Here is a 57,671-nt window from a genome sequence, read left to right as displayed (position 1 = left end):
CGATGACGGCGGTCAACTGGCTGCTGGGCATCATGAGTTGCTTCCTGTTCCTGTGGTTCGGGGCGTCCGGCACGCAGGTCGCCGCGTCCGTGTGGCTGATGCTCTACAGCGATGCGGCCGCACTCCAGATCGGGCTGTATCTGTGGAACCGGCGGCACAACGTCTCCCCGCACGAGCCGGAGGGGTCGGGCGGGCTGGCGGGCATGGCGATGTCCGCGCTGTCCGCGCCCATTTATCTGAAGTCCTTCGGCGAGGCACTCATCCGTCGGCCGAGCCGGTTCGTCGTCACCCCCAAGGGTGGTGACGCCAGCCCCGACCGGGTGATGACCTTCCGCATCCATCTCTTCTGGGCGATCCTCCTGGCGGCCTCGCTGGCCGGCTCCGTCGTCCTCGACCACACGCACGCGGCGATGCGCACCTGGGCCGTCCTGGGCATGGTCATCTCCCTCGCGCCGCTGGGGGTCTGGGTCGGCTCGCTGCTCAAGGAGCGCCGGGAGCGCCGGGAGCGGCGGTCGCTGCTCGGCGGCCCGCGCACCGTCGACACGGCCGAACCAGCGCTCGCCACCACCGGGGCCGGTACGTCCGTCTCCAGCACCACGACAGGGGGCAACTGACCATGGCTTTCCAGCCGTCCCAGAGAACCAGGAAGACCGTCCTCGGTATCGGCGGCATCGCTGTCCTGGCCGGTCTCAACGCCCCGGCCGCCCTCGACTTCGCGAGCGAGCAGTACCACGACTACAAGATCACGCGGCCCGAGTACATGGCCAAGTACGGCTCCTGGGACCAGATCGACATCCCGAAGGAGTACCGCACCAACGCCATCCACGCCTCGCTGCTGCACACCGGCAAGGTGCTGATCGTGGCCGGGTCGGGCAATGAGCAGAAGAAGTTCAACGCGGGTTCCTTCGACACCGTGTTGTGGGACCCGAAGGCCAACACCTTCAAGAAGATCCCGACCCCGGTCGACTTCTTCTGCGGCGGCCACAGCCAACTCCCCAGCGGCAACCTGCTGGTGGCCGGCGGCACCGCCCGCTACGAACTCCTCGACGGCGAGGTCAAGCGGGCCGGCGGCGGCATGCGCGTCAAGAACGAGAGCCCGAACAAGGCGATGTTCCTCAAGAAGGGCACCGTCTTCCGCTCACCGGCCGGCGTCGACTACGTCACCAAGTTCGACGTCACCGTGCCCAGGGCCAAGCGCGATTTCAAGGTCACGTACAACGCCCGCGGGGTGATGCAGCCTTGGCAGACCAAGGTCACCGCGAGCGAGGTCCGCGTCTTCGTCGAGGCCGCCGAACCGGGCCCGATGTCGGTCACCGAGAACCAGGCGCAGTACGACATCGTCGGCCTCAAGGGCAAGGACGCGAACAACACGTACGGCCTCTCCGAGAAGATCACCCTGCAGAAGCAGGACTACCAAGGCATCCGCGCCGCCTACGAGTTCGACCCGAAGGCCGAGCGGTACATCCCCGTCGACCCGATGCAGAAGGCCCGCTGGTACCCGACCCTCGTCGGCCTCGACGACGGCCGCGTCCTCGCCGTCTCCGGGCTCGACGACGTCGGCGTCATCGACCAAGGCGACAACGAGATCTACGACCCGAAGACCAAGAAGTGGACCCCGGGCCCCAAGCGCTACTTCCCCACCTACCCGGCCCTCTTCCTCACCAAGGGCGGCAAGCTCTTCTACCCGGCCTCCAACGCCGGGTACGGACCCGCCAACAAGGGGCGTGAGCCGGGACTCTGGGACCTGAAGACCAACAAGTTCACCAAGGTCGCCGGGCTGCGCGACCCCGACGAGACCGAGACCTCGTCCTCGCTCCTGCTGCCGCCCGCGCAGGACCAGAAGGTGATGATCCTCGGCGGCGGAGGCGTCGGCGAGTCCAGGAAGTCGACCCCGCGCACCGCGGTCGTCGACCTCAAGCAGAACAGCCCGGCCTTCAAGGACGGCCCCGAACTCCCGCAGGGCACCCGGTACTTGAACAGCGTGATCATGCCGGACGACTCGGTCTTCACCACCAACGGCTCCTCGGACTACCGCGGCCGCAGCGCCAGCAACATCTTCAAGGCGCAGTTCTACGACCCGAAGGGCAACGCCTTCCACGCGGCCGCCTCCCCCATGATCGGCCGCAACTACCACTCCGAGGCACTGCTGTTGCCCGACGGCAGAGTCGTCACCTTCGGCTCCGACCCGCTCTTCGACGACCAGGCCAACACCAAACTGGGCCACTTCGAGCAGCGCATGGAGATCTTCACCCCGCCCGCGCTGCACCGGAACGGCACCAACAGGCCCGTACTGCGGGACGGTCCGGAGACCCTGGACGGGCGCCACCGGGCGACCTTCCGCGCCGACCACCCCGAGCGGGTCGTCAAGGCCCGTCTGATGCGCCCGAGTTCGGTCACGCACACCACGGACGTCGAGCAGCGCTCCATCGAGCTCGGCCTCGTCAAGAACGGCAAGTCGGTGACGGTGGACGTCCCGAAGGACCGGGCGCTGGTGCCGCCCGGCTGGTACATGCTCTTCGTGACGGACGCGCAGGGCACGCCGTCGGAGGCCAAGTGGCTCCAGGTGAAGTGAGGTCGACCGTGACCCACTGAACCGCCTTGCTACGCCTTGGAGTTGCGCGCCAGCTCCAAGGCGTACTCCGGCCACCACTGCCCGGCGTTCGGACCGCCCTCGCAGGTGCCGTCCGAGGCGCCGGGCCGCTTGATCCACAGATAGGCGTCCAGTGCGGCCTCGCCGGTGTCGGTGGTCGGCCGGGTGCCCAGGCCGCGGCCGGGCGGGTTGCACCAGGCTCCGTCCAGCGGCCCGTTGCCGTTGCGGCTGGTGTCCACGACGAAGTGCTTGCCGCCCAGGTCGCGCGAGAGCTCGACGCCGTACTTCTTCGTCACCTCGTCCGTCTGGAAGTTGGACACGTTGAGCGAGAAGCCGTCGGCCTCCTGCACACCGGCCCGCTTCAAGGGCTCCACGAGTTTCCCGGGGTCCCTGATCCAGGCCGGGTTGCCCGCGTCGAGGTAGACCTTCGTGCCCGGTTGCTGCTTCAGCCGGACGACCGCCTCGCTCAGCAACCGCTCCCGCTCGTCCTGGTACTCACCGGGCGTGCAGCCGTCCACCGTGTGCGCGACGGCATCCGGCTCCAGCACGACCAGGGCCTTCGCGCTCCCCAGCGCCTCGGCGAACTTCCCGATCCACGCCCGGTACGCGTCCGCGTCCGCCGCCCCGCCGGCCGAGTGCTGACCGCAGTCGCGGTGCGGGATGTCGTACGCGACGAAGAGCGCCGTACGCCCCTCCTGGCGCGCGGCCGAGGTCGCCGCCCGCACCACAGGACCGGGGTCGATCTCCCCGGCGGGCCACAGCGCGGCCGGCTCGTCGGCGATCCGCTTGAGCAGGGCGGCGTCCTGGGTGCGCCCCTCCCGCTCCCACAGCTGGATCTGCTCGGCCGCCGGGCTCGCCGGGTCGACCCAGAAGGTCATGTCGCCGGCCGGCGCCTTGGACCGGGCAGCGGCGACGGAGGCCTCGTCGACGTCGGACGCGGACGAACAGCCCACCGCGAGGCCGAACACCGCGAGCGCCGCGAACGTGTGGATCAGCCGGGACATGCTGCTCCTTGCGCGAGGGGGACATTCAATGACAATCAGTCAGTAATCCTTACACAAGGGGCGCGACCCGTTCCGCTGCGACACCGGGCACACGGGTGCGGCCGCGGAGGACCGCAGGGACCACTGGGACCGATAGGCGAGACGGGGCTGACCACGATGTGACCGGCCGGTAAGGTCTGGTGGCGTGCCAAAGCCCCTCAGTCTCCCTTTCGACCCCATCGCCCGCGCCGACGAACACTGGAAGCAGCGCTGGGGAAGCGTGCCCTCGATGGCCGCCATCACCTCGATCATGCGGGCGCAGCAGATCCTGCTCGCCGAGGTCGACGCGGTCGTCAAGCCCTACGGACTGACCTTCGCGCGCTACGAGGCGCTGGTGCTGCTCACCTTCTCCAAGGCCGGCGAGCTGCCCATGTCCAAGATCGGCGAGCGGCTCATGGTGCACCCCACCTCCGTGACGAACACCGTGGACCGCCTGGTCAGGTCCGGTCTCGTCGCCAAGCGGCCCAACCCGAACGACGGCCGCGGCACCCTCGCCTCCATCACCGACAAGGGCCGCGAGGTCTGCGACGCGGCCACCCGCGACCTGATGGAGATGGACTTCGGCCTGGGCGCCTACGACGCCGAGGAGTGCGGGGAGATCTTCGCGATGCTGCGGCCCCTGAGGGTCGCCGCGGAGGACTTCGAGGAGGAGTGAGCCGGGCCGCCGACCCGGGGAAAGATCGCCCGGAACGGGTGGTTACGCTCGTCCTCATGAAAAAGAGCGTGTTCACCCGCTACCGCGTTTTGGCGTACACCACGGGTGTGCTGCTGGTCCTGCTCTGCCTGAGCATGATCGCCAAGTACCTCCTGAAGATCGACGGCGCCGGGAGCTTCACCGAGGTCGTCGCCATCGCGCACGGCTGGCTGTACGTCGTCTATCTGCTCTTCGCCTTCGACCTGGGCTCCAAGGCCAAGTGGCCGGTCGGCAAGCAGCTGTGGGTGCTCCTCGCGGGCACGATCCCGACGGCCGCGTTCTTCGTCGAGCGCAGGGTCAGCCGTGAGCTCGAGGGCCGGTTCGCCGAGCCGGCTCCGGTCGCCGCCGAGGTCTGAGCACCACCGCTTCCACCGCCGTACGGGTCGCGTACGGCGGTCAGCCATCGACATTTACTAGGACGTCCTAGTAAATTCGAAGGTATGGACGCTGACGCCATCGCAGAGGGCCGCCGACGCTGGCAGGCCCGGTTCGACGCCGCACGCACGCGTGAGGCGGATTTCACGACGCTCTCCGGAGATCCCGTCGAGCCGGTGTACGGGCCTCGCCCCGGGGACACGTACGACGGCTTCGAGCGGATCGGATGGCCCGGCGAGTACCCCTACACACGCGGGCTGTATGCCACGGGCTACCGGGGGCGGACCTGGACGATCCGGCAGTTCGCCGGGTTCGGCAACGCCGAGCAGACCAACGAGCGCTACAAGAAGATCCTGGCCAACGGCGGCGGCGGACTCTCCGTCGCCTTCGACATGCCGACCCTCATGGGCCGCGACTCCGACGACCCGCGCTCGCTGGGCGAGGTGGGCCACTGCGGGGTCGCCATCGACTCCGCCGCCGACATGGAGGTCCTCTTCAAGGACATCCCGCTCGGCGACGTGACCACCTCCATGACCATCAGCGGGCCCGCCGTCCCCGTCTTCTGCATGTACCTGGTCGCCGCGGAGCGCCAGGGCGTCGACCCGGCCGTCCTGAACGGCACGCTCCAGACGGACATCTTCAAGGAGTACATCGCCCAGAAGGAGTGGCTCTTCCAGCCCGAGCCGCACCTGCGCCTCATCGGCGACCTCATGGAGTACTGCGCGACGGGCATCCCCGCCTACAAGCCGCTCTCCGTCTCCGGCTACCACATCCGCGAGGCCGGCTCCACCGCCGCGCAGGAGCTGGCGTACACCCTCGCGGACGGCTTCGGATACGTCGAACTCGGCCTCTCCCGCGGCCTGGACGTCAACGTCTTCGCCCCCGGCCTGTCCTTCTTCTTCGACGCGCACGTCGACTTCTTCGAGGAGATCGCCAAGTTCCGCGCCGCGCGCCGCATCTGGGCCCGCTGGATGCGGGACGTCTACGGCGCGACGTCCGAGAAGGCCCAGTGGCTGCGCTTCCACACCCAGACCGCCGGCGTCTCCCTGACCGCCCAGCAGCCGTACAACAACGTCGTCCGTACGGCGGTCGAGGCGCTCGCGGCCGTGCTCGGCGGGACCAACTCGCTGCACACCAACGCCCTGGACGAGACCCTCGCCCTGCCCAGCGAGCAGGCCGCGGAGATCGCGCTGCGCACGCAGCAGGTGCTGATGGAGGAGACCGGGGTCGCCAACGTGGCCGACCCGCTGGGGGGTTCGTGGTACGTCGAGCAGCTCACCGACCGGATCGAGGCGGACGCCGAGAAGATCTTCGAGCAGATCAGGGAGCGCGGGCTGCGGGCCCACCCGGACGGACAGCACCCGATCGGGCCGATCACCTCCGGCATCCTGCGCGGCATCGAGGACGGCTGGTTCACCGGTGAGATCGCCGAGGCCGCGTTCCAGTACCAGCGGTCGGTGGAGAAGGGCGACAAGCGGGTCGTCGGCGTCAATGTGCACCACGGTTCGGTCACCGGCGACCTGGAGATCCTGCGGGTCAGCCACGAGGTGGAGCGGGAGCAGGTCCGGGAGCTGGGCGCGCGCAAGGGCGTCCGGGACGAGGCGGCCGTAGGGGCCGCGCTGGACGCGATGCTCGCGGCGGCGCGGGACGGGTCGAACATGATCGGGCCGATGCTGGACGCGGCGCGGGCCGAGGCGACGCTCGGGGAGATCTGCGGGGTGCTGCGGGACGAGTGGGGGGTGTACACCGAGCCCGCCGGGTTCTAGAACCGCCCGCTTCTACGGGGTGGTTCAGGAACCCGCCCGTTTCTACGGGGTGTTGACCGAGATCAGGCCGAGCAGCAGGACCTGGGTGAAGCTGCGGACCCAGCGTTCGTCGGCCGGCTCGGCGCTCACCAGGGTGCGGTGGACCACCGCGCCCGCGACCACGTCGAAGATGAGGTCGGCGGTGCGGGCGGCCTCCTCGGGGTCGGTCTCCGGGGGGAGTTCGCCGCGCGCCTGGGCCCGCGCCCTGCCCTCCAGGACCAGGCGCTTCTGCCGGTCGACGATCGACTCGCGGATGCGCTCGCGCAGGGCGTCGTCGCGGATCGACTCGGCGACCACCGCCATCAGCCCGCTCTTGGCCTCGGGGCGGGCCAGGATCGCCGCGAACTGGAGGACGACGCCCTCGATGTCGGCGGCCAGCGTCCCGCGGTCGGGGAGGCGGAGCTCGTCGAAGAGCTCCGCCACCGCGTCGACGACGAGTTCGTTCTTGCCCGCCCAGCGGCGGTAGAGGGTCGTCTTCGCGACCCCCGCGCGGGTGGCGACGTCTCCCAACGTGAGCTTGGACCAGCCGAGTTCGACCAGGGCCTCCCGCGTGGCCGCGAGGATCGCGGTGTCCGCCGTGGCGCTGCGGGGGCGTCCTGCGGCGCGCGGGGCGGGAGTGCTGCTCTGCATCCCACGACCATAACCGTCGGGTCCTGTGGCGCAGTGAGGGAGATCACCGGGTACCGGTGTCCGGGAGGCACCCCGCACCATTACGCTACGACTCGTAGCGAAACCACGTGCCGGGTGGGGACCCGGCGCCGGACGGCTCGTCCCGGACGAGCTTTCACAACGCTTTTCATTCACACGCGCGGACGGGGGAGGATAGACGCATGCAGCCACGGAACATGTCCATGAGCGGAGTCGTCGACCTCGCCGCGGTGAAGGCGGCCCAAGAGGCCAAGGTCAAGGCGGAGCAGGCGCGCGCCGAGAGCGCCAGGCAGGGCGGCGGCGGGGCCGTCTCCCCGGCCGACCTGGTGAGCGACGTAGATGAGGCGGGGTTCGAGAGCGAGGTCCTGCAACGGTCCACCGAGGTACCGGTCGTCATCGACTTCTGGGCCGAGTGGTGCGAGCCGTGCAAGCAGCTGAGCCCGCTCCTGGAGCGGCTCGCCCTCGAATACAACGGACGCTTCGTCCTTGCCAAGATCGATGTCGACGCCAACCAGATGCTGATGCAGCAGTTCGGGGTGCAGGGCATCCCGGCCGTCTTCGCGGTGGTCGCCGGCCAGGCGCTCCCGCTCTTCCAGGGGGCCGCCGCCGAGTCGCAGATCCGGCAGACCCTCGACCAGTTGATCCAGGTCGCCGAGCAGCGCTTCGGCCTCACCGGCCTGGCCGTCGACCCCGACGCCGAGCAGGGCGACCGCCCCGAGGCCGTCGCCGAGGTGCCGGCGGGCCCCTATGACGCCCTGCTCGAAGCCGCCGTACAGGCCCTGGACGCGGGGGACTTCGGCGGGGCCGTGCGGGCCTACAAGAGCGTGCTGAGCGACGACCCGGGCAACTCCGAGGCGAAACTGGGTCTCGCCCAGGCCGAGTTGCTGCACCGGGTGTCGGCGCTCGACCCGCAGCAGGTGCGCACCGAGGCGGCCGAGAAGCCCGGTGACGTGCCGGCGCAGATCGCCGCCGCCGACCTGGATCTGGTGGGCGGCCATGTCGAGGACGCCTTCAGCCGGCTCATCGACACCGTGCGGCGCACGGTGGGTGACGACCGGGACGCCGTACGGCTGCGGCTGCTGGAGCTGTTCGAGGTCGTCGGGGCCGATGACCCCAGGGTGACGACGGCTCGGCGGGCGCTGGCGAGGGCGTTGTTCTGAGCGGGGCGCGGGGCCGGTTCTGACCAGTCGGTAAACCTCGTGACCTGTGATGCCGGAGTGAAAGATTTGCCGACGGAGTGTCACTGCGGCCGCGCTTTGCCAAAACTTGGTAAACGCGGCCGCTGTTACTTGGAGTAAGTCAGGGCAGCTGATCTGTCGGATTCCGTCCAAGTGTCAACTGATTTGTCCTGGCCCAGGATGGCACCCAGCGTCGTCGACCGATACCGGCGGGTCGTTGTTCGGTTATCCGGCCGTTACTACCGAGTAACGAAGCCCCTTGTGCGGGCGGCGAGAATGCACCACGATCGGCGACGCTCGGTCCATTTCCGTACCCGACAGCCGGTCGGGTCGCCGGAATCTCCTGGGTCCCCACCGAGTAGAGCCGGAAACTATGGAGTCGGCTCTTGGGCAGGGGGGTCTTCGCCGCTCGGCGGAGCCTGTCCAGCAAGGTTGTGCGTGATGTGCGTCAGGCGCGACCAGTGGTTGTCGCTCGGGGGTGATCGCCGGTGATCGGTGCGCGGTTCGCGCCTCCGAAGACGGGCGCTCCCCTTCCCGAGGACGTAGCACTTCTCCCATCCCTGCCCGGCTGAGCCGCCAACTGGGGGCAGTCAGGGCCAGGAGATGTACGTCCGAGAAGGAGGAAATATGGAGTCCCAGGTGCGTGGCGGGACGAGATGGAAGCGCTTCGCTGTGGTCATGGTGCCCAGCGTCGCCGCTACGGCGTGTATAGGTGTGGCCCTCGCGCAGGGTGCTCTCGCCGCGTCGTTCAGCGTTTCCGGTCAGTCGTTCAAGGTGACGGCCGACCAGCTCGACGGTACGGGCTTCACGCAGTACGGAGCCCTTGACTCGGGTTACAACCTCGACGGCAGCAAGACGGCTCACCCCGTCGCTGTCTCGGCGTTCAAGTCCGCGTCGATCACCAACATGTGCCAGTCGGTGGTCACCCCGAACATCCCGCTGCTCGGGTCCGTCAGCCTCGTGCTGAAGGCCGGCGGCGGCGGTACGCCGGTGCAGGCCGAGAACCTGTACATCGACGTCCAGGACCTCAGCGCCGATGCGGTGTTCAAGAACATCGACATCGGTGTGGCCGCCGGAAACGCCACGAAGGGTCCCGGCATGAAGGGCGGCAGCGAGGCTGCCAACCCGTACGGATTCGCGCAGCAGGCCGAGTCGGCCACGCTGACCGACGTGAAGCAGACGGCGTGGGCCACCACTGCCGGAACCTTCAAGCTCAGCGGGCTGAAGATGTCGGTCTCGGCCGGCACCCACGAGTGCTACTAGGCACTTGACGGCGGGCGGGGGAGCCGGTGGCGCCCCCGCCCGTCCACCTTCCACCCGCACCTTCACGCGAGGTGCACCTCTCCACCACAGCAACGCCGTACCAGGGAGCTGTTTTCCATGACCGCCGAGACTCCTGCCGCACCCGGTCAGTTCACCCGCCGGAGGCTGCAGTTCCGCGCCTGGCGTGGCACGAGGCCGTTCTGGGCCGGTCTGTTCGTCATGCTCGGCGGACTCCCGATCGCCTACTTCCCGTACGCGCATCTCCAGATCGGGCATCTGACGCTGGCGATGGCCACCACCGCGGGCGCCGGCTCCCTGATCATCGGTGTGCTGCTCGTCGTCCTGGGCTTCAGCCTCTGGTTCCAGAAGCATGTGCGCACCTTCGCGGGTGTCGCGGCGATCCTGCTGGCGCTGGTGTCCATCCCCGTGTCCAACCTCGGCGGCTTCCTGATCGGCTTCCTCCTCGCCATGGTCGGCGGGGCGCTGGCCGTGTCCTGGGCGCCGGGCGCACCGCCGGAGCCGCAGGCGGTCCAGGAGGACACCCAGGGAGAGGGCGGCGCCCCCGCCGGGGCCGCGCCGTACGAGGCGGCGCCGCACGAGTCCGCGTCGTACTACGCCGCGCCTCAGGAGCCCGCGCCGTACGAGTCCGCCGACGGTACGGACGAGCCGAACGATCTGTCAGGAACGAGCCCGGTGAACAACGGGGCGAACGGGAGGCACAGTGCCGGCTGACGAGGTGACCCACGGGACTGATGTGGACGAGTCCCGTGTGAGAACCGGGCCGCGGCATGCGGCACCCAAGAAGCCGCTGTTCACCAGGCTCCACATGCCCGCCGGCAAGGCGATAGCCACGGTGGCGATGCCGACCGCCGTCATCATGGGGATGGGCTTCACGTCCTCCCTGGCGCTGGCCGACAACGGAGCGACGACCTCGCCGTCGTCGAAGAGCCTGACGGCCGACGAGTACAAGGACTGCGTCGCGGCCCTCGCCAAGTCGACGGCGAGCGCCACCCCCACGGCGACGCCGTCCACCAGCGCGAGCGAGTCCGCCGACTCCTCCAAGGACACCGCGACGCCCTCGCCCTCGGCGACGGGCGGGGCGAAGTCGGACGACTCCGGCTCGGGCAAGACCTCTTCGTCGGATTCAGGTTCCGACGACAAGGCCGCCACGTCCAAGCCGTCCGCCTCCGCGAGCAAGTCCGCGGAGTCGAGCGGTTCGTCCGGCAGCACCGCCACCGCGACGCCCTCGGCGTCCGCGAGCAGCGGCGGCCTGCTGGACGGCATCGGCGACGTCATCACCGGCATCCTCACCGGCGGTTCGTCGAAGTCCGGCAGCACGGCGAGCGCCACCCCGACGCCGACCGCGTCCGCCTCGGCGAGCGCCACGAAGGACACGTCCTCGGACGGTTCCTCCAGCGCGTCCGACACCGTCAAGGACACGACCAAGAAGGTCACCGACACGGCCAAGGACACCGTGAAGGACACGACCGACACGGCGTCCAAGGCGGCCGAGGACACCACGAAGGCGGCCGAGGACGCGGCCACCGCCACGGCCACCCCGAGCCCGTCCGCGAGCGCGAGCACCGACACCTCGGACTGCCCGGTCGCCACGGACGACACCGGCGGCGTCGACAACAAGGTGCTGCTGCCGGACGATCCCTGGTACCTGAACGCGAGTTCGCTGCTCCTCAAGGGCGCCGACTACCAGGGCGTCGTCGAGGTGAAGACGGCCAACGGCACGGTCAAGAAGGTCCTGAAGTACGTCATCTCCGGCGGCACCGACATCGGCGACCTGCACCAGACGGTCGACGACAAGCAGTCCGGCAAGACGTACCACGTGCAGGCGGCCTCCGGCTCGACCTCCACGATCCGCGACGGCGACACGGTCATGTACACGCAGTCCATCTCGGGCAACCTGTTCGGACTGATCCCGATCACGTTCGACCCGGACAACCCGCCGCCGCTGAACATCCCGCTGATCTACTTCACCAACGTGAAGGTGGTCCAGGCAGGCCAGTTCGGCGGCACGCTGACCGTCCCCGGCCTGCGCAGCTACCAGAACTGAGTCCACCCACAAGCCCGTTCGGGAGCCGCGCACAAAACTGAGGGCGCCCCCTTCTCCAGGGGGCGCCCTCAGCGCCGTACAAGAACCTTCAGGTGTACGTCAGTTGCGCTCGGCGCCGCCGAGGTGGTGGACGCGGAGCATGTTGGTGGTGCCGGGGACGCCGGGGGGCGAGCCGGCCGTGATGATGAGGGTGTCGCCCGGGTTGAAGCGGTTGATCTTGGCGATCTCCGCGTCGACCATGTCGACCATCTCGTCCGTGCTGTTGACGAACGGCACGACGTGCGACTCGACGCCCCAGCTGAGCGTCAGCTGGTTGCGGGTGCCCTCGTCCATCGTGAAGGCGACGATCGGCTGCGAGGCGCGGTAGCGGGACAGCCGGCGGGCGGTGTCACCGGACTGCGTGAAGGCCACCAGGGCCCGGCCGCCGAGGAAGTCGGCGATCTCGCACGCGGCACGCGCGATCGAACCGCCCTGCGTACGCGGCTTCTTGCCCGGCACCAGCGGCTGGAGGCCCTTGCTGAGCAGCTCCTGCTCGGCCGCGACGACGATCTTCGACATCGTCTTGACCGTCTCGATCGGGTACGCGCCCACGCTCGACTCGGCGGACAGCATGACCGCGTCCGCGCCGTCCAGGATCGCGTTGGCCACGTCGGAGGCCTCGGCGCGCGTGGGGCGGGAGTTGGTGATCATCGACTCCATCATCTGGGTCGCCACGATCACCGGCTTGGCGTTACGGCGGCACAGCTCCACCAGGCGCTTCTGCACCATCGGGACCTTCTCCAGCGGGTACTCCACGGCCAGGTCGCCGCGGGCCACCATCACCGCGTCGAAGGCCGCGACCACGGCCTCCATGTTGGCGACCGCCTGCGGCTTCTCCACCTTCGCGATGACGGGGACCCGGCGGCCCTCCTCGTCCATCACCTTGTGGACGTCGTTCACGTCGTGGGCGTCGCGCACGAAGGACAGGGCGACCATGTCGCAGCCCATCCGCAGGGCGAAGCGCAGGTCCTCGACGTCCTTGTCGGACAGCGCGGGCACGTTCACGGCCGCGCCGGGCAGGTTGATGCCCTTGTGGTCGGAGATGACACCGCCCTCGATGACGATCGTCCGGACCCGCGGGCCCTCGACGTCGAGGACCTTCAGCTCGACGTTGCCGTCGTTGATGAGGATCTGGTCCCCGCGCGAGACGTCACCGGGCAGGCCCTTGTACGTCGTACCGCAGATGGTCTTGTCGCCCGGGACGTCCTCGGTGGTGATGGTGAACTCGTCACCGCGCACCAGCTCGACGGGACCCTCGGCGAAGGTCTCCAGGCGGATCTTCGGGCCCTGAAGGTCGGCGAGGACGCCGATGGCACGGCCGGTCTCCTTGGCCGCGGCACGGACGCGGTCGTACCGCCCCTGATGCTCGGCGTGGGTGCCGTGGCTGAAATTGAAGCGGGCCACATTCATGCCGGCCTCGATCAGCGACACCAACTGCTCGTGGGAGTCGACCGCGGGGCCGAGAGTACAGACGATTTTCGAACGGCGCATGGGACGATCCTATCGGTTTGTTTCGCTACGGAATATTCCGTCTGGCGGAAGATACAAATGGGCGGGCAGGCGCTCAGGCGTTGGAATTTCCGACCAGCGCATAGCTCTGCGTGGCGATCTCCCATTCCTCGTCCGTCGGTACCACCGCGACCGCGACCCGCGCGGACGCGGGCGAGATCAGCCGTGGCTCGTGGCTCCGTACGGCGTTCAGCGCCCCGTCGATCCCGAGCCCCAGCAGCTCCAGGCCCGTGACGGCAGCTTCCCGCACGGCACTCGCGTTCTCCCCGACTCCCGCTGTGAAGGCGACCGCGTCCACCCGGCCGAGCACCGCGCAGTAGGCGCCGATGTACTTCTTCAAACGGTGAATGTAGATGTCGAAGGCGAGTTCCGCCTGTTCGTCGCCCTCGTCGATCCGGCGCCGGATCTCCCGCATGTCGTTGTCCCCGCACAGCCCGATCAGACCGCTCTTCTTGTTGAGAAGAGTGTCGATCTCATCGGTGGACATTTCGCCAACACGCATCAAATGGAAGATGACGGCCGGATCCAGGTCTCCCGACCGGGTCCCCATCACCAGTCCCTCCAGCGGTGTCAGCCCCATGGAGGTCTCCACACACCGGCCACCGCGCACGGCGGAGGCGGACGCCCCGTTCCCGAGGTGCAGCACGATCACGTTGACGTCCTCGGGCGCCTTCCCCAGCAGCTTCGCCGTCGCCCGCGACACATACGCGTGCGAGGTCCCGTGGAAGCCGTACCGCCGGATGCGGTACGCGTCGGCGGTCTTCACGTCGATCGCGTAGCGCGCGGCCGACTCCGGCATCGTCGTGTGGAACGCCGTGTCGAACACGGCCACCTGCGGCAGATCGGGCCGCAGCGCCATCGCGGTACGGATTCCGACGAGGTTCGCCGGGTTGTGCAACGGCGCGACGGGGATGAGCCGTTCGATCTCCGCGAGCACGCCGTCGTCGATCACGGTCGGCGCGGTGAAGGTCTTCCCGCCGTGCACCACCCGGTGCCCGATGGCCGCCAACTCCGGTGAGTCCAGGCCGAGTCCGTCCCTCGTCAGCTCCTCCGCCACGGCCTTGAGCGCCGCCTCGTGATCGGGGATCGGGCCGGTCCACTCACGGACGGCGCCCGTGTCGACGTGGGTGTGCTCGAAACGGGAGGTCTCCTCGCCGATCCGCTCGGCGAGCCCGACCGCGAGGCGGGTGCCGGCCGCCATGTCGAGCAGCTGGTACTTCACCGACGAGGAGCCGGAGTTGAGGACGAGGACACGGGTCGCGGTCACTGCTGGGAAGCCTTCTCGTTCGGGGTCTGTGCCTGGATCGCCGTGATGGCGACGGTGTTGACGATGTCCGAGACGAGGGCGCCCCGGGACAGGTCGTTGACCGGCTTGCGCAGCCCCTGAAGCACCGGCCCGACCGCGATCGCGCCGGCCGAACGCTGCACGGCCTTGTAGGTGTTGTTGCCGGTGTTCAGGTCGGGGAAGATCAACACGCTTGCCTGGCCCGCGACTTCGGAATCGGGCAGCTTCGTGGCGGCGACGCTGGGCTCGACGGCGGCGTCGTACTGGATGGGCCCCTCGATCCGCAGGTCGGGCCGCCGCAGCCGGACCAGTTCGGTCGCCTCGCGCACCTTGTCGACGTCGATGCCCGAGCCGGACGTACCGGTCGAGTACGACAGCATCGCGATCCGCGCCGCGACCCCGAACTGCTCGGCGGTGGCGGCCGACTGGATGGCGATGTCGGCCAACTGCTCGGCGTTCGGGTCGGGGTTGACGGCGCAGTCGCCGTAGACGAGGACCTTGTCGGCGAGGCACATGAAGAAGACGGACGAGACGATGTCGGCGTCCGGCTTGGTCTTGATGATCTCGAAGGCGGGGCGGATGGTCGCGGCGGTGGAGTGCACGGCGCCGGAGACCATGCCGTCGGCGAGGCCCTCCTCGACCATCAGGGTGCCGAAGTAGTTCACGTCGGCGACGACGTCGTAGGCCAGCTCGACGGTCACGCCCTTGTGGGCGCGGAGCGCGGCGTACTTCTCGGCGAAGCGGTCGCGGAGCTGGGAGGTGTGCGGGTCGATCAGCTGGGCCGCGGTGAGGTCGATGCCGAGATCGGCGGCCCGCTTGCGGATCTGGTCCTCGGGGCCGAGGAGCGTCAGCTCGCAGACACCGCGCCGCAGCAGGACCTCGGCGGCGTGCAGGACGCGCGGCTCGGTGCCCTCGGGGAGGACGATGCGGCGCTTGTCGGAGCGGGCCCGTTCCAGGAGCGTGTGCTCGAACATCATCGGGGTGAGCCGGTCGCTGCTCGGCGCCGAGACCCGCCTCAGCAGGTCGCCCGTGTCGACGTACCGCTCGAAGAGGCCGAGCGCGGTCTCCGCCTTGCGCGGGGTGGCCGCGTTCAACTTCCCCTCCAGGGAGAAGAGTTCGGCGGCGGTGGGGAAGGAATTGCCGGCCACCGAGATCACCGGGGTGCCCGGTGCGAGGCGGGCGGCGAGGGTGAGGACGCCGTCGGAGGGGCGCTCGTCCAGGGTGAGCAGCACGCCGGCTATCGGCGGGGTGCCGGCGCTGTGCGCGGCCAGCGCGCCGATGACTAGGTCGGCGCGGTCGCCGGGGGTGACGACGAGGCAGCCCGGGGTCAGCGCGTTCAGGAAGTTGGGGAGCATCGCCCCGCCGAAGACGAAGTCCAGCGCGTCGCGGGCGAGCCCCGAGTCGTCCCCGAGGAGGACCTTGCCGCCGAGGGCGTGGGTGATCTGGGCGACGGTCGGCGCGGAGAGGGCGGGCTCGTCCGGTACGACGTAGCAGGGCACCGGCAGCCGGGTCTCCAGCCGGCCGGCGATCGTGTCGCGGTCCTCGCGGGCGACCCGGTTGGTGACCATCGCGAGGACGTCGCAGCCGAGGCCGTCGTAGGCGCGGTACGCGTTGCGCGTCTCGGCGAGCACGGACTCGGCGGTCTGCTTGCGGCCGCCGACGACGGGGATCACCGAGGCGCCGAACTCGTTCGCGAGGCGGGCGTTGAGGGACAGCTCGTCCGGGAACTGGGTGTCCGCGTAGTCGGTGCCGAGGACGAGGACGACATCGTAGTCACGGGCGACGAGGTGGAAGCGGTCGACGAGTGTGGACACCAGCTCGTCGGTGCCCTGCTCGGCCTGGAGGGCGGAGGCCTCGTGGTAGTCCATGCCGTAGACGGTCGCCGGGTCCTGGGACAGCCGGTAGCGCGCACGCAACAGCTCGAACAGACGATCGGGGCCGTCGTGGACGAGGGGGCGGAACACCCCCACCCGGTCGACCTGCCGGGTCAGGAGTTCCATGACTCCCAGCTCGACGACCTGACGGCCGTCGCCGCGGTCGATCCCGGTCACGTACACGCTGCGCGTCACGGGTGCGTTCTCCCTCTGGATGGTCGTGTTCCGGCCGCCGTGTTCCTGCCCCGGACAGCCATAAAAACCGCCCACCGAGGGTGAGCAGAACCATCTTGACAATACCTCCGGGGGTGGATAAGGCGCCCGTCAGCTGGGGAGGCGTACGGGAGCCGCGGGGGCGCGGAACACGGCATACCGGACCGAACCGGCGCCCCGGGAGGGGACGGAATCGGCAACCCTGTGGAGGACGTGAAAGAATCGGCATGGCTCACCGGTCTCAACAGCGAGCAGGAGACACAGCACGATGCGCATCGGAGTTCTCACCGCAGGCGGCGACTGCCCCGGCCTGAACGCCGTGATCCGGTCGGTCGTGCACCGAGCCGTCACGACCTACGGCGACGAGGTCATCGGCTTCGAGGACGGCTACGCGGGACTGCTCGACAGTCACTACCGCACCCTCGACCTCGACGCGGTCAGCGGCATCCTCGCCCGCGGCGGCACCATCCTCGGCTCCTCACGGCTGGAGCGCGACCGGCTCCGCGAGGCCTGCGAGAACGCGCTGGACATCGCGCGCGACTTCGGCATCGACGTGCTGATCCCGATCGGCGGCGAGGGCACTCTGACGGCGGCGCGCATGCTGAGCGACGCGGGCCTGCCGGTCGTGGGCGTCCCCAAGACCATCGACAACGACATCTCGTCGACGGACCGCACCTTTGGCTTCGACACGGCGGTCGGGGTCGCGACCGAGGCGATGGACCGCCTGAAGACCACGGCGGAGTCGCACCAGCGGGTCATGGTCGTCGAGGTCATGGGCCGGCACGCGGGCTGGATCGCGCTGGAGTCCGGGATGGCGGCGGGCGCGCACGGCATCTGCCTGCCCGAGCGCCCCTTCGACCCGGCCGACCTGGTGAAGATGGTCGAGGAGCGCTTCGCCCGCGGCAAGAAGTTCGCCGTCGTGTGCGTGGCCGAGGGCGCCCACCCCGCCGAGGGCTCCATGGACTACAACAAGGGCGAGATCGACCAGTTCGGCCACGAGCGCTTCCAGGGCATCGGCACCGCGCTGGCCTACGAACTCGAACGCCGCCTCGGCAAGGAGGCCAAGCCGGTCATCCTCGGCCACATCCAGCGCGGCGGCGTACCGACCGCCTACGACCGGGTGCTGGCGACCCGCTTCGGCTGGCACGCGGTCGAGGCCGCGCACCAGGGACAGTTCGGCCGGATGACCGCGCTGCGCGGCACGGACGTGGTGATGGTGCCGCTCGCGGAGGCGGTCACCGAGCTGAAGACGGTGCCGAAGGACCGGATGGACGAGGCGGAGTCGGTCTTCTAGCCGTTGCGCCCGCGGGGCCTCGCCTCGCGGGATGTCTGTAGGTACTCCTGTCCACCATGGCCCAGAACCGGCTGATGATCTGGTCGAGGAAGTCCCGGCCGGCCTCGCCCGCCGCGACGGCGGAGTTGCCTCCGCCCCAGCTGAGGGTGGCGACCATCTGCGCCTGGTAGTCCTCGTGCAGCTCCTGGAGGGAGTCCTCCAGGAGCCGCCGGTCCAGGGGCACCATCTTGCCGATCGGCCGTACGTACGCCTGCCATCGCGTGGTCATCGCGCTGCGCAGCAGCTCCGCGAGCCGAACGTCGCGCCCGGTGACACTGATGAACTCGGGCAGCGAGAGGTCGAGCAGCTCGGCCAGCGCGGACGACTGGCGCTCGGTGCCGCGCCACTGGTCGTGCTCCTCCATCCGCAGATACGCGAGGAGTTCGAGCCCGACGGCCCGGGCGATGTCCTCCGGAGCGAGGCCCCGGGCGAGCCGGTGCTCACGCAGCGTGCGTGGCTTGCCGATGAGTTCACCCGCCGAGCACCACAACACGCCGGCGAGCGCGGTGAGTTCGGGCCCGGATGGCGCGGTGAGCCCCCGCTCCCAGGCGATGACCAGGTCAGGCGTGACATACGACAGTCCGTACGAGGCGCGCATGCCGTACGCGACGTGCTCGGGCCCCATATTGAGGGCGGTACGGAGCCTGCGGGCGGCGGGCGCGTCGAACGGTGGAGTGGGCGGCGGAGGCGGCGTGGACGGGCTGGGCTGAACTGGGGGTCGGCGCACGCGCCACAAGCTAGGGGCGCCCGCGTGCGGTGACTACGGTCTGTTCGGCCAGGATTACGGATTGTAGGAACGTACGGATCTAGTCGCGCGAGGGGTCTGTATCGAGCCCGGGGCGGGGGAGATCGGTGACCCTGAGTGGTGAAGCCGGGGGCGGAGGGGCGCGCCGGAGCTGACCCGAGGCCACTGAATATGCCGCCCTGCCTTGCCATTTGCCGGTGCGGCGGGCTTCGGGGAGTGGCTTGTCGCGGTGGAGCGTTCGGGCGGGGGTCGAAGGGGAGTGCGTTTGTGGTGGGGGTGGTGATCGGGTGTGGGGGGATGTGGGCGGTGGCGGGAATTCGATGGTGGGGGGCGGAGCCTCGTGGCGTCCGGCGGCCCGTGGCCCGGCTGCGGGCGTTCGAGGACGCCCACAGCCCGGCCGAGGAGATCACCCCTTGACCGCCCCGCCCAGCGCGAACCCGCCCCCCAACCGCCGTGAGATCAGCACGTACAGCAGGATCACCGGCGTCGAGTACACGACGGAGAACGCGGCCAGCTGCCCGTAGGCCACCATCCCGCGGTTCCCGAAGAACTCGTTGATGCTCACGCTCGCCGGCATCTGGTCCGGGGTGAGCAGCAGCATGAAGGGGACGAAGAAGTTCCCCCACATCATCACGAACGAGAAGATCGTGACGACGGCGACGCCGGGACCCATGAGCGGCAGCACGATCCGGACCAGGGACTGGAGGGACGACGCGCCGTCCGTCCAGGCGGCCTCCTCCAGTTCCTTCGGTACGCCGTCCATGAAGTTCTTCATCAGCCAGATGGCGAAGGGGAGTTGGGACGCGGCGAAGAACAGGATGGTGCCCTGCATGGTGTCGATGAGGTTGACCTGGACGAACAGGGCGTACACCGGCACCATGATCGCCGTGATGGGCAGGCTCGTGGTGAAGAGGATGGTGAGGAGGAAGGGGCGGTTCAGGCGGGACTGGAAGCGGGAGAGCGGGTATGCCGCGAGGGCCGCGCACACCACCGTCAGCAAGGTGCCGCCGCCGCACAGGATCAGGCTGTTGAGCAGGGGCGTGAAGGTGATGTCCGGCTTCAGGACCGCGGTGAAGTTGTCGAGGGTGAGGCTGCCGGGCGCCTTCACCCGCAGGCCCGCGTGCGGGTCGAGCGAGGACAGCACGACCCAGGCCAGCGGGAGCGCGAACGCGGCTGCCACGACAAGGAGTCCGGCGTCCGCCGCCAGGCGCCGGCTCGTCCGCCGGGAGAGGCGGGGGCGGCCGGGGGAGAGGGTGGGGGAGAGGGCCATGGGTCAGACCTCCGTCCGCAACAGCCGTACGTACACGAGGGAGAAGAGCGCGCCGACCAGCAACAGCAGCAGGGCCACCGCGGTGCCGTAGCCGATCATGCTGTTCTGGAAGGCCTGTTCGTACATGAAGAGGGGGAGGGTCTGGCTCTTGTTGCCGGGGCCGCCCCTCGTCATCACCCAGATCAGGCCGAAGACCGAGAGGGTCTGGAGGGTGTTCAGCATCAGGTTCGTGCCGATCGAGCGGCGGATCATCGGCAGCGTGATGTGCCACAGACGGCGCCAGCCGCCCGCGCCGTCGACCTCCGCCGCCTCCGTGATCTCCTTCGGGATCTCGTCCAGGGCCGCCGAGTAGACCAGCATCGAGAACGCCGTGCCCCGCCATACGTTCGCGAACGACACCGCGAGGATCGGAAGCGTGAACAGCCAGTTCTGGGAAGGGAGATGGAGCCGGACCAGGATCGCGTCCAGGGTGCCCTCGCGGCGGAAGAAGGCGTAGAGGAGGAAGCCGGCGACGACCTCCGGGAGGACCCACGCCGTGATCACGATCGCGCCCGTGATGGTGCGGACCGGTTTCGAGGCCCGCTGCATGAGGGTGGCGAGCGCCAGCCCGAGCGTGTTCTGGCCGATCAACGACGACACCACCGTGAACACCAGCGTCAGCCATACGGCGTTGAGGAACTCCGAGTCCTTGAAGGCCGTACGGAAGTTCGCGAAGCCCACGAACGACGAGTGGGCCTGGCCGGTGAGCTGGAGGTCGGTGAAGGCGATGTAGGCGCAGTAGCCGATCGGGACGGCCAGGAAGAGGAGCAGGAGGACCAGGGCGGGGGAGAGGGGGAGGTAGTGGGTGAGAATCCGGGTGCCCGTGCGGGTGCGCCTGCCGCTGCGCAAGTTCCCCTGCTGCGAGGGATGTTGGGGCTCCGGGGCCGGGGCGGATTCCGGCAGGTTCGGGCCCGGGGCGTGCCGGGGTGCCGTGGTCACTTCTGTGTGACCTGGTTGTCCGTGGCCGACTTGAGTTCGTCGTCGTACGAACTCGCCGCCTTGTCCACCGACATGTCACCCGTCGTCACGCCCTCCATCGCCTCCTGGATGGCGGTCGAGACCTTCGGGTACGCCGGGTACGCGGGGCGGTAGTGCGTGCTCGCGACCAGGTCCGTGAAGAACTTGATGCCGGGCTGCGCGGTGGCGTAGGCGGGGTCGGCGGCGACGTCCTTCCGCACGGAGATACCGGAGTTGGCGATGTACCACTTCTCGGCGTTCGCCTTCGTCTGCATCGACTTGATGAAGTCGAAGGCGAGGTCGGGGTTGCCCGCCTTGGAGGGGATCGCCCAGGTCCAGCCGCCGGACATGCTCACCTTGCCCGGGGCCTGACCCCGCTGCGTCGGCATGTACGCGAGCCCCAACTCCTTGGACCAGTCGGGCCATTCGTGCCCGCTGCCCTTCAACCACGCCTGGGGCAGCCACGATCCGTCGAGCGCGATGCCGAGTTTGCCCTTGGGGAGCAGTTCACCGGCCACGTAGGTCTGGATGTTGGGGTCGAGGGCGTCCGAGACGTCCGGGCCGAGCTTGTCCTTGTACACCGTGTGGACGAACGAGAGGGCGTCCTTGAAACCCTGGCTCCCGGCGATCCACTTCTTCGACGACCGGTCGTAGAGCGGGTCCGTGGTGCCGTCGTTGGTGCCGTAGAGCAGCATCTCGAAGCCCTGCATCGTGGCTGCCTCGCCGGCGGGCTTTCCGGTGTAGACGTTGAGGGGGGTGACGCCGGGGACCTTCTGCTTGATCGCGCGGGCCGCGGCGAGGACGTCGTCCCAGTTCTTCGGCTGCCAGTTCGCGGGCAGGCCCGCCTTCTTGAAGATCCCCTTGTCGAACCAGAGCCCTCGGGTGTCCGTGCCGTCCGGGACGCCGTACGTCTTGCCGTCCTCGGCCTTGGCGGCGGACTTCGCCGTGTCGACGAACTGGTTCCACTCCGGCCACTTGCCGAGGTAGGCGTCGAGGGGCTTCAAGTACCCGGACGTGATGTCGCTGTTGATGAGGAACGTGTCCTCGTAGACCAGGTCCGGGGCGGTCTTCGGGGAGCGGAGCATCTGCTGGAGCTTGGTGTAGTACTCCGAGTCCGGGGCCTTGATCGGGACGAGCTCGACCTTCTTGCCGGGGTACTGCTTCTCGAACTGCTTCTTGATGTCGGCGAGGTAGGTGTCCATCACCTTGATGGAGTTGTCCGTCGACTGCTTGAAGGAGATCTTCACCGTGTCCGGGTCGCTTCCGGATCCACTGCTGCACGCGGTGAGGGTCGTCGCGGCGAGGGCGAGGGCAACTAGGGGCGTCAGAAGGGCAGTTCGGCGGTGGCTGGCGGCGGTGGGGCGCACGGGCACGACCTCCTACGGGCTCACTACGTTGTGGCCTGGGCGGATGGCTGCCCGGTGAAGGTAAGTGGATTGGTCTAGTCAGGTCAATGAGTCTGCGGCGGATTCGAGGCAGTGGGTGCGGGCTTCCGCGGGCGCCCTGCTCCTACCCCCGCCCCTCGACCCGCTTCCCGACGACCGGCCCGTAGAAGGTCCCGCCCCGGAAGTCGATGTGATCCCCGCCGTACGTCCCTTCGCTCCCACCGCGATGGGGCTCCTCCCCGGAGTCGGCGAAGTCCTCGCGGGGCCGGTGCTTGCGCAGCAGCGCGACCGTCACCGACGCGGCCTGTCCTGCGGCGCGTCGCTGTGAACCGGAGGCGTCGGCACGGGACTTGTCGTCGTCGGCGCGGTCGCTGATGCCCCGGACGACGAGCGCGTTCAACCGGCCGTTCAGGTGGGCCGCTTGGAGTGCTCCGAAGCCCTCCATCTCGATCGCGCCGGCGTCGTTGTAGCTGTGGCGAAGGTGCCGGGCGATCTCGGACGTGGCGTCCGCCAGCACCACGTCACCCGTCGCGATCGGCACGAAGTGCGCCCGCACATCCGGCATGTCCCGTACAGCGGACCGCGCCGCCTGCTCCAGCGCGTGCGACCCCGGCAACGCCCTCGGCCGGACGAGGAAACCCTCCGGCGTCCGCTTCCCGCCGTGGATCTCGTACACCTGCGTTCCTACGACGACGTCACCGATCCCGATGTCGTCCTTGAGGCTCCCGGCGACCCCGACGAACAACACGGCCTGCGGACGAAGCCAGTTGATGAGCTGGCTGGTGAGCGCGGCGGCGCGGTCGGCGCCCACCCCCAGTTCGCTGAGGGCGACTTGCCACGGTGTGCCGGGCAGTTGGCCCCGCTCGACCCGGGTTCCGTCGCGGTGGACGAGTTCCTCCCGCTGCCCGACATGCGCGCGGACGGCGTCGTATTCGAGAGGGAGTGCGGTCAGGACGAGGACGGTGGGCTGCGGCTCCGGCACACTCATAAGGTACTGCGGGGGAAAGGAATCGAGTGCCGGAACAGGACGTGACCGTCGGGCAGTTGCTGCTCGCCGAGTACCACAGCATCAAGGACGAGCAGAAGGCGAGGATCGGGTTCAGGGACAACCTGCTCTACGTCACGTTGGGCGTCGTGGCCGCCGTCATCGCCGCCGCAGCGCAGGCCAAGCAGGCGTCGATGCTGCTGGCGTTGCCGCCGGTGTGTGTCGTGCTCGGGTGGACGTACCTGGTGAACGACCAGAAGATCTCCGCGATCGGGGCGTACGTCCGCGACGAACTCGGGCCCAGGCTGGCGGTGTTGGCGCAGCCGGGCGGTGGCTTCCAGCCGTTCGGGTGGGAGACCGCGCATCGCGGGGACCGGCGGCGCGGGTCCCGTAAGGCCGTGCAGATCGCGGTGGACCTGACGGCGTTCTGTGTCGTGCCGTTGGCCGCGCTGGGGGTGTTCTGGGTGGACGCGGGGAGTGGGCCGCTCGTCGCCATCTCGGGGCTGGAGGCGCTCACCGTGGCGGGGCTGGCCTGGCAGGTCGTCTGGTACGCGAAGGCACCGTGAACTCCCTTCCCTGCCTTTGCCGTTGACCTAGCGGGGTGAGTGCGTGAAGGCCGCGCTGCCGGAGGCCCTGGCCGACGGGGCCGGTGGTGACGCGGGGCGCCGTGCGGTCGCGGAGCCGGCGCGGAGACTCGGGCTCGGCGACGGGGCGTCCACCCGCGAACTCGCCGACGGGGTGTCCACTTGCGAACTCGCCGACGCGGCAGGGGATTCCGGGCGACGCGACACCGTACGGGAGTGGGGCGAGAGCCCAGCCGAGCGGTTGGCCGCCGACGCCTGCACCCGGGCCAACGCTCCCGTGGAAGCCCCCGGCGTCCGCAGCCGAGCCACAGCCCCGGACCGCCCCCCACTCACCCCTTCACCCACCGGTACTGCAACTCCGGCCGCCCCACAGTCCCGTACTGCGGACTGCGCGCCGCCCGGCCCGCCTCCACCAAGTGCTCCAGATACCGCCGGGCGGTGATCCGGGAGATCCCCACCGCCTCCGCGATCCCCGCAGCGGTCAGCCCCTCCCCGCAGTCCCGCAGCGCGACCGTCACCCGCTCCAGCGTCGGCGCGCTCAACCCCTTCGGCAGCGCGGCGGGCGACGGTGCCCGGAGCGCGGCCAGCGCCCGGTCGACCTCGTCCTGGCCGCTCGCCTCGCCCGCCGCCGCGCGGAACTCGGCGTACCGCACCAGCCGGTCCCGCAGCGTCGCGAACGTGAACGGCTTCAGCACGTACTGGACGACCCCCAGCGACACCCCCTCCCGCACCACCGCCAGGTCCCGCGCCGACGTCACCGCTATCACGTCCGCGTGATACCCGGCCGCCCGCAACGACCGCGCCAGTTGCAGCCCGTGCGCGTCCGGCAGATGCAGGTCCAGCAGCAACAGGTCGACCCGCGTCCGCTCCAGCGCCCGCCGCGCCTCCGCCCCGGTGTGCACCTTGCCCACCGCCACGAACCCCGGCACCCGGCCGACGTACATGACATGCGCGTCGGCGGCGACGGGATCGTCCTCGACGATGAGGACGCGGATCGGTTCGGCCGTAGTCACGAGGCACCACCTTCGGAAACAGAACCCTGAGACGAAACAGAACCCTCGGAGGGAGCAGAACGCTCGTATGGAGCGGAGCCCTCGGACGGGACGGAAGCCCGGGAAGACATCGACGCCCGCGCGTCACTCCCGACCGGCTCCCGCCCCGCCCCCCACAACGGCAGCCGCACCTCGAACACCGCCCCGCCACCCTCCGCCTCGGCCATCGTCAACGTCCCCTCGTGCCGGTTCACCGCCTGCCGTACCAACGCCAGCCCGAGGCCCCGGCCGCCCGGACCCGCCGACTTCGTGGAGAAGCCGCGCTGGAAGACCGCCTCCGTGTGCGCCGGGTCCACGCCCGACCCCGTGTCCGCCACCCGGAGGAGGAGCGCAGAGCCGTCCGAGGCCGCCTCCGTGTACGCCGTCACCGTGACCCGCGCCCGCAGGCTGCCCTGGGCCGCGTCGACCGCGTTGTCGATCAGGTTGCCGAGGATGGTGACCAGGTCCCGCGCGGGCAGCGAGTCCGGCAGCAGGCCGTCGTCCAGACTGCTGTCCTCCGATACGACCAACTCGACGCCCCGCTCGTTCGCCTGGGCCGTCTTGCCCAGCAACAGGGCTGCCAGCACAGGCTCGTTGACCGCCGAGACGACCTGGTCGGTCAGGGTCTGGGCCAGCTCCAGTTCGGCCGTCGCGAAGTCCACCGCCTCGGCGGCGCGGCCCAGTTCGATCAGGGAGACGACCGTGTGCAGGCGGTTCGCCGCCTCGTGCGCCTGGGAGCGGAGCGCCTGGGTGAACCCTCGCTCCGAGTCCAACTCGCCCATTAGCGACTGGAGTTCGGTGACGTCCCGCAGGGTCACCACCGTTCCCCGGCGCTCGCCGCCCGACACCGGCGAGGTGTTGACGACCAGTACGCGGGAGTCCGTGAGGTGGACCTCGTCGACCCTCTCCTCCGAGGACAGCAGCGCGCCCGTCAGCGGTGCCGGCAGACCGAGGCCGGCCACCGAGCGGCCCACCACGTCCACGTCGGGGCCGACGCCCAGCAATTCCCGCCCGCCGTCGTTCATCAGCGCCACCCGGTACTGACCGTCGAGCATCAGCAGCCCTTCGCGCACCGCGTGCAGCGCGGCCTGGTGGTAGTCGTGCATGTGGCTCAGCTCGGTCGCGTTCATGCCGTGGGTGTGGCGGCGCAGCCGGGCGTTGACGACGTACGTCCCCACGGCACCCAGTGCCAGCGCGCCGGCCGCGACCCCGATGAGCGCCGTCACCTGGTCCTGCACCCGCTGGGTGATCGCCTCGACCCGGATGCCCGCGCTGACCAGGCCGATGACCTTGCCGCCGCTCTCCACCGGGGTGACCGCGCGGACGGACGGGCCGAGTGTGCCGGTGTACGTCTCGGTGAAGGAGCGGCCCTTCAGGGCGGGCTCGATGTGGCCGAGGAACTTCTTCCCGATCTGCGAGCGGTCCGGGTGGGTCCAGCGGATGCCCCGCGGGTTCATGATCGTGACGAAGTCGACCTCGGTGTCCCGCTGGACGCGCACGGAGTACGGCTCCAGGCGCGCGGTCGGGTCGGACGTGCCGATCGCCTCCACCACCGACGGCGAGTCCGCGACCGAGCGCGCCACCGCCATCGCCTGCCGGCCCGCCGCGTCCTCGGCCTGGCTGCGGTCGCTGACGTAGGTGAACAGCGCGTACCCGGCCACGACGACCGCTATCAGCACGGCCTGCATGCCGAAGAGCTGGCCGGCCAGGCTGCGGGGTCGGGGGACGTGCGGGAGGCGCATGCCGTCAGTGTGCCTCTCGGACATGGCGTGAACTAAATGAACGGAAGGGTGACCGGCCTCACAGGCCGGGAGATAGTCACCGCAGCCCCGGAAGCAGCCGCCTTCCGGACCGGCCCGCACATCCATCGGTGCGGACCCCTGTGAAACCCAAGAACTTCCCGGACGTGAGCCGCACTCGCAGCCCGGGTACCGCCGGTCGTGAGCCGCACGCCGGATGATGCCGACGACGTCGTCAAGGAGGGCAGCCGTGGCCAGCACCCCCGCTCCCGCACCTGCCGCACCGCCCGCGAAGCGGGACCGCACCCACTACCTCTACATCGCGGTGATCGTCGCGGTCGCCCTCGGCATCGCCGTCGGGTTCGCCGCGCCGGGCTTCGCGGAGGAGCTGAAGCCGCTCGGTACGGGCTTCGTCGCGCTGATCAAGATGATGATCTCGCCGATCATCTTCTGCACGATCGTGCTCGGCGTCGGCTCCGTACGGAAGGCCGCCCAGGTCGGCAAGGTCGGCGGACTCGCGCTCGGCTACTTCATCGCGATGTCGTTCGTCGCCCTGGCCATCGGCCTGGTCGTCGGCAACATCATCCACCCGGGCAGCGGCATGCACCTGACCGAGGCCGTCAAGGGCGTCGGACACACGCAGGCCGAGGCCGCCGCCGAGGGCCCGGTCGACTTCCTGCTCGGGATCATCCCGACCACCTTCGTGTCGGCGTTCACCGAGGGCCAGGTCCTCCAGACCCTGCTGATCGCGCTTCTCGCGGGCTTCGCGCTCCAGGCCATGGGCCGCACCGGTGAGCCGGTGCTGCGCGGCGTCGAGTACATCCAGAAGCTGGTCTTCCGCATCCTCGGCATGATCATGTGGGCCGCGCCCGTCGGTGCCTTCGGCGCGATGGCCGCCGTCATCGGCGAGACCGGCATGGACGCGCTCAAGGCACTGGGCACGATCATGGCCGGGTTCTACATCACGTGTCTGCTGTTCGTCGTGATCGTGCTCGGCACGCTGACCAAGCTGGTCGCCAAGGTCAACCTCTTCCAGCTGCTGCGCTACCTGGGCCGCGAGTTCCTGCTGATCGTCTCCACCTCCTCGTCCGAGTCCGCGCTGCCGCGGCTCATCGCGAAGATGGAGCACCTGGGGGTCAGCCGTCCCGTCGTCGGCATCACCGTGCCGACCGGCTACTCCTTCAACCTCGACGGCACGATGATCTACCTGACGATGGCCTCGCTGTTCATCGCCGACGCGATGGACCAGCCGATGGGCATCGGCCAGCAGATCGGCCTGCTGCTCTTCATGATGGTCGCCTCCAAGGGCGCGGCCGGTGTCTCCGGCTCCGGCATCGCCGTCCTCGCCAGCGGTCTCCAGTCGCACAAGCCCGCCCTGGTCGACGGTGTCGGCCTGATCATCGGCATCGACCGCTTCATGAGCGAGGCCCGCGCAGTCACCAACTTCGCCGGCAACGCCGTCGCCACACTGCTCATCGGCACCTGGACCGGCCAGGTCGACAAGGAGCGAGTCAACCGCGTCCTCGCCGGTGAACTGCCCTTCGACGAGAAGACGTTGCTCGACGAGAAGGACGGCGACGAGCGCCTCGCCGGCGTGCCCGAGCAGGGCGGAGAGAAGGAACTCGCCAAGGCCTGACCCTCCCCGACACGGGGCGCCCGGGCCGGCCTGAACACGGTCCGGACGCCCCGCCGACGCCGGGCGGCTGGGTGTCCCCCCGTCGCTCAGCCGCCCGGTTCTCACAGGGATGCACTAGCGTGCCGTGCCGTGCCGGAAACCTCCGGCACGCACGGCACGTTCGCGTTCGGCGGGAGTCACGGGGGACATGGGAATGAAGATCGACTGGGACCGGCGGCACTGCGCCCGGCACGGACACGTGACATACGCGCCCGCCGAGACGGCGCTACGGGACCGGCTGCGCGCCGAGACCGGGCTCGGGGAGGCCTGGCGCTGCCTGCGCTGCGGCGACTTCGTCCTCGGCGACCCGGCCGCCTCGGGCCCCGCCGACCAGGCCCCGCTGGTGCCCCGCGGGAAGGTGCTGCGGGACCTGTTCATCCTGCGGTTCCTGGCGATCGAGCGCGCCGTGCGCGGGGTGTTCATCGTGCTGGTCGCCGCCGCCGTCTGGAAGTTCAGCAACAGCCAGGACGCGGTGCGCAGGCTCTTCGACCAGAACCTCGACGTCTTCCGCCCGGTCTTCAAGCACTTCCACTACGACCTGGACCACTCGCCGGTCGTCGGCTCCATCCAGAAGACCTTCGGCTACAAGCACTCCACGCTGCTCCTGGTCGCCGTCCTGCTGCTGGCGTACGCGCTGATCGAACTCGTCGAGGCCGGCGGGCTCTGGTACGCCAAGCGGTGGGCGGAGTACCTGACGGTGGTCGCGACCGCCGCGTTCCTGCCGCTGGAGATCTACGAACTCACCGAGCACATCAGCTGGCTGAAGATCGTGACCCTCGTCCTCAACATCCTCGCCGTCCTCTATATCGCCCTGGCCAAGCGGCTGTTCGGGCTCCGCGGCGGACGGAAGGCGTTCGACGAGGAGCGGGAGAGCGCGTCCCTGCTGGAGGTGGAGACGTCCGCCGGGGTCATGGCCTGACGCGCGCGACGCCCGGCTCGGACCCCGCGCACCCGTCCTTGCCCTGACGCCGACGTCAAGGATTACCGTCGTAGGCATGCGAATCGGCGAGCTGGCCGCGCGGGCCGGGACCACGACGCGGGCCCTGCGGTACTACGAGGCACGGGGACTGCTGCCCGCGCGGCGGGGCGGCAACGGGTACCGGACGTACGACGAGGGTGATCTGAAGCTGCTGCGGCAGATCAGGACGCTCCAGGACTTCGGGTTCGACCTGGAGGAGACACGGCCCTTCGTGGAGTGTCTGCGGGCCGGGCACCCGGAGGGGGACTCGTGTCCGGCCTCGCTCGCCGTCTACCGGCGCAAGCTGGCCGAACTGGACTCCCTGATCGGGGAGTTGCAGGCGGTCCGCGCCGAGATCGGGGTGCGGCTCGCGACGGTCGAGGAGCCGGCACCGTTGTGCGAACTGGGAGGGCGGGAACTGTGAGCGGCGTTACGGACGTTACGGACGAGAATTTCGCGGCCGAGGTGGTCGGGGCGGAGTTGCCGGTACTGGTGGAGTTCACCGCGGACTGGTGTCCTCCGTGCCGGCAGATGGGACCGGTGCTGCGGGCCCTTGCCGTCGAGGAGGCCGACCGGCTCAAGGTGGTGCAGTTGAACGTGGACCAGAATCCGGAGATCACCAACGCCTACAAAGTTCTCTCGATGCCCACCTTCATGGTGTTCCGGGGCGGTGAGCCGGTGAAGGCCATGGTGGGGGCCCGGCCCAAGCGGCGGCTGCTGGAGGAACTCGCCGACGTGATCTGAGCCCTCGAACGGCTCCCTGCCGGGCCTCATGAACGAGAAAATCCCCTGAGCAATTGCGCTCGGGGGATTTTTTTGCGTATATTCAATAGTTCGCGACTTCGCGGGAATTGAGTCGCAAAGAGGCTTAGTGAGCACAGTATATATGTCCGGGAGTGGAATTGTCAAACAGCGATGAAATTCACGGTGAGCAGGAATTCATCGACGGTCTGTACGCACGCGTGGACGCGCTGCGCGGCGCCACCGAGGACTCCGTCACGGACGCGCTCGGGCAGGGCAACACGCCCATGCAGGCCCGGCTGGAGCGGGACATCCTGGTCGCCGAGCGCTCGGGGCTGCTCGCCGCGCTGAACGCCGTGGACGGCTCGCTCTGCTTCGGCCGGATCGACCTGACCTCCGGCATCAGCCACCACATCGGCCGGATCGGCATCCGCTCCGACGACGCCGACCTCACCCCGATCCTGATCGACTGGCGGGCCGACGTCGCCCGTCCCTTCTACCTCGCCACCGGCCACACCCCGATGGACCTGCGCCGCCGCCGGCACCTCACCACCGACGGCCGCCGCGTCACCGCCCTGCACGACGAGATCCTCGACCTCGGCGACGCCACCCGCACCGGCCACGAGGACCCCACCGGCGACGCCGTCCTGCTCGCCGCGCTCAACTCCGCCCGCACCGGCCGGATGAGCGACATCGTGCAGACCATCCAGGCCGAACAGGACGAGATCATCCGCGCGCCCCATCGCGGGGTACTCGTCGTCGAGGGCGGCCCCGGCACCGGCAAGACCGCCGTCGCGCTGCACCGCGCCGCGTATCTCCTCTACGAACACCGGGAGTTGCTCGCCAAGCGGGCCGTCCTGATCGTCGGCCCGAACCCCGCGTTCCTCGGGTACATCGGCGAGGTGCTGCCCTCCCTCGGCGAGACCGGCGTGCTGCTCGCCACCGTCGGCGAGCTGTTCCCCGGCGTGAAGGCCACGGCCACCGACAGCCGCGCCGCCGCCGCCGTCAAGGGCCGCGCCGACATGGCCGACGTGCTCGCCGCCGTCGTACGCGACTGGCAGTCCCTGCCCGACCCCGTCATCGCGATCGAGCACGACCGCGAGATCCTCATGCTCGACGACGGCCTCGTCCGCGTCGCCCGCGACCGCACCCGCGAGGCCCGCCTCCCGCACAACGCGGCGCGTGAGCACTTCGAGGGCCACATCCTCAACACGCTCACCGAGATGGTCGCCGAACGCATCGGCACCGACCCCTTCGACGGCACCAACCTCCTCGACCCCAGCGACATCACCCAGATCCGCGACGAACTCGCCGAGAACCCCGAAGTCTGGGCCGCCATCGACCAGTTGTGGCCACGGCTGACCCCGCAGTACCTCGTCGCGGACTTCCTCGCCGACCCCGTGGGCTACGTCTCCGACGACGACGCGGACGCGATCCGGCGGCCGGTGACCCGCGAGTGGACCGTGGCGGACGTACCGCTGCTCGACGAGGCGGCCGAGCTCCTCGGGCGGGACGACCGGGTGCGGCTCGCGCGGGCGCAGCGCGAGCGGGAGGAGCAGGTGTCGTTCGCGCAGGGGGTGCTGGACGTGTCCTTCGCCTCCAGGACGTTCGAGTTCGAGGATAAGGAGGAGGGAGACCCCGAGGGGTCCGAGGTGTTGTCCGCGCACGACATCATCGACGCGGAGCGCTTCGCGGAACGGCACGAGGAGTCGGATCACCGCAGCGCGGCGGAGCGGGCGGCGGCGGACCGGACCTGGGCGTTCGGGCACATCATCGTCGACGAGGCGCAGGAACTCTCGCCCATGGCCTGGCGGTTGCTGATGCGGCGGAGCCCGACACGGTCGATGACGCTGGTCGGTGACCCGGCGCAGACGGCCGAGGCGGCGGGCGTCGGCTCCTGGTCGGAGATTCTCGCTCCGTATGTCCAGGACCGCTTCGACCACACGCGGCTCGGGGTCAACTACCGGACCCCCGCCGAGATCATGGACCTCGCGGCGGCGGTCGTCCGCGCGGAGAACCCCGACTTCGAGCCGCCGAGTTCGGTGCGGTCCACCGGGGTACGGCCCTGGGTGCGGGCGACCGATGATCTGCCGGGGGCCGTGGCCAAGGCCGTGGGGGAACTCACGCCGGTGGAAGGGCGGTTGGCGGTGATCGCGCCGCGGGATCTGCACCGGCGGCTTGCCGCGCGGCTGGACGGGGTGACGGCGGGGGCGGAGCCGGATCTCACGAGTGGGGTCGTGCTGCTCGACCCTCGGCAGGCGAAGGGGCTGGAGTTCGACTCCGTGTTGGTGGTCGAGCCGGGACGGTACGGGACGAGTGATCTGTATGTGGCGTTGACGCGGGCCACGCAGAGGCTGGGGGTCGTGCATACGGGTGCGCTGCCGGTGAGTCTGGCCGGGGCGGTCGGGGTGTGAGGGCGCGGGCTGGTGGGGGTGGGCGAGCCTGGGGGCTGCGCCCCCAGACCCCCCGTCGGCCCTGAAGGGGCCTCGTCCTCAAACGCCGGACGGGCTGGATTCTGAACGGTGTTGAGACGCTGACGGGCCTAGGCGGGTCGCAGCCAGACCGTCGCCAGTGGGGGCAAGGTCAGTCGGATGCTTGCCGGGCGGCCGTGCCAGGGCTGGGGTTCGGGCTTTATGGGGGCCGGGTTGGTGATGTCGCCGCCGCCGTAGAGGGCGGTGTCGGTGTTGAGGACTTCGTGCCAGGCGGGGATGTCGTCGGGGGCGCCGAGGCGGTAGTCGTGGCGGACGACGGGGGAGAAGTTGCTGACGGCGAGGAGGGGGGAGCCGTCGGTGTCGTAGCGGAGGAAGGCGATGACGTTGTCCTCCGCGGAGTCGCCGGTGATCCACTGGAAACCGGCCGGGTCGGTGTCCAGTTGCCACAGGGCGGGGGTGTGGCGGTACACCGTGTTGAGGTCGCGGACGAGGTCGCGCACGCCGCGGTGGTCGGGCTCGGCGCCGTAGGCCGGGTCGAGGAGCCACCAGTCGGGGCCGCGGGTCTCGGACCACTCGGCACCCTGGGCGAACTCCTGCCCCATGAAGAGGAGTTGCTTGCCGGGGTGGGCCCACATGAAGGCGAGGTAGGCGCGGTGGTTGGCGCGCTGCTGCCACCAGTCGCCGGGCATCTTGGAGACGAGCGACCGCTTGCCGTGGACGACCTCGTCGTGCGAGATCGGCAGGACGTAGTTCTCGCTGTACGCGTACACCATCGAGAAGGTCATCTCGTGGTGGTGGAACTTGCGGTGGACCGGCTCGTGGGACATGTAGTCCAGCGAGTCGTGCATCCAGCCCATGTTCCACTTCAACCCGAAGCCCAGGCCGCCGAATCCGCCCGGTCCGATGTGGTGCGTGGCGCGGGTGACGCCGTCCCAGGCGGTGGACTCCTCGGCGATCGTCACGACACCGGGCACCCTGCGGTACACGGTCGCGTTCATCTCCTGGAGGAAGGCGACGGCGTCGAGGTTCTCCCGGCCGCCGTGCTCGTTCGGGGTCCACTGGTCCGGCTCGCGCGAGTAGTCGAGGTAGAGCATCGAGGCGACCGCGTCCACGCGCAGGCCGTCGATGTGGAACTCCTCGCACCAGTAAACGGCGTTCGCCACAAGGAAGTTGCGGACCTCGCGGCGGCCGAAGTCGAACTCCAGGGTTCCCCAGTCGGGGTGCGCGGCGCGGAGCGGGTCCTCGTGCTCGTACAGGGGGCGGCCGTCGAATTCGGCCAACGCCCATTCGTCGCGCGGGAAGTGGGCCGGGACCCAGTCCATGAGGACGCCGATACCGGCCTGGTGCAGCGAGTCGACGAGGAACTTGAAGTCGTCGGGGGTGCCGAGGCGGGCGGTCGGGGCGTAGAAGCCGGTGACCTGGTAGCCCCATGAGCCGCCGAAGGGGTGCTCGGCGACCGGCATCAGCTCCACGTGGGTGAAGCCCAGGTCCTTGATGTAGGCGGGGAGTTGCTCGGCGAGCTGGCGGTACGTCAGGCCAGGGCGCCAGGACGCGAGATGCAGCTCGTAGACGGAGAACGGGGCCTGATGAGCCGGGACTTGGGGGCGCTGGGCGAGCCATTCCTCGTCGCCCCACGTGTAGTGCGAGGCGGTGACGATGGAGGACGTGCTCGGGGGGACCTCGGTGCGGCGGGCCATCGGGTCGGCGCGGAGCGTCTTGGACCCGTCCGGCCGGGTGATCTCGAACTTGTACAGTTCGCCCTCGCCGATGCCCGGCATGAACACCTCCCAGACGCCGGTGGCGCCGAGGGAGCGGAGGGGGGCGCCGGTGCCGTCCCAGAAGTTGAAGGTGCCGGCGAGGCGGACGCCCTGCGCGTCCGGGGCCCAGACCGTGAACCGGGTGCCGGCGACGCCCTGATGCGTCATCGTCCGCGCCCCGAGCGCCTGCCACAACTCCTCGTGCCTGCCCTCGCCGATCAGATGCAGGTCCAGATCACCGAGCGCGGGCAGGAACCGGTACGCGTCCTCGACGTCCTGAACAGCACCGTCGTACGCCACGCTGAGCCGGTACTCCGGCACGTCCCGCAAGGGCAGCAGCCCCGAGAAGAACCCGTCCCCGTCGTCATGCAACTCCGCCCTCAACTCCCCTGCCACGACGGTGACTCCGAGAGCGAACGGCCGAAACACCCGAAAGGCGACTCCACCGGGAACCGGGTGGGCGCCGAGTACGGAGTGGGGGGCGTGATGGGTCCCGTGGAGGAGTCGGTCTCGGTCTGTGGCGTTCAGGGCGGGGGAGATGGCGGGGGTCGGCGGGGTGGGGGGCGGGGTGGCCGACTCCGGGGCCGATGTGGTGGCTGTGGGGGTGGTCGGCTCCGGGGTGTCGACGGGGGCCGGAGTGGCTGGCTTCGGGGTGTCGACGGGCGACGGGGTGGCTGGCTCCGGGGTGTCGATGGAGGCCGGGGTGGTGGGTGACAGTGTGGCCGGCTTCGGGGTGTCGACGGGGGCGGGGGTGGTGAGTGACGGTGTGGCTGGCTCCGGGGTGTCGACGGGGGCCGGGGCGGTGGGTGACGGTGTGGCTGGCTCCGGGGTGTCGATGGAGGCCGGGGTAGTGGGTGACGCCGAGGTGTCGGCCGAGGCAGCCAGTGGTGTCGCGGCTGGAGTGGTCGCCGAGGTCTGCGGGTCCTGCGCGGCGGCAGGGGCGTCGTCGGAGGCCGAGGGCGAGGTGGTCGCCTCGCCTATTTCGGCAGGCACCTGTTCCGGTGAGACGGCCGTCTCATCCCCTGCGGCAGCTACCTGTTCCGGTGCGGAAGTCGTTTCGTCCTCTGCGACAGCTGCCTGTTCGGGTGCGGGAGTTGCCTCGTCTGTTGCGGCAGGCACTTGTTCCGGTGCGGAAGTCGCCTCGTCCCGTGCGGCAGGCACCTCTTCCGGTGAGGCGGCCGCCCCATCCCCTCCGGTAGCCGCCTGTTCCGGTGAGGTGGCCGCCTCGTCCCCTGCGGCTGGGACCTGTTCGGGTGCGGAAGTCGTTTCGTCCACTGTGGCAGCCGCCTGTTCCGGTGCGGCAGCCGCCGGTTCGGGTGCGGGAGCTGCCTCGTCTGTTGCGGCAGGCTCCTGTTCCGGTGAGGCTGCCGTCCTGTCCCCTGCGGCATCTACCTGTTCCGGTGCGGAATTCGCTTCGTCCTCTGCGGCAACTGCCGGTTCGGGTGCGGGAGTTGCCTCGTCTGTTGCGGCAGGCACCTCTTCCGGTGAGGCGGCCGTCTCGTCCCCTGCGGTAGCCGCCTGTTCCGGTGCGGTAGCCGTCTCGTGCGCTGCGGCACCCACCTGTTCCGCCCCAGCACCCACTCCATCCGGCGCCGCACCCGCCCCGTCCGACGCGGAAGCCGTCCTCTCCGGCTCAGCGGAAGCCGCCGCCATCGCATCCTCACCCGTACCCGTGTCGGCGCTCACCGTCGGTCGCGTGGGCTTCTCGGCCGCGCTCGTCTTCCTGGCCAGGCCCTTCTTCGCCGAACTCTTCTTTCCGGTGCCCTTCTTGGCCAGGGCCTTCTTGTCCGCTGCCTTCTTCGCTGAGGCTCGCTTCGTCACGGTCTTCCTCGAGTCGCCCGTCTTCGCCACGGCTTCTTCCGCCGAACCTGTCTCCGCTGAAACTGTCCTCGCCGAACCTGTCCCCGCTGAACCCGTCTCCGCTGAACCCGGCTCCACCGGAACCTTCACCGTCACGCTGGTCCGCTTCACCCTCGCGTTCGTCTTCTTCGCCGTGCCCGTCTTCGCGGCGCCCGTCTTCGTCATGGCCTTCTCCGTCGCAGCTTTTGTCGCCGAGGTCTCGTCCGCCGAACCAGTCTTCGCCACGGCGTTCTTCGGCGCCGCCTTCGTGCCCGGGGCCCGCTCACCCGCAGCCCCGGCCTCTTCCCCGGCACCCGCTGCCCGCAGCTCACCAACCCCCGGCCCTGGGGCCTTCTTGCCCCCAGCCCGCTCACCCCCACCCCCGGCCTCTTCCCCGGCACCCGCTGCCCGCAGCTCACCAACCCCCGGCTCCCCTTCCACCCGGCCATCTCCCTCAGCCGTCTTCTTCGGACGGGAACGGTTGGACGGCGTACGCGGGGTCACGGTCGAGGCCTCCTGGGCGGGGTGAGGGTCAGGGTCGGGGAGGGGTGGGTGGGCGGGGAGAACATCACGTCGGGTCGGACAGGCGCCGCACCGCCGACATCGGCACCGCGAGCCAATCAGGCCGGTGCCGTGCCTCGTACAGGACCTCGTAGATCGCCTTGTCCGTCTCGTACGCGCGGAGCAGGACCGGATCCGTCCGCGGATCCACGCCCGTGACCTCCGCGTACCCGGAGCAGTACGCCGCCCGGCACACATCCGCCCACCCCGGCACGGCCGGCGTCGCGGAGTGGGCCGCGTAGTCGAAGGAACGGAGCATGCCCGCGATGTCCCGCACGGGCGGCTGGGGCATGCGGCGTTCCGCGAGGGGCCTGGAGGGTTCGCCCTCGAAGTCGATCAGGGACCATTCGCCGGACGGGGAGTACAGGCACTGGCCCAGGTGCAGGTCGCCGTGGATGCGCTGGGCCGTCCACGTCGCGCCCTCCGCCGCCAGGTCCGCCAGTGCCGTGAACGCCGAGCGCAGGCCGGGAGCGTAGGGGCGGAGCGCCGGTACCGCCTGTGCCGCCGCGTCCAGGCGTTCGGTCATGCCGTCGACCAGGAGTTCCAGTTGGGCGTGGCCCAAGGTGGTCGTGGGGAGTGCGCGGGCCAGGGCCACGTGGACCTCCGCCGTGGCCCGGCCCAGCGACCGCGCCTCCGCGGCGAAGTCCTCGCCCTTCGCCAGCTCGCCCAGCGCCAGTTCCCAGCCGTCGGACGCGCCCTGCACGAAAGGCTGGAGGACTCCGAGGACGTACGGCTCGTCGGCGATCTCGGCCCGTAGCCAGGCCGTGGGGGCCGGCACCCGGGGGCAGCCCTCCAGGGCGAGGGCCAGCGGGAGTTCGAGGTCGGGGTTGGTGCCGGGGACGATCCGGCGCAGGAGTTTCAGGATGTACGAGTCGCCGTAGACGACCGAGGAGTTGGACTGTTCCGCCGTCATCAGGCGCGGGGCCAGGCCCGGGCCGATCTCCGGCGCGTCCGGGGCCTGCTCGAAGCGCAGCCCGCCGATGCGGGCCTGGGTGCGCAGCGCCTCCAGGAGCACCTCGGCGGGCCGGGGGTCGTACAGGGCCTCGTACACCGTATGTCCGGCGAGCGGGCCCTTCTCCACATGTCCGATGAGCGCGGGCGCGAGCCGGGGTGGCAGCGCCTCGCGCACACCTATGAGGAGCTGGTAGCAGTCGCCCGGCGCGGGGGACTGCTGGGCGCGGAGCAGGAGGTGGTAGAGGCCCAGCGGCCCCTCCACGGGAAGCAGCTCCGTGGCCGCCACCAGCGAGAAACCGGTGACGGGACGACCTTTGCCCGCGAACCACCGCTGCCTCGGCAGCCAGTCCCGCAGGAGGGGGTCGAGGGACGTGAGGAGGCCGGGGCCGGGACTGGTCCGGCCGGAAATTGTGACAGTCTCCGCCATAGGTGCCACATTCCTTTCCCCGGGGGGTGATCGGGGTGTCACTGTCGCGTGCCCCGGGCGGGGCGGGGGAAACCGAAACCGCCCCACCCCACCCGGAATCCGGCAAGGAACTAGGCGCCTTCCTTGCGGAGCCTGAACCAGTAGAAGCCGTGCCCCGCCAGCGTCAGCAAGTAGGGCAGTTCTCCCACGGCCGGAAAGCGCACCCCGCCGAAGAGCTCGACCGGATGCCTCCCGTTGAACGCCCGCAGGTCCAGTTCCGTCGGCTGCGCGAACCGGGAGAAGTTGTTCACGCACAGCACGAGGTCGTCCTCGTACTCGCGCAGGAACGCGATCACCGCCGGATTGGACGACGGCAGCTCCCGGTACGACCCCAGCCCGAAGGCCAGGTTCTGCTTGCGGATCTCGATCATGCGGCGCGTCCAGTGCAGCAGCGAGGAGGGCGACGACATCGACGCCTCGACGTTGGTGACCTGGTAGCCGTAGACGGGGTCCATGATGGTCGGCAACGACAGGCGGCCGGGGTCACAGGACGAAAAACCTGCGTTGCGATCCGGTGTCCACTGCATCGGCGTGCGGACGGCGTCGCGGTCGCCGAGCCAGATGTTGTCGCCCATGCCGATCTCGTCGCCGTAGTAGAGGATCGGCGAGCCGGGCAGGGACAGCAGCAGGGCCGTGAACAGTTCGATCTGGTTGCGGTCGTTGTCCAGGAGCGGGGCCAGCCTGCGCCTGATGCCGATGTTGGCGCGCATACGCGGGTCCTTCGCGTATTCGGCCCACATGTAGTCGCGTTCCTCGTCGGTGACCATTTCCAGGGTCAGCTCGTCGTGGTTGCGCAGGAAGATGCCCCACTGGCAGCCGGACGGGATCGCCGGGGTCTTGGCCAGGATCTCCGAGACGGGGTAGCGGGACTCCCGGCGGACCGCCATGAAGATGCGGGGCATCACCGGGAAGTGGAATGCCATGTGGCACTCGTCGCCGCCGCTCTGGAAGTCGCCGAAGTAGTCGACGACGTCCTCGGGCCACTGGTTCGCCTCCGCCAGCACCACCGTGTCGGGGTACTGCGCGTCGATCTCCTTGCGCACCCGGCGGAGGAACTCATGGGTTGCCGGAAGGTTTTCGCAGTTGGTGCCCTCGGCCGCGAACAGGTACGGGACCGCGTCGAGCCGGAAGCCGTCGATGCCCAGATCCAGCCAGAACTTCAGCGCCGAGATGATCTCTTCCTGCACGGCCGGGTTCTCGTAGTTGAGGTCCGGCTGGTGGGAGAAGAAGCGGTGCCAGAAGTACTGCTTGCGGACGGGGTCGAAGGTCCAGTTGGAGGCTTCGGTGTCGACGAAGATGATGCGGGCGTCGGGGTACTGCTTGTCGTCGTCGGCCCACATGTAGTAGTCGCCGTAGGGCCCGTCGGGGTCTTTGCGGGATTCCTGGAACCACGGGTGCTGGTCGCTGGTGTGGTTCATGACGAAGTCGATGATGACGCGCATGCCGCGTTGGTGGGCGGAGTCGACGAATTCGACGAAGTCGGCGAGGTCGCCGAATTCGGGGAGGACGGCGGTGTAGTCGGAGACGTCGTAGCCGCCGTCGCGCAGCGGTGATTTGAAGAAGGGGGGCAGCCAGAGGCAGTCGACGCCCAGCCACTGGAGGTAGTCGAGTTTGGCGGTGATGCCCTTGAGGTCACCGACGCCGTCGCCGTTGCTGTCCTGGAAGGAGCGGACCAGGACCTCGTAGAAGACGGCGCGTTTGAACCACTCGGGGTCCCGGTCCTTGGCGGGAGTGTCCTCGAAGGTGTCCGGGACGGGCTCGTTGAAGATCATATTGTGGGTGACCCTCCGATCTGCGGGGACGGTCGCAGGACGGTGAGGATGTGTGCGGGCCGGTTGCCCGGTTCCAGGCGCACATAGTTGGCCCTGCCCCAGTGATAGGTCTCGCCGGTGAGCTCGTCGCGCACTGGCACCGACTCGTGCCATTCCAGGCCGAGTTGCGGCATGTCCAACGAGACCGTGGCCTCCTGGGTGTGGTGCGGGTCGAGGTTCACGACCACCAGAACCGTGTTCGAACCGCTCCGCTTCGAGTACGCGATCACCGCCTCCTGATCCACATGATGGAAGTGGAGGTCACGCAGCTGCCGCAGCGCCGGACTGCGGCGCCGGATGTCGTTGAGCCTGCCCAGCAGAGGCGCGATGCTCCGTCCTTCCCGCTCGGCCGACGCCCAGTCACGGGGCCGGAGTTGGTACTTCTCCGAGTCCAGATACTCCTCGCTGCCCGGCCGCAACGGGGTGTTCTCGCACAACTCATACCCGCTGTACACCCCCCACGTCGGCGAGAGGGTCGCCGCGAGCACCGCCCGCAGCTCGAAGGCGGGCCGGCCGCCCTCCTGGAGGAACTCGTGCAGGATGTCCGGGGTGTTCACGAAGAAGTTCGGCCGCATGTAGGCCGCCGCCTCGCCCGACAGCTCGGTCAGGTATGCGGTGAGTTCCTCTTTCGTGTTGCGCCAGGTGAAGTAGGTGTACGACTGCTGGAAGCCGATCTGGGCCAGGGTGTGCATCATCGCCGGGCGCGTGAACGCCTCGGCGAGGAAGATCACGTCCGGGTCGGTGCCGTTGATCTCCGCGATCACCCGCTCCCAGAACACGACCGGCTTGGTGTGCGGGTTGTCGACACGGAAGATCCGTACGCCGTGGTCCATCCAGTGCCGCAGCACGCGCACGGTCTCGGCGATGAGTCCGTCCATGTCCCGGTCGAAGGCGATCGGGTAGATGTCCTGGTATTTCTTCGGCGGGTTCTCCGCGTAGGCGATCGTCCCGTCGGGGCGGTGGTGGAACCACTCCGGGTGCTTCTCCACCCAGGGGTGGTCGGGGGAGCACTGGAGCGCGAAGTCGAGGGCGATCTCCATGCCCAGTTCGGCGGCGCGGGTGACGAAGGCGTCGAAGTCCTCCAGTGTGCCCAGCCGCGGGTGGATCGCGTCGTGTCCGCCCTCGGGTGAGCCGATGGCCCAGGGGACGCCGACGTCCTCGCGCCCGGCGGAGAGGGTGTTGTTCGGGCCCTTGCGGAAGGTCGTCCCGATCGGGTGGATCGGCGGGAGGTAGACGACGTCGAAGCCCATCGCCGCGATCCCGTCCAGCCGTTTCGCGGCCGTGCGGAACGTGCCGTGGGGCTGTGCCGGAGTGCCCTCGGAGCGGGGGAAGAACTCGTACCAGGAGCCGTAGAGCGCCCGCTCCCGCTCGACCAGGAGGGGGCGGGGCTCGGAGACCGTGACCAGTTCCCGCAGCGGATACCGGGCGAGGACCTTGTCCACCTCCGGGGTCAGCGCGGCGGCGAGCCGGGACATCGGCGGGCGGGTCTCGTCGCGGAGGGCGGTGACGGCGGCGCGCAGGACGGGCCGGAGGCCCTTGCCCTTCGGTACGCCGGTGATGGCGCGTTCGTACAGGCGCGCGCCCTCCTCCAGGACCAGATCCGTGTCCATGCCGGCCGGGATCTTGATCCGGGCGTGGTGGCGCCAGGTGGTGACCGGGTCGCTCCAGGCCTCCACGGCGTACGTCCACCGGCCGGGTTCGCCGGGTGTGACGGTGGCGCCCCACCGGTCGGTGCCGGGGGCGAGTTCCCGCATCGGGGTCCAGGGGCCGGGGCGGCCCTCCGGGTCGTACAGGACGGCGTTCGCGGCGACCGCGTCGTGGCCCTCGCGGAAGACGATGGCCGAGACCTCGAACGTCTCACCGGTCACCGCCTTGGCGGACCGGTGGCCGTGCTGGACGACCGGCCGGACATCGAGGACGGGGATGCGTCCGATGCCGGGCGATGTGCCGTCCGCGGAGGGTGGCTCCGGGACGGGTGGTGCCGTGCCGACGGGGCGCACGGGGGGCGTGGCCCTGCCGGGTGTCGGGGGTGCTGACGAGTCGTGCGTGGCGGGCATGACCGCTCCTGTCCGCGTCAACGTGGGTGTGGGCGGATGGGTGTGGGCAGGTGGGTCCTGCGAAGAAGATCCCGTGGTGCGTCTGGGGGGCGTACCGGTGGAGCCTTCCCACCCTATTCGGGTTAGCAATCCGGCAGGTTGCTAACTACTTACGCGCAGATCTCCACAGAAATATTCGGCCCCGTCCAGGGCGAACGGGGCCCGGGCCGTCACTCCCGCACTACGACCGCGGTACTTGCAGAAGTTTGTCCGGCGAACCGAGCCCAGCGCCGGACACCTTGCCGGAAACCGCCCCCGCGACAAGAGCCGCGGAGACCTGTGCGGGGGTGGCGTGCGGGTGAACGCCGAGATGGACGGCCGCCGCGCCGGCCGCGTGCGGTGCTGCCATCGACGTACCCGAGTAGGTCGCCCGGCCCGTGTCACTGGCATAGGACGCGGAGGTGATCGAGACACCGGGGGCGAACAGGTCGACGGACGGGCCGAAGTTCGAGAAGGGCGCCCGGGCGTCGTTCCCGCCGACGGCGCCGACCGTGACGGCCTCCTTCACGTCCGCGGGGGAGTACAGGCCGGCCGACAGCCCGTCGTTGCCCGCCGCGACCGTGTACGTGACACCGGAGGCGATCGAGTTGCGTACGGCCGCGTCGAGCTGGGCGTTGTGGTACCCGCCCAGGCTGAGGTTGGCGACCGCCGGTTTGCGCGCGTGCCGGGTGACCCAGTCGATGCCCGCGATGACCTGCGAGGTCGTACCGGCTCCGGCGTTGTCGAGGACGCGGACGGCGACGACCCTGGCCTTCTTCGCGACGCCGTACGTGGTGCCGGCGATCGTGCCGGCGACGTGGGTGCCATGGCCGTTGCCGTCCTGGGCGGTGGCGTCGTCGTCGACGAAGTCCCAGCCGGAGGAGGCCCGCCCGCCGAAGTCCTTGTGGGTGACGCGGATGCCGGTGTCGATCACGTACACCGTCACCCCGCTGCCCCCGGAGGCCGGCGAGGTGTAGCTCCGGTCCAGCGGCAGGCTCGGCTGGTCGAGCCGGTCGAGGCCCCAGGACGGGGGGTTGTGCTGGACGCGGCCGGTGCTACGGCCGCTGCCGTCCAGGGTGACGTGGCTGTCCTGCGCGACCGCGGCGACCCGGGAGTCCGCGGCGAGGAGGCGGGCCTGTCTCTCGTTCGCCTCGACGGCATAGCCGTTCAGGGCCGTGCCGTAGGTGTGGCGTATTTTCGCCCCGTACTTCTCGGCGAGGTCCTTTCCGGCGGCCGACGGAGCCTTCGTTCCCCCCTTCAGCGTCACCACATAGCTGTCGCTGACGGAACCGGGTGCACCGGCGCCGAGTACGGTCCCCTCCGGTGCGGCGTGCGCGGGCAGGGTGATGGCCGAGAACACCACGACTGTGGTGACCGCGGTCAGGCCCCCCGCCCGGCGCAGACGCCGCGTACGCGTCCGTGCCATGTCGAGTTCCCCTCCTTCAACTCTCCACAGGGCAGCCTCTCGTGAGGCGCGAAGCACCACAAGGGCGCATGAGGGAGCCTTTTCGGTACATGCCGGTTCAACTACTTCGGCGCAGGCCGACGGAGGGTCCGGAGCCGAACCCCCCAGCGAGGGCGACACCATCCCCGGTACCGTCGTCACCAACGACGACACACAGTGCCGTGTGTCATCCAGCGAAGCGCCGAGGTGGAGCTGTGAAGGCGATCCGTCGATTCACCGTCCGTCCCGTTCTCCCCGAACCCCTCCGACCTCTCAGCGACCTGGCGCGCAACCTGCGCTGGTCCTGGCACGCCGACACCCGCGATCTCTTCCAGTCCGTGGACCCCGAACGCTGGGCCGCCTCGGAACGCGATCCCGTACGACTCCTCGGCAGCGTCTCCGCGGAGCGCCTCACGGAGCTGGCCGAGGACAGCCGGTTCCTGCGCCGGCTCACCGAGGTCGCCGGAGACCTCGGTGACTACGTCGGCGGTGACCGCTGGTACCAGACCCAGGCCGCCGAACGCGAACTCCCCGCCGCCGTCGCCTACTTCTCACCGGAGTTCGGTGTCACCGCGGCCCTGCCCCAGTACTCCGGCGGCCTCGGCATCCTCGCCGGCGACCATCTCAAATCGGCCAGCGACCTCGGCGTACCGCTGATCGGTGTCGGACTCCTGTACCGGCACGGCTACTTCCGCCAGTCGCTGTCCCGGGACGGCTGGCAGCAGGAGCACTATCCGGTCCTCGACCCGAACGAACTCCCGGTCGCGCTGCTGCGGGAGGAGGACGGCTCCCCGGCCCAGGTCTCCCTCGCGCTGCCCGGAGGGCGTTCGCTGCACGCCCGGATCTGGCTCGCGCAGGTCGGCCGGGTCCCGCTGCTGATGCTCGACTCGGACGTCGAGGAGAACGACGTCGGCGAGCGCGGCGTGACCGACGTGCTCTACGGCGGCGGCAGTGAACACCGGCTGCTCCAGGAGATGTTGCTCGGCATAGGGGGCGTGCGGGCGGTCCGGACGTACTGCCGGCTGACCGGTCACCCCGAGCCCGAGGTGTTCCACACGAACGAAGGACACGCGGGCTTCCTCGGCCTGGAGCGGATCGCCGAACTCTGCGACGCGGGGCTGGACTTCGACGCCGGCCTGGAGGCGGTGCGGGCCGGCACGGTCTTCACCACGCACACCCCCGTACCGGCCGGAATCGACCGCTTCGACCGAGAGTTGGTGGCCCGGCACTTCGGTCCCGAGGCCGAACTCCCGCGCATGGACGTCCAGCACATCCTGAGCCTCGGCATGGAGACCTACCCGGGCGGCGAACCCAACCTGTTCAACATGGCCGTGATGGGCCTGCGACTGGGTCAACGGGCCAACGGAGTCTCCCTGTTGCACGGTCAGGTCAGCCGCGAGATGTTCTCCGGACTCTGGCCGGGCTTCGATCCCGAGGAGGTGCCGATCACCTCCGTGACCAACGGGGTGCACGCGCCGACCTGGGTCGCCCCCGAGGTGCTCCGGCTCGGCGCCCGGCAGATCGGCGCGTCCCGTACCGAGGACGCGCTGACCGTGGGCGGTTCGGACCGCTGGGACGCGGTCGCGGAGATCCCGGACCAGGACATCTGGGAGCTGCGCCGTGAGCTGCGCGAACAGCTGGTCGTGGAGGTACGGGAGCGGCTGCGCGCATCCTGGCGTCAACGCGGCGCCGGATCTGCCGAGTTGGGCTGGATCGACGGAGTCCTCGACCCCGACGTCCTGACGATCGGCTTCGCGCGCCGCGTCCCGTCGTACAAACGGCTGACGCTGATGCTGCGCGACCGCGACCGGCTGATGGACCTCCTCCTGCACCCGGACCACCCCATCCAGATCGTGGTGGCGGGCAAGGCGCACCCGGCGGACGACGGGGGCAAGCGGCTGGTGCAGGAGCTGGTGAAGTTCGCGGACGACCCGCGCGTCCGGCACCGCATCGTCTTCCTGCCCGACTACGGCATGGCGATGGCGCAGAAGCTCTACCCCGGCTGCGACATCTGGCTCAACAACCCGCTCCGCCCGCTGGAGGCCTGCGGCACGAGCGGCATGAAGGCGGCCCTGAACGGCTGCCTCAACCTCTCGGTCCTGGACGGCTGGTGGGACGAGTGGTTCCAGCCCGACTTCGGCTGGGCGATCCCCACGGCGGACGGCACCGCTACCGATCCCGACCACCGGGACGACGTGGAGGCCGCGGCACTCTACGACCTCCTGGAGCAGCGGGTCACCCCGCGGTTCTACGAACGCGGTCAGGACGGGCTCCCCGACCGCTGGATCGAAATGGTCCGCCAGACACTGACGTTGCTCGGGCCGAAGGTCCTCGCCGGGCGCATGGTCCGCGAGTACGTGGAGCGGCTGTACGCCCCGGCCGCGCACGCCCATCGCGCGATGACCCCGGACGCGGCGCGCGAACTCGCCGCGTGGAAGCAGCGGGTGCGGTCCGCCTGGCACGGGGTGACCGTCGACCACGTGGAGACGTCCGCGGCCACGGCCACGGCGGAACTCGGCACGACGCTGAATCTCCGGGTGCGGGTGGGGCTGGCGGGTCTCGCCCCGGACGACGTGGAGGTGCAGGCGGTCTCGGGGCGGGTGGACCCCGAGGACCGCATCGGGGACGCGGTGACGGTCCCGTTGAAGCCGGCGGGCGGCCCGGACGCGGACGGGCACTGGTCCTACGAGGGCCCGCTCGAACTCGACCGCACCGGGCCCTACGGGTACACGGTGCGGATTCTGCCCGCGCACCGGTTGTTGGCGTCCGGGGCGGAGTTGGGGCTGGTGGCGGTGCCGGTGGAGGACGGGGCCGAAGGCGCCGGGGTGTTGATGCGCTAGTTCTTCGGCTGCCGGTCCGTCGTGGCTGGTCGCGCAGTTCCCCGCGCCCCTTTGGGGCGCGGGGCGTCCCCCTCTTACACCTCCGAATACGGCGCGCACATCTGGCGCAGGGTGCTGCCGATCTTTCGGGCGTACGCGTGCTGCAAGCCCCTCGTTGCTGGGCCGCCCAGGCGGGCGTACCACTTGGTGGCCCGGCTGAAGGCGGAGACCGTGAGCCAGACCGTGCCGTCGCCGGTGCGGTCGACCACGAAGGATTCCTCGCCGGATTCGGGGTGGCCGGGGAGGGTGCCGTAGGCCCAGCCCGCGCGGCGGGGTTCCTCCAGGGTCCAGACGACGCGGCAGGGGGCCTTGATGAGGCCGGCGAGGGTGATCGTCACGTCCACGCCGGGGGCCGCTTTCTCCGCGGTGGCCTCGATGCCTATGCCCATTTCGCGGTGGAGTTCCCAGGTCAGGACCGCTTCGGCGGCCCGGCGGAAGACCTTCTCGCCCTCGCCGAGACGTGTGCGCACATACAGGGGATGGAAACCCGGGGGGCAGAAGCCGCGTTCGCGGGTCGCGCCGACGTCGTCGTACGTGAAGGACATGGGACCCAAGAGTAGGGCGGTACCCGGAGATGCCTTCCCTCCGGGTACCGCCCTCGCGTCTAGCGTGTCAACTCGGCCCGCGTCAGTTGACGTTGACCGCCGACCAGGCCGCCGCCACCGCGTTGTACTCGGCGGAGCCGGAGCCGTAGAGGGCCGCCGCCGCGCTGAGGGTGCCGGTGCGGGCGCCCGCGTACTTGGTGGTCGACGTGAAGTACGTCGTCAGCGCCTTGTACCAGATCTGGAGCGCCTTGGCGCGGCCGATGCCGGTGACCGTGGAGCCGTTGGACGTAGGCGAGTTGTAGCTCACGCCGTTGATGGTCTTCGCGCCGCTGCCCTCGGACAGGAGGTAGAAGAAGTGGTTGGCGACGCCCGACGAGTAGTGCACGTCGAGGTTGCCGACGGTGGAGGACCAGGAGTCCTTCGAGCCGCCGTCCTTGCTCGGCTTGTCCATGTAACGCAGCGGCGTGCCGTCGCCGTTGATGTTGATCTTCTCGCCGATGAGGTAGTCACCGACGTCGCTGCTGTTGTTGGCGTAGAACTCGACGCCGGTGCCGAAGATGTCCGAGGTCGCCTCGTTCAGGCCACCGGACTCGCCCGAGTAGTTCAGGCCCGCGGTGTTGGCGGTGACGCCGTGGCTCATCTCGTGGCCGGCCACGTCGAGCGAGGTGAGCGGGTGGGTGTTGCCCGACCCGTCGCCGTACGTCATGCAGAAGCAGCTGTCGTCCCAGAACGCGTTCACGTACGAACTGCCGTAGTGCACGCGGGAGTAGGCGCCGACACCGTTGTTCTTGATGCCGCTGCGGCCGAACGTGTTCTTGTAGAAGTCCCACGTCTCCTGGGCGCCGTAGGCGGCGTCCGCGGCGGCGGTCACGTCGGTGGTGGAGCTGGAGGCGGTGCCGGTGCCCCAGGTGTTGGTGGTCTGGGTGAAGAGGGTGCCGGTGCCGGACGTCCCGTGCTTCAGGTTGTACGTCTTGTGGTTGCCGCGCGTGGCGTCGGTGAGGCTGTACGTCGTGCCCGACAGGGTCGTGTCGAGGCTGACGGTGCCCGAGTACAGGGTCTTGCCGGTGCCGGTGGCGTTCTCGATGCCCTGGTACTCGAAGAGCTTCTTGCCGGTGGCCGCGTCGGTGATGACGTGCAGCTGGTTCGGGGTGCCGTCGTCCTGGAGGCCGCCCACGACGGTCTCGTAGGCGAGGACGGGGGTGGCGCCGCCGGCCCAGATGACCTTGCGGGCACCGTCGGCGGCGGTCTTGTCGGAGCCGGCGGCCTTCGCCGCGGTCAGCGCCTGCTTCTCGGCCTTGGCCGTGGAGATCTTCGGCGTGACGGTGGCCACCTTGATGGCCGCCTGGTGCGCCTTGGTGACTCCCTCGGTCCTGCCCGACGGAGCGGTGTGGACGACCAGGTCGCCGCCGAGGACCGGGAGGCCCGCGTAGGTGCGCTCGTAGCGGGTGTGCACCGTGCCGTCGACGTCCTTGACGACGTCCTTGACGACCAGCTTCTCCTTGGTGCCGAGGCCTATCTGCTGTGCGGTCTCGGGCGCGGCCGCCTGCTTCTCCTTGACCAGCGCGGTCCGCGCGGCGTTGGAGAGCAGCTGCGGGGCGGCGGCGAGGGGGGCCGCCTTGCCCGTGGCGGGCTGGGCGGAGGCACCGGTGGTGACACCGGTGGCGAGCAGGGCTCCGGCGGCGACCGCGGTGGCGATGGCCAGAGTGGTGCGCTTGTGACGCGCGTAGAGGGGGGTCACGCGAGCTCCTCTGTGGGGGAGTCCGGCAGCGTGGGGTTACTGACCGGAGCGGGTTGTGAAGTGGCTGTGCTGAAGCGGCGTGAGGGAAGAGTGGCATCAGGGGCGCGTACATGTCAGGACCCCAAAGTGATGTTGGCTCAAAATCGACTGTCCGGTGAACGTTGCCGCAATGTAAATGCCCATAACAGGGCACCGCCCCGGGGTTGAAACCCCGGGGCGGCGACTGGTTGCTGCGGCCTGAAGTGGACGGCTGGATTTTACGGGAACGTAAGCTTCCAGCTGTTGATGTAGCCGGTGTCCTGTGCGGCCACGTCCTGGACCTTCAACTTCCATACTCCGTTGGCGACTTCGGAGGAGGCGTTGACCGTGTAGGTCGCCTGCACGTTGTCCGCCGAGTCGGACGAGCTGGAGTTCTTCAGGCGGTACGTCGACCCGTCCGGGGCGACCAGGTCGATCACCAGGTCACCGCGCCAGGTGTGCACGATGTCGACCGTGACGGCCAGGTTCGACGGGGCGTTGCCCGTCCGCCCGGAGACGGTGACCGACGAGGTGACGGCCGGCCCGTTGTCCGGGATCGACACGTCGGTGGTGTTCTCGAACGACGTGCCGCCACCGCCGCCGCCACCGGAGCGCGCACCGACCGCGACGGCCGCCCACGCGTCCTGCACCGCCTTGTACTCGGCGCCCGTCGTCCCGTACAGCTCACCGGCCGCCGCGAGGGTCCCGGTGCGGGCCGCCGCGTAGTTGGTGGTGGACGTGAACTTCGTGGTGAGCGCGCGGTACCAGATCTGGAGCGCCTTGTCCCGGCCGATGCCGGTGACCGGAAGCCCGTCCGCGGTGGGCGAGTTGTAGCTGACGCCGTTGATGACCTTGGCGCCGCTGCCCTCGGACAGGAGGTAGAAGAAGTGGTTGGCGACGCCCGACGAGTAGTGCACGTCGAGGTTGCCGACACCCGAGTACCAACTGTCCGCGGAGCCGCCGTCCTTGCTCGGCTTGTCCATGTAACGCAGCGGCGTGCCGTCGCCGTTGATGTCGATCTTCTCGCCGATGAGGTAGTCGCCCACGTCGGTCGAGTTGTTGGCGTAGAACTCGACGCCGGTGCCGAAGATGTCGGAGGTCGCCTCGTTCAACCCGCCCGACTCACCGGAGTAGTTGAGCCCGGCGGTGTTGGAGGTGACGCCGTGGCTCATCTCGTGCCCCGCGACGTCGAGGGCCGTCAGCGGGTCCGCGTTGCCGGAGCCGTCGCCGTAGGTCATGCAGAAGCAGCTGTCGTCCCAGAACGCGTTGACGTACGAGTTCCCGTAGTGGACACGGGAGTAGGCGCCGACACCGTTGTTCTTGATGCCGCTGCGGCCGAACGTGTTCTTGTAGAAGTCCCAGGTCTCGGCGGCGCCGTAGTGCGCGTCGGCGCCGGCCGTCGCCGCGTTCGACGTGGTGCCGTTGCCCCAGGTGTTGCTGGTCTGCGAGAACAGCGTGCCGGTGCCGGACGTCCCGTGGTTCAGGTTGTACGTCTTGTGGCCGCCGCGGTCGCCGTCGGTCAGGGTGTAGTTCGACCCCGACTGGGTGGTGGTCAGCGGGACCGAGCCGCTGTACTGGGTGTTGCCGGTGCCGGTGGCGTTCTCGATGCCCTGGTACTCGTAGAGCTTCTTGCCGGTGGCCGCGTCGGTGATGACGTGGAGCTGGTTCGGGGTGCCGTCGTCCTGGAGGCCGCCGACGACCGTCTCGTAGGCGAGGACGGGCTTGCCGCTCGCCGCCCAGATCACCTTGCGGGCCGAGTCCGCGGCCGACTTGGTGGAGCCGAGGGCCTTCGCGCGGGTGACCGCCTGCTTCTCGGCGGCGCCGGTCGTGACGCTCGGGGTGAGGTCGGCGACCGCGATGGTGGCGTTCGTCGCCTTGATGACGCGCTCGGTGGCACCGGACTTGGCGGTGTCGACGATCAGGTCGCCGCCGAGGACCGGGAGCCCGCCGTAGGTGCGCTCGTAGCGGGTGTGGACGGTGCCGTCGGCGTCCTTGATGACGTCACGGGCGACGAGCGCCTCCTTGGCGCCGAGGCCGATGTCCTTGGCGGTCGCGGCCCGCGCCGTGTCCGCGTCGCGGATCAGCTCGGCGCGCTGCGAGGGGGAGAGCGAGAGCGCCATGTGCGCCGGATTCCCCTTGCCGGCGAGGGGTTTGGCCGGAGCGGCGGAGGAGGTCGCCCCGGCCTGGACGGCCACGGCGAGCAGAGCGGTGACGCCGGCTGCGGCGACTATGTGGGAGGTGCGTCTGCGCGAGGAATTGCTTCTCAACACTGACTCCTTCGAGACGGCCGCGGATCGCGCGACCTGGGGAGATCACAGGGATCACAGTGATCACTGGGTGAAACTGTGGGGTTGCTGTGAAGCGCCAGTGGGAAGAGTGGCAGCAGCCCGCGCTTTCTGTCAGGAGCGCGTCAGGAACTTGGCCGGAATTCGTTCGTTGTCCGGATGTTCATGTTCGCTATGCGAACCAGTCGGACCGAGGACGGTCGGCTAGGAGCGGGCCGACGGGTCCCCGTGCCACGAGTTCCACAGCGCCGCGTACGCCCCCTCCGCCGCCACCAGCTCCTCGTGCGGGCCGAGTTCGGTCAGAAGGCCGTTCTCCATGACCGCCACCCGGTCCGCGTCGTGGGCGGTGTGCAGGCGGTGCGCGATGGCGATGACCGTACGGCCCTCCAGTACGGCGGCCAGGGCGCGTTCGGTGTGCCGGGCGGTGGCCGGATCCAGCAGGGCGGTCGCCTCGTCCAGGATGAGTGTGTGCGGATCGGCCAACACCACACGGGCCAGCGCGAGTTGCTGGGCCTGCGAACCGTCCGTCGTCCGGCCGTCCGCGCCCAGACGGGTGGCGAGGCCGTCCGGCAGCTCCCGCACCCACTCCGCCGCGCCGACCGCCGACAGGGCTGCCCACAACTCCTCGTCCGTGGCGGCCGGTTCGGCGATCAGGAGGTTGTCGCGGACCGAACCCAGGAAGACATGGTGCTCCTGGGTGACCAGCACCACCTGGCGGCGCAGCGTCTCCGGCGCCAGACCGGAGACCGGCACCCCGCCCACGGTCACCGTGCCCTCGGTCGGCGCGTCCACGCCCGCCAGCAGGCGGCTCAGCGTGGTCTTCCCGGCACCGGACGGGCCGACCACCGCGAGCCGCTCACCCGGCCGCACGGTCAGATCCACGCCGTGCAGCACCTCACCGCCGCGCTCGTACGCGTACCGCACACCCGTCACGTCGATCCGGTCGTCCGCCGGGACCGGGGCATCGCCGTCGCCCTCCGCGCGGGGCGCCGCGGCCAGCCCCTCCACCCTTGCGAACGAGGCCCCGCTGCTCTGGAGTTGCTCGATCCGCATCAGGATCTGGTCCAGCGGCTCGGTGAACTGCCGCAGATACAGCGCCGCAGCGACCACCGCGCCCACGCCCACCGCCCCGCGCCCGTGCAGCCAGCCCCCGACGAGCAGCACGCCCGCCACCGGGATCGTGTACGACACCTCGACCGCAGGGAAGAACACCGTCCGCAGGAACAGCGTGTACAGGCGGCTCCGCAACGCCGTCCGCAACGTGTCACGGCTCGCGGTCACCCGGCGCTCCTGGAGCCGGAACGCCTCCACCGTGCGAGCCCCCGCCACGGTCGCCGTCAGGATCTCGGCGACCTCCGAATTGGCCGTGCCCTCCGCGAGATAGCCGTCCCTGGCCCGGCGCAGATACCAGCGCAGCGCGAACCACACCGGCGTCAGCCCCAGCACCCCGAACAGCCCGAGCAGCGGGTCGAGCACGAACACCGCGCCCATCACGAACAGCGCCTGCACCGAGTTGACCAGCAGTTCGGGACCCACATCCCGCAGGGTCGTCCCGACGATCGCCACGTCCGCCGTGCCGCGCGCGGTCAGGTCACCCGTCCCGGCCCGCTCCACCACCGACGCGGGCAGTGCCAGCGCCCGGTCCACGAAGTCCTCCCGGACCCGCGCCAGCGTCCGCTCGCCGAACCGGTGCCCCACGTACCGCGCCCACCGCGCCAGCAGCAACTGGGCCAGCGCGCACGCCACGATGACCAGCGCCAGCCGGTCCACGGTGCTCACCCCGGCCCCGGCCCGCACCTCGTCCACGATCCGCCCGAGCAGCCACGGCCCGGCCAGCCCGGCGCCGGCCGCCAGCGCGTTCACCACCAGCACGACGGCGAAGGCCCGCCGGTCCGCCCGCACCAGCCGCAGCGCGGCCCGCCGTACGTCCGCCCGTCCCGCGACCGGCAGTTGACCGTTGTCCGTCGTCACCGTACGACCTCCTCCGCGTCCGTGTCCCGGGCCACCAGCGCGCGGTAGCCGGGTTCCTCCGCCAGCAGCCGGCGATGGCCGCCGCTGGCCGCCACCTTGCCGTCGACCAGGTAGTGCACGGTGTCCGCGTGGTCGAGGACCAGCGGGGACGTCGTCGTCACCACCGTCGTACGGCCCGAGCGCTCCGCGTGCAGCCGCCGGGCGACCGCCGCCTCCGTGTGCGCGTCGAGCGCCGACGTCGGCTCCACCGCGAGCAGCACCTCCGGCTCGGCGAGCAACGCCCTTACCAGCCTCACCCGTTGACGCTGGCCCCCGGACAGACTCCGGCCCTGCGCGGCCACCGCCGAGTCGAGACCCTCCGGCAGCCCCTGCACGATGTCGTCGGCGGCCGACGCGTGCACGGCCCTCGCCACCGCCTCCGCCGACCGCTCCCGCCGCCCCGACACCACCTCCCTCAGGGGCCCGGCGAACAGGTCCGCCTCGTTGTCGGCGACCAGGATGCGCGCCCGCACCTGGTCCAGCGGAATCGCGTCGAGCCGCACCTCGCCCCAGGTCGCCACCGACGGCGCGTACCGCCCGAGCCGGTCCACCACGGCCAGCGCGTCCCCGGGCCGCGCCCCCACCAGCGCGGTCAGCCGCCCCGGCACCACCCGCACCCCCGAGTCCGGGTCGTGCAGCACGGCCGGTTCGCCGGGAGCGTCCGACTCCCCGCTGTCCGGGGCCGGTTCGAGCCGCAGCAGTGCCACGACCCGGCGCGCGGCCACCACGCCCCGGCTCAGCTCGTAGACCATCTGGATGAAGAAGGCCACCGGGCCGATCAGCACCGCGACATAGCCGTACACGGCGACCAACTCACCGATGGTCAGCTGCCCTTGGGCCGCGAGGCGGGCCGCGAGCCAGGTCACCACGGCGAGGAACAGCGTCGGCAGCCCGACCCCGATCGCCTGCACCCAGCTCGCCACCGCGCCCACCCGGTACCCCTGCACCCGCAGTCGCTGCGAGTCAGCGCGGAACGCGTCCGCGAACAGCCCTTTGCCGCCAAGGCCGTTGAGGACGCGCAGGCCGCCCGCGAGATCGCCGATGCGCGCGGTCAGCACGCTCTGCCGCTCCCGGTACTCCGTCTCCACGCTCTGCAACCGCAGCGTCAACGGCCCCGCGAGCAGCGCCATCACCGGCACACCCAGCAGGACCACGGCGGCCAGCGGACCCGAGATCGACAGCAGCACTCCCGCGACCACGCCGTAGACCACAAGGGCGCCGAAGCCGGGGCCCACGACGGTCAGGGACTGGGCGATCGTCCACACGTCGCCGACGCCGGTCGTGATCACCTCACCGGCGCGCGCCCGGCGCGACAGCACCGCGCCCAGCCGGACCGCCTGGCCGACGATCAGCTTCACCGTGCGGAAGTTGGCGTCGATCCGGACCCGGGTCATCGTGCGGTGGCGCATGATGCTCAGCCACGAGTTGACCGCGCCGACCACGAACAGTGCCCCGGTCCACCAGGCCAGCGGGCCCATGCGCCCCGGCACCAGGCCGTCGTCCACCGCGCGGGACATCAGATAGGGCGCCGCCGCCATCAGCACCATCCACACGCTCGACAGCAGTGCCCCGGACACCGCCCGCCCCGGCTGCCGCCGCACCAGCCACCACAGAAATCGCCAGCCGCCCCGGCAGTCGGGAGTCCCGGGATCCTCGTACGCGTCGATCATGTGCCTCCTGCCCGGGCTGCCGAGCGAGGGCAGGCAGCCGTAAGCGTTCCGGGGGTGGTTGGAGGCAACGAAGATTACCGAGCGTGAGCGCGCTTGCCCATCGAATATCGGGCGCCCGGACGCCGAGGGGCCGGCAGTGATGCTGGAGGGGAGGCGGGGATCGAGGAGGTGTGGTTCTCCTGAGGCGGGCTACTTGCTCGTCAACGTGCCCAGCGGGCTGGGGTCCTGGTCCAGGGCGGCGGTCGCCGTCTTCCAGCCGGTGTCCCCCGGGTGCAGGGCGCTGCGCAGATAGGCCGTGGTGAGCTGCTGGAGCAGGGCCACGCGGGCGGGGTTCTCGTCCGTCGTCTCGGCCGCCTCGCGGCCGGAGATGCCGCCCAGGGAGTGTTGCGCGCCGAAGAGGGTGAGCAGGGTCTTGTCGCCCGGGCTGTGGGTGTACGGGTCGGTGAACCAGTCGGGGCCGCGGGTGGAGAGCGGGGAGTCGTCGTGGTCTCCGGCGACGATGAGTGCCGGGGTGGTCATCGTGGTGAACGACGGCCGCATGAAGGGGAAGTGCTCGGCGGCGAACGGGCTCAGGGAGTCGCCGAGGCCGGTCAGGGCGAGCAGCACGCCCGCGGTGACGCGTGGGTCGGACAGGTCCTCGCCGGGGACGCCGTCGGAATCCAGGACGCGGGCGCCCAGGAGCGTGCTGGCCGTCTGGGCTCCCCAGGAGTGGCCGGCCACGGCGACGCGGTCGTGGTCGACGCGTCCGGCGAGGCCGGGTACGGAGGCCTCCAGCACGTCGAGTTCGTCCAGTGCGCGTGTGAGGTCCTCCACGCGGAAGCGCCAGATGCGGGGGAAACGCGGGTCCTCCTGCGCGATCGCGAGGGTTCGTGAGTCGAGGTGCGTGGGCTGGACGACCATGAAGCCCTGTGCGGCCCAGTGGTCCGCGAGTGGGGCGTAACCGTCCATCGACTGGCCGTACCCGTGCGAGAAGACGATGACGGGCAGGCCGTCGCCGGTGACGGGGGCGGAGACGCGGACCTGGAGGTCCTCGCCCCGGTCGGGGGCGGAGAGGGTCACCGGCTTCACGGAGACGATCGCGGGGGGTGAGTCGGGCAGGGGTGTGGTGGGGCGCATGACGGTGTCCTCCGGGCACGACTAAGCGGAACCTTGTTCCGGAAACAATACGGAACCATGTTCCGGTTAGCAAGGCCGGAGAAACGTGCCCGATGGTCACGCCAGGCTGTCGCGCCAGGCCCGGTGCAGATCCGCGAACCGTCCGGTCCCGGCGATCAGGTCGGCCGGTGCGCCGTCCTCGACCACCCGCCCGTGTTCCATGACCAGCACCCGGTCCGCGATCTCGACCGTGGAGAGCCGGTGGGCGATCACGACCGCCGTACGGCCGCGCAGGACCGTCGACATGGCGCGCTGCACCGCCTGTTCGCCGGGCACGTCCAGCGAACTCGTCGCCTCGTCCAGGATCAGGACCGCCGGATCGGCGAGCAACGCCCGTGCGAACGCGACGAGTTGGCGCTGACCCGCCGAGATACGGCCACCCCGTTTGCGTACGTCCGTGTCGTAGCCGTCGGGCAGCGCGCTGATGAAGTCGTGCGCGCCGATCGCCTTCGCCGCCCGCTCGATCTCCTCCCGGGGTGCGTCCGGGCGGCCGATCGCGATGTTCTCGGCGACGGTGCCGGAGAACAGGAACGCCTCCTGCGTCACCATCACCACCCCGCGCCGCAGTTCGGGCCCGGACAGCTCCCGCAGGTCGACCCCGTCGAGCAGCACCCGCCCCTCCGAGGGGTCGTAGAAGCGGGCGAGCAGTTTGGCCAGGGTGGACTTGCCCGCGCCGGTCGTGCCCACCACGGCGACGGTCTGGCCGGCCGGGAGGGTGAGGTCGAAGACGGGCAGGACCTCGCCGCCGGTGCGGTAGGCGAAGCGGACGCCGTCGAAGACGACCTCGCGGCCGGGCCGGTCCGTCTCCAGTTCCGGGAGCCGCACGGGAGTTGAGGGTTCGGGGACCGACGGGGTCTGGGCCAGCAGGCCCGCGATCTTCTCCAGGGAGGCCGCGGCCGACTGGTACGAGTTGAGGAACATGCCGAGCCGGTCGATGGGGTCGTAGAGCCGCCGCAGGTACAGGACCGCGGCGGCCAGTACGCCCAGCTCCAGTGAACCGTCCGAGACACGGAAGGAACCCCACAGGACGATCGCCGCGACGGCCGTGTTGGCGACCAGCCGGGAGCCGGTGACATAGCGGGCCATCTCCAGCAGGGCGTCGCCGTTGGACCGTTCGTGCCGCTGGTTCAGGATCTGGAAGTCGGCGTCGTTGACGGCCTCGCGGCGGAACGCGCGGACCGGGCGGATGCCGTTCATCGTCTCGACGAACTTCACGATCACGCGCGCGATCGCCGTGGACCGGGCCGCGTACACCCGCACCGCGCGCCGCTGGTAAACCCGCACCAGCAGGTACAGCGGCGCGAAGGACGCCACAGCGACCGCGCCCAGGCCCAGGTCGAGCCAGAGCAGCATCGCCGAGATGTACACGAACGACAGGATGACCGTGATCAGCTCCTGGAGCCCCTCGCTGAGGAGTTCGCGCAGGGCCTCGATGTCCGTGGTGGAACGGGAGATGAGCCGGCCGGACGTGTACCGCTCGTGGAAGTCGATGCTGAGCGCCTGCGCGTGCCGGAAGATCCGGCCGCGCAGTTCGAGCAGCACGTCCTGGTTGACGCGGGCCGAGGCGCCGATGAAGGCGTACTGGAGTCCGCCGGAGAGCAGCGCGCAGAGCAGATAACCCGCTCCTACGGCGATCAGCGGGCCGTGGTCGTCGTCACGGAACGCGGGGACCGCGCGGTCGATGGCGTACGCCACGAGCAGGGGGCCCACCTGCACGGCCGCCTGTTGCAGCAGCAGGAGAAGGGTCGTGACGGCGACCCGTGCCTTCATCGGCGCGAGCAGGGAGCGCAGGAGGGCACCGGTCGCGCCCGGGGGAGTGGGCAGGACGTCATGGTCGAACGGGTCGCCCGCGGCGGCGCGGGGGCGTGCGGGTTCGGGGGTGTCGTCGGCGGGGGGCGCGGAGGTGGTCGGGGCGGTCATCGGGCGTCCCTAAGAATGTTGGCGGTCCGGGAGGACCGGGTGTGGCTGATCGGGCGTTGCCGTTGATGGCTCCGGAGGAATGGCCGCCT

Annotated in this window: 41 protein-coding genes and 1 pseudogene (1 of these 42 running past the window's edge); 18 read left to right on the top strand and 24 right to left on the bottom strand. The window is 70.0% G+C overall.

Annotated features, from left to right (window positions below; translation table 11 throughout):
* Together ACIRB1_RS42275 and ACIRB1_RS42270 are read left to right on the top strand one after the other, a co-directional pair.
* Positions 1–614, top strand: partial view of a glycosyltransferase family 2 protein gene (locus ACIRB1_RS42275; protein WP_403469324.1) — the 3' portion only. Its footprint begins 1,189 nt before the window's first position; the window shows 614 of its 1,803 coding nt (coding positions 1,190–1,803); its start codon lies beyond the left edge, outside the window; its stop codon occupies positions 612–614.
* Between the two features lie 2 nt (positions 615–616).
* Complete coding sequence (locus tag ACIRB1_RS42270) at positions 617–2,572, top strand: galactose oxidase-like domain-containing protein (RefSeq protein WP_403469323.1); 1,956 nt, start codon at positions 617–619, stop codon at positions 2,570–2,572.
* A 29-nt stretch (positions 2,573–2,601) separates the two neighbouring features.
* Here the strand turns inward: ACIRB1_RS42270 and ACIRB1_RS42265 are convergent, their stop codons facing one another.
* Positions 2,602–3,594, bottom strand: a complete 993-nt coding sequence (locus ACIRB1_RS42265) for a glycoside hydrolase family 6 protein (protein ID WP_352180558.1) — start codon at positions 3,592–3,594, stop codon at positions 2,602–2,604.
* 184 nt (positions 3,595–3,778) lie between these two features.
* Between ACIRB1_RS42265 and ACIRB1_RS42260 the strand changes: the two genes are divergently transcribed.
* The 3 genes from ACIRB1_RS42260 (at position 3,779) to ACIRB1_RS42250 (ending at position 6,468) form a co-directional block, all read left to right on the top strand.
* Complete coding sequence (locus ACIRB1_RS42260) at positions 3,779–4,288, top strand: MarR family transcriptional regulator (protein WP_352180557.1); 510 nt, start codon at positions 3,779–3,781, stop codon at positions 4,286–4,288.
* 56 nt (positions 4,289–4,344) lie between these two features.
* Positions 4,345–4,683, top strand: coding sequence for a DUF3817 domain-containing protein (locus ACIRB1_RS42255; protein WP_352180556.1), 339 nt, complete (start codon positions 4,345–4,347; stop codon positions 4,681–4,683).
* An 84-nt stretch (positions 4,684–4,767) separates the two neighbouring features.
* On the top strand, positions 4,768–6,468 hold the full coding sequence (locus tag ACIRB1_RS42250; RefSeq protein WP_403469322.1) for a methylmalonyl-CoA mutase: 1,701 nt from the start codon (positions 4,768–4,770) through the stop codon (positions 6,466–6,468).
* Positions 6,469–6,510: 42 nt separating this feature from the next.
* Here the strand turns inward: ACIRB1_RS42250 and ACIRB1_RS42245 are convergent, their stop codons facing one another.
* A complete protein-coding gene (locus ACIRB1_RS42245) occupies positions 6,511–7,137 on the bottom strand; it encodes a TetR/AcrR family transcriptional regulator (protein ID WP_403469321.1) in 627 nt (208 codons plus the stop codon).
* A 200-nt stretch (positions 7,138–7,337) separates the two neighbouring features.
* Here ACIRB1_RS42245 and ACIRB1_RS42240 point away from each other — a divergent pair, with 200 nt between their 5' ends.
* The 4 genes from ACIRB1_RS42240 to ACIRB1_RS42225 all read left to right on the top strand — a co-directional run bounded on the left by ACIRB1_RS42240 (position 7,338) and on the right by ACIRB1_RS42225 (position 11,661).
* Positions 7,338–8,315, top strand: coding sequence for a tetratricopeptide repeat protein (locus tag ACIRB1_RS42240; protein ID WP_403469320.1), 978 nt, complete (start codon positions 7,338–7,340; stop codon positions 8,313–8,315).
* A gap of 645 nt (positions 8,316–8,960) precedes the next feature.
* A complete protein-coding gene (locus ACIRB1_RS42235) occupies positions 8,961–9,596 on the top strand; it encodes a DUF6230 family protein (RefSeq protein WP_403469319.1) in 636 nt (211 codons plus the stop codon).
* Positions 9,597–9,713: 117 nt separating this feature from the next.
* Positions 9,714–10,328 (top strand): DUF6114 domain-containing protein, encoded by a 615-nt coding sequence (locus ACIRB1_RS42230; protein ID WP_352180551.1) that lies wholly within the window; start codon positions 9,714–9,716, stop codon positions 10,326–10,328.
* Positions 10,318–11,661, top strand: coding sequence for a hypothetical protein (locus ACIRB1_RS42225; RefSeq protein WP_352180550.1), 1,344 nt, complete (start codon positions 10,318–10,320; stop codon positions 11,659–11,661). The genes ACIRB1_RS42230 and ACIRB1_RS42225 overlap by 11 nt, the downstream gene beginning before the upstream one ends.
* A gap of 99 nt (positions 11,662–11,760) precedes the next feature.
* Here the strand turns inward: ACIRB1_RS42225 and pyk are convergent, their stop codons facing one another.
* The 3 genes from pyk to pta form a co-directional block, all read right to left on the bottom strand.
* Positions 11,761–13,191, bottom strand: a complete 1,431-nt coding sequence (pyk, locus tag ACIRB1_RS42220) for a pyruvate kinase (RefSeq protein ID WP_352180549.1) — start codon at positions 13,189–13,191, stop codon at positions 11,761–11,763.
* A gap of 73 nt (positions 13,192–13,264) precedes the next feature.
* Positions 13,265–14,476 (bottom strand): acetate kinase, encoded by a 1,212-nt coding sequence (locus ACIRB1_RS42215; protein WP_352180548.1) that lies wholly within the window; start codon positions 14,474–14,476, stop codon positions 13,265–13,267.
* Positions 14,473–16,563, bottom strand: a complete 2,091-nt coding sequence (gene pta / locus ACIRB1_RS42210; protein ID WP_352180547.1) for a phosphate acetyltransferase — start codon at positions 16,561–16,563, stop codon at positions 14,473–14,475. Before pta ends, ACIRB1_RS42215 begins: the two co-directional genes overlap by 4 nt.
* Positions 16,564–16,849: 286 nt before the next feature.
* Between pta and ACIRB1_RS42205 the strand changes: the two genes are divergently transcribed.
* Positions 16,850–17,875 (top strand): ATP-dependent 6-phosphofructokinase, encoded by a 1,026-nt coding sequence (locus tag ACIRB1_RS42205; RefSeq protein WP_352180546.1) that lies wholly within the window; start codon positions 16,850–16,852, stop codon positions 17,873–17,875.
* Between the two features lie 37 nt (positions 17,876–17,912).
* Here ACIRB1_RS42205 and ACIRB1_RS42200 read toward each other — a convergent pair.
* The 5 genes and pseudogenes from ACIRB1_RS42200 to ACIRB1_RS42180 all read right to left on the bottom strand — a co-directional run.
* Positions 17,913–18,539: pseudogene (locus ACIRB1_RS42200) on the bottom strand (XRE family transcriptional regulator); the annotation flags it as partial.
* A 526-nt stretch (positions 18,540–19,065) separates the two neighbouring features.
* Positions 19,066–19,929, bottom strand: a complete 864-nt coding sequence (locus ACIRB1_RS42195; protein ID WP_352180545.1) for a carbohydrate ABC transporter permease — start codon at positions 19,927–19,929, stop codon at positions 19,066–19,068.
* A gap of 3 nt (positions 19,930–19,932) precedes the next feature.
* Entirely contained in the window at positions 19,933–20,907 is a 975-nt protein-coding gene (locus ACIRB1_RS42190; RefSeq protein ID WP_403469318.1) for a carbohydrate ABC transporter permease, read from the bottom strand.
* Positions 20,904–22,298 (bottom strand): extracellular solute-binding protein, encoded by a 1,395-nt coding sequence (locus tag ACIRB1_RS42185; RefSeq protein ID WP_352180543.1) that lies wholly within the window; start codon positions 22,296–22,298, stop codon positions 20,904–20,906. Before ACIRB1_RS42185 ends, ACIRB1_RS42190 begins: the two co-directional genes overlap by 4 nt.
* 136 nt (positions 22,299–22,434) lie before the next feature.
* A complete protein-coding gene (locus ACIRB1_RS42180; RefSeq protein WP_403469317.1) occupies positions 22,435–23,298 on the bottom strand; it encodes a nucleosidase in 864 nt (287 codons plus the stop codon).
* 26 nt (positions 23,299–23,324) lie between these two features.
* Here ACIRB1_RS42180 and ACIRB1_RS42175 point away from each other — a divergent pair, with 26 nt between their 5' ends.
* The gene (locus ACIRB1_RS42175) at positions 23,325–23,861 is read left to right on the top strand and encodes a hypothetical protein (protein ID WP_403469316.1); all 537 of its coding nucleotides are present in this window, start codon (positions 23,325–23,327) and stop codon (positions 23,859–23,861) included.
* Between the two features lie 347 nt (positions 23,862–24,208).
* Here ACIRB1_RS42175 and ACIRB1_RS42170 read toward each other — a convergent pair whose 3' ends face one another.
* Positions 24,209–24,892 (bottom strand): response regulator, encoded by a 684-nt coding sequence (locus ACIRB1_RS42170; protein ID WP_403469315.1) that lies wholly within the window; start codon positions 24,890–24,892, stop codon positions 24,209–24,211.
* Positions 24,889–26,652 (bottom strand): ATP-binding protein, encoded by a 1,764-nt coding sequence (locus ACIRB1_RS42165; protein WP_403469314.1) that lies wholly within the window; start codon positions 26,650–26,652, stop codon positions 24,889–24,891. The genes ACIRB1_RS42170 and ACIRB1_RS42165 overlap by 4 nt, the downstream gene beginning before the upstream one ends.
* A 214-nt stretch (positions 26,653–26,866) precedes the next feature.
* On the opposite strand from ACIRB1_RS42165, the gene ACIRB1_RS42160 reads away from it, so the two are divergent.
* From ACIRB1_RS42160 to ACIRB1_RS42140, 5 genes are all read left to right on the top strand, one after another.
* Complete coding sequence (locus ACIRB1_RS42160; protein ID WP_403469313.1) at positions 26,867–28,285, top strand: cation:dicarboxylate symporter family transporter; 1,419 nt, start codon at positions 26,867–26,869, stop codon at positions 28,283–28,285.
* Positions 28,286–28,478: 193 nt separating this feature from the next.
* Positions 28,479–29,243: a DUF2127 domain-containing protein gene (locus ACIRB1_RS42155; RefSeq protein ID WP_352180937.1), complete on the top strand. Its 765-nt coding sequence runs from the start codon at positions 28,479–28,481 to the stop codon at positions 29,241–29,243.
* 76 nt (positions 29,244–29,319) lie between these two features.
* Positions 29,320–29,706, top strand: a complete 387-nt coding sequence (locus ACIRB1_RS42150) for a MerR family transcriptional regulator (RefSeq protein ID WP_328678958.1) — start codon at positions 29,320–29,322, stop codon at positions 29,704–29,706.
* The gene (locus ACIRB1_RS42145; protein WP_403469312.1) at positions 29,703–30,026 is read left to right on the top strand and encodes a thioredoxin family protein; all 324 of its coding nucleotides are present in this window, start codon (positions 29,703–29,705) and stop codon (positions 30,024–30,026) included. Before ACIRB1_RS42150 ends, ACIRB1_RS42145 begins: the two co-directional genes overlap by 4 nt.
* Positions 30,027–30,202: 176 nt before the next feature.
* Positions 30,203–32,437, top strand: coding sequence for a HelD family protein (locus ACIRB1_RS42140; RefSeq protein WP_403469350.1), 2,235 nt, complete (start codon positions 30,203–30,205; stop codon positions 32,435–32,437).
* Between the two features lie 128 nt (positions 32,438–32,565).
* Here the strand turns inward: ACIRB1_RS42140 and glgB are convergent, their stop codons facing one another.
* A complete protein-coding gene (gene glgB, locus ACIRB1_RS42135; protein WP_403469311.1) occupies positions 32,566–35,205 on the bottom strand; it encodes a 1,4-alpha-glucan branching enzyme in 2,640 nt (879 codons plus the stop codon).
* Positions 35,206–35,908: 703 nt separating this feature from the next.
* Between glgB and ACIRB1_RS42130 the strand changes: the two genes are divergently transcribed.
* Positions 35,909–36,580 (top strand): hypothetical protein, encoded by a 672-nt coding sequence (locus ACIRB1_RS42130; protein WP_403469310.1) that lies wholly within the window; start codon positions 35,909–35,911, stop codon positions 36,578–36,580.
* Positions 36,581–36,619: 39 nt separating this feature from the next.
* Here ACIRB1_RS42130 and ACIRB1_RS42125 read toward each other — a convergent pair whose 3' ends face one another.
* The 4 genes from ACIRB1_RS42125 to ACIRB1_RS42110 form a co-directional block, all read right to left on the bottom strand.
* A complete protein-coding gene (locus tag ACIRB1_RS42125) occupies positions 36,620–37,993 on the bottom strand; it encodes a phosphotransferase (RefSeq protein WP_403469309.1) in 1,374 nt (457 codons plus the stop codon).
* Positions 37,994–38,103: 110 nt separating this feature from the next.
* On the bottom strand, positions 38,104–39,804 hold the full coding sequence (treS, locus tag ACIRB1_RS42120) for a maltose alpha-D-glucosyltransferase (protein ID WP_352182426.1): 1,701 nt from the start codon (positions 39,802–39,804) through the stop codon (positions 38,104–38,106).
* Positions 39,801–41,900 carry an alpha-1,4-glucan--maltose-1-phosphate maltosyltransferase gene (locus tag ACIRB1_RS42115; protein ID WP_403469308.1) on the bottom strand — a complete coding sequence of 700 codons (2,100 nt, stop codon included), beginning with the start codon at positions 41,898–41,900 and terminating at the stop codon, positions 39,801–39,803. The genes treS and ACIRB1_RS42115 overlap by 4 nt, the downstream gene beginning before the upstream one ends.
* A gap of 220 nt (positions 41,901–42,120) precedes the next feature.
* Positions 42,121–43,344, bottom strand: a complete 1,224-nt coding sequence (locus ACIRB1_RS42110; protein ID WP_403469307.1) for a S8 family peptidase — start codon at positions 43,342–43,344, stop codon at positions 42,121–42,123.
* Between the two features lie 233 nt (positions 43,345–43,577).
* Between ACIRB1_RS42110 and ACIRB1_RS42105 the strand changes: the two genes are divergently transcribed.
* Entirely contained in the window at positions 43,578–46,202 is a 2,625-nt protein-coding gene (locus ACIRB1_RS42105; protein WP_403469306.1) for a glycosyltransferase family 1 protein, read from the top strand.
* Between the two features lie 74 nt (positions 46,203–46,276).
* Here the strand turns inward: ACIRB1_RS42105 and ACIRB1_RS42100 are convergent, their stop codons facing one another.
* The 7 genes from ACIRB1_RS42100 to ACIRB1_RS42070 all read right to left on the bottom strand — a co-directional run bounded on the left by ACIRB1_RS42100 (position 46,277) and on the right by ACIRB1_RS42070 (position 57,582).
* Positions 46,277–46,786, bottom strand: coding sequence for a DUF1990 domain-containing protein (locus tag ACIRB1_RS42100; protein ID WP_352182422.1), 510 nt, complete (start codon positions 46,784–46,786; stop codon positions 46,277–46,279).
* 82 nt (positions 46,787–46,868) lie between these two features.
* A complete protein-coding gene (locus tag ACIRB1_RS42095; protein WP_403469305.1) occupies positions 46,869–48,524 on the bottom strand; it encodes a M4 family metallopeptidase in 1,656 nt (551 codons plus the stop codon).
* A 257-nt stretch (positions 48,525–48,781) separates the two neighbouring features.
* On the bottom strand, positions 48,782–50,809 hold the full coding sequence (locus ACIRB1_RS42090; protein ID WP_352182420.1) for a M4 family metallopeptidase: 2,028 nt from the start codon (positions 50,807–50,809) through the stop codon (positions 48,782–48,784).
* Positions 50,810–51,031: 222 nt separating this feature from the next.
* The gene (locus ACIRB1_RS42085; RefSeq protein ID WP_403469304.1) at positions 51,032–52,798 is read right to left on the bottom strand and encodes an ABC transporter ATP-binding protein; all 1,767 of its coding nucleotides are present in this window, start codon (positions 52,796–52,798) and stop codon (positions 51,032–51,034) included.
* Positions 52,795–54,507 carry an ABC transporter ATP-binding protein gene (locus ACIRB1_RS42080; RefSeq protein ID WP_403469303.1) on the bottom strand — a complete coding sequence of 571 codons (1,713 nt, stop codon included), beginning with the start codon at positions 54,505–54,507 and terminating at the stop codon, positions 52,795–52,797. The genes ACIRB1_RS42085 and ACIRB1_RS42080 overlap by 4 nt, the downstream gene beginning before the upstream one ends.
* 189 nt (positions 54,508–54,696) lie before the next feature.
* A complete protein-coding gene (locus tag ACIRB1_RS42075) occupies positions 54,697–55,623 on the bottom strand; it encodes an alpha/beta hydrolase family protein (RefSeq protein WP_403469302.1) in 927 nt (308 codons plus the stop codon).
* A gap of 96 nt (positions 55,624–55,719) precedes the next feature.
* Entirely contained in the window at positions 55,720–57,582 is a 1,863-nt protein-coding gene (locus tag ACIRB1_RS42070) for an ABC transporter ATP-binding protein (protein ID WP_403469301.1), read from the bottom strand.
* Between the last annotated feature and the right edge of the window lie 89 nt (positions 57,583–57,671).

It is taken from the genome of Streptomyces sp. NPDC096013, from assembly GCF_044763565.1.
Taxonomy (GTDB): Bacteria; Actinomycetota; Actinomycetes; order Streptomycetales; family Streptomycetaceae; genus Streptomyces.
Note: the sequence above shows the minus strand (reverse complement) of the source record. Positions and strands in the feature narration are given on the sequence as shown.

Excerpts from the sequence above, each read along its gene's own strand:
- ACIRB1_RS42230 (WP_352180551.1), top strand. The coding sequence starts at position 9,714 with ATGACCGCCGAGACTCCTGCCGCACCCGGTCAGTTCACCCGCCGGAGG.
- ACIRB1_RS42270 (WP_403469323.1), top strand. The coding sequence starts at position 617 with ATGGCTTTCCAGCCGTCCCAGAGAACCAGGAAGACCGTCCTCGGTATC.
- ACIRB1_RS42160 (WP_403469313.1), top strand. The coding sequence starts at position 26,867 with ATGATGCCGACGACGTCGTCAAGGAGGGCAGCCGTGGCCAGCACCCCC.
- ACIRB1_RS42195 (WP_352180545.1), bottom strand. The coding sequence starts at position 19,929 with ATGGCCCTCTCCCCCACCCTCTCCCCCGGCCGCCCCCGCCTCTCCCGG.
- ACIRB1_RS42205 (WP_352180546.1), top strand. The coding sequence starts at position 16,850 with ATGCGCATCGGAGTTCTCACCGCAGGCGGCGACTGCCCCGGCCTGAAC.
- ACIRB1_RS42235 (WP_403469319.1), top strand. The coding sequence starts at position 8,961 with ATGGAGTCCCAGGTGCGTGGCGGGACGAGATGGAAGCGCTTCGCTGTG.
- ACIRB1_RS42125 (WP_403469309.1), bottom strand. The coding sequence starts at position 37,993 with ATGGCGGAGACTGTCACAATTTCCGGCCGGACCAGTCCCGGCCCCGGC.
- ACIRB1_RS42155 (WP_352180937.1), top strand. The coding sequence starts at position 28,479 with ATGAAGATCGACTGGGACCGGCGGCACTGCGCCCGGCACGGACACGTG.
- ACIRB1_RS42180 (WP_403469317.1), bottom strand. The coding sequence starts at position 23,298 with ATGAGTGTGCCGGAGCCGCAGCCCACCGTCCTCGTCCTGACCGCACTC.
- treS (WP_352182426.1), bottom strand. The coding sequence starts at position 39,804 with ATGATCTTCAACGAGCCCGTCCCGGACACCTTCGAGGACACTCCCGCC.
- pyk (WP_352180549.1), bottom strand. The coding sequence starts at position 13,191 with ATGCGCCGTTCGAAAATCGTCTGTACTCTCGGCCCCGCGGTCGACTCC.
- ACIRB1_RS42265 (WP_352180558.1), bottom strand. The coding sequence starts at position 3,594 with ATGTCCCGGCTGATCCACACGTTCGCGGCGCTCGCGGTGTTCGGCCTC.
- ACIRB1_RS42150 (WP_328678958.1), top strand. The coding sequence starts at position 29,320 with ATGCGAATCGGCGAGCTGGCCGCGCGGGCCGGGACCACGACGCGGGCC.
- ACIRB1_RS42165 (WP_403469314.1), bottom strand. The coding sequence starts at position 26,652 with ATGCGCCTCCCGCACGTCCCCCGACCCCGCAGCCTGGCCGGCCAGCTC.
- ACIRB1_RS42250 (WP_403469322.1), top strand. The coding sequence starts at position 4,768 with ATGGACGCTGACGCCATCGCAGAGGGCCGCCGACGCTGGCAGGCCCGG.
- ACIRB1_RS42115 (WP_403469308.1), bottom strand. The coding sequence starts at position 41,900 with ATGCCCGCCACGCACGACTCGTCAGCACCCCCGACACCCGGCAGGGCC.
- ACIRB1_RS42070 (WP_403469301.1), bottom strand. The coding sequence starts at position 57,582 with ATGACCGCCCCGACCACCTCCGCGCCCCCCGCCGACGACACCCCCGAA.
- ACIRB1_RS42110 (WP_403469307.1), bottom strand. The coding sequence starts at position 43,344 with ATGGCACGGACGCGTACGCGGCGTCTGCGCCGGGCGGGGGGCCTGACC.
- ACIRB1_RS42240 (WP_403469320.1), top strand. The coding sequence starts at position 7,338 with ATGCAGCCACGGAACATGTCCATGAGCGGAGTCGTCGACCTCGCCGCG.
- ACIRB1_RS42075 (WP_403469302.1), bottom strand. The coding sequence starts at position 55,623 with ATGCGCCCCACCACACCCCTGCCCGACTCACCCCCCGCGATCGTCTCC.
- ACIRB1_RS42080 (WP_403469303.1), bottom strand. The coding sequence starts at position 54,507 with ATGATCGACGCGTACGAGGATCCCGGGACTCCCGACTGCCGGGGCGGC.
- ACIRB1_RS42255 (WP_352180556.1), top strand. The coding sequence starts at position 4,345 with ATGAAAAAGAGCGTGTTCACCCGCTACCGCGTTTTGGCGTACACCACG.
- ACIRB1_RS42245 (WP_403469321.1), bottom strand. The coding sequence starts at position 7,137 with ATGCAGAGCAGCACTCCCGCCCCGCGCGCCGCAGGACGCCCCCGCAGC.
- ACIRB1_RS42100 (WP_352182422.1), bottom strand. The coding sequence starts at position 46,786 with ATGTCCTTCACGTACGACGACGTCGGCGCGACCCGCGAACGCGGCTTC.